Here is a 55,154-nt window from a genome sequence, read left to right on the forward strand (position 1 = left end):
AGAGATGGTCGAGCGCATTTTTGGCGCGCAGGCACCCCGCGCCGCCGGACCACAGCAACCACACGCCCCGCAGGCGCATTCTCAACAAGCACATTCCCAGCAAGCGCAAGCCAAGCCGCATGCAGCCGAGGCGGCCAGGCAACCGGAACAGGAAACAGCGGAATCAGAAGCCACCAAGGCGGAGGACGAGCAGACGGAGGCCACTACCGGCACTGGCGCCAACATGTCGCTGCCGCTCAGCCTGCTGACCTCGCTCGTGCGCCGCTTCACCGGCGCAGGCCAGCCTGGCCTTGAGAAGGCCCCGGATGAAGTGGCGACCGCGACCGTGACAATCGAAGACATCATGAAGGGAAGCTGGACGACGGTTTCCCTCCCGGAAGGCCGCGAAGTCGGCTTCGCGCTTCCGGCCGGCACGACTGAAGGCCATCAGATCCGGCTCAAGGGTCAGGGATTCAAGCTGCCGGGCATGCAGCGCGGCGACGCCGTCATCAACATCCACATCGCACCCGATCCGCGCTTCACCGTCGATGGTTTCGACGTGCATGCTGTGCTGCCGCTCAACATCGAAAATGCGGTGCTCGGCACCGAGGCCCGTGTTGACGGTCCGCAGGGGCCACTCAATGTGACGGTTCCGGCCTGGTCAGGCTCCGACAAAACGATCCGCATTCCCGACCAGGGCCTGCCCAACGACAGCGGCGGAAAAGGCGATCTCGTCGTTGAGTTGCGTATTATGTTGTGGGAAAAACCCGACGCCAAAGTCACTGATCTCATGCGCAGCATGCGTGAAGGGCTGTTTTTATGAAATTTTGGTGACAATCGCACCCTTTGTTACGATCCCTAACAGTTGATGATCTTGGGCCTGCTTGAACCGATTAACAGCCTATGCCATAGGCAGGATCATCAGAATTCCTAGGGAAGCGAAATATGGCTCAAGCATCCGGCCTCATGGCAGGCAAACGCGGCGTCATCATGGGTGTCGCCAACAATCGTTCGATTGCGTGGGGTATTGCCAAGGCCATTCATGCGCAGGGCGGAGAAGTTGCATTCACCTACCAGGGCGACGCCCTGAAGAAGCGCGTGGAGCCACTGGCCGCCGAAATCGGCGCCGTCATGGTCGGCCATTGTGATGTGAGCGACGAATCCACGATCGACGCCGTTTTCGAGAATGTCGAGAAGCTATGGGGCAAGATCGATTTCATCGTGCACGCCATCGGCTTTTCCGACAAGGACGAGCTGACCGGTCGTTATGTCGATACGACGCCTGACAATTTCGCCAAGACGATGCAGATCTCCGTCTACTCCTTCACCTCGGTCGCTCGCCGCGCCGAGAAGCTAATGACGGAAGGCGGCTCGATGCTCACCCTCACCTATTACGGTGCAGAAAAAGTAATGCCGAATTACAACGTCATGGGCGTTGCCAAGGCTGCGCTCGAAGCCAGCGTCAAGTATCTCGCCGTCGACCTCGGACCGAAGAACATTCGCGTCAACGCCGTTTCGGCAGGCCCGATCAAGACGCTTGCCGCCTCCGGCATCGGCGACTTCCGCTACATCCTCAAGTGGAACGAGTACAATGCGCCGCTGCGCCGCACCGTCACCATCGAGGAAGTGGGCGATGTCGGCCTCTACCTTCTTTCGGACCTGTCTCGTTCGGTGACCGGCGAAGTGCATCACGCCGACAGCGGCTATCATGTCATCGGCATGAAGGCTGTGGACGCGCCTGATATTTCCGTCATCAAGGACTGATCCGTCCTCCCCCAAGCGGAGCCGATCCCCGTGCTCATCTATGTGATCAGACACGGCCAGACCGACTGGAATGCAGAGCGCCGCCTGCAGGGGCAGAAGGATATTCCGATCAACGCGATCGGGCGCGAACAGGCAAGACAGAACGGGATCGCCCTTGCGGCGATCCTGGAATCCCAAGACATGGAATTCGATTTCGTCGCAAGCCCGCTCGGGCGCACGCGGGAGACCATGGAGATCATGCGGTCGGCCATGGGGCTTGCGCCCAAGGATTACCGAACCGACGACCGTCTGGTCGAAGTCTCCTTCGGCGACTGGGAAGGCCATACGCTGAAACAGCTCAGGGCATCGCAGGCCGACCGGGTAACGGAACGCAATATCAACAAGTGGGATTTCATTCCGCCCGGGGAGGATGCGGAAAGCTACGAGATCATGTCGTGGCGGACCGGCGCATGGCTGAATTCGGTCGACCGGCCGACCGTCTGCGTCACCCACGGCGGCGTCATCAGAAGCTTGTTCAAGATCATCTCCAACCTGCCGAAGGACGTCGCCTCCGAAGGCGAAATCCCGCAGGATCGGATTTTGAAGATCGAGACGTCGCAGAGTCTGATCGGCTGGATCTAGGCAAATCGGCTTGGTTGACGATCCCTACTTAACGATATCCAGATCGTTGATGACGCGCTTGCCGTCGACTTCCGTGTAGAAGATCACAACCTTGACCCCGGCTTTGAGGCCCTCGAAATCGAATTCCTCGGGCGCCTGATAGGTCTTGCCGTCATCGAGCGTCAGTACGAGATTGGTCGTGTCGACCTTCTTGATCGTCGCCTCGACATCGGCGCTCTCGGCAAAACTGCTCATCGGCGAAAGAAAATTTGCCGTGGCCAGAAGCGTAGCAATAACGAAACGCATGTCGGCAATTCCTTTGAAACGCTGCCGTTGATATCGAGTGGCCACAGATAAACTCCTGAATATGGCGAAAATTGCCCGGAAGAATGGCTTTCGGCGCCCAATTGATGAATAGGATCTTACGGATAATCAAGAGGCTCGATTAACCGTATTTTTCTCTCCGTTTACGCGATTTAGCAGGCGCGAATGCGCGCAATCGTAAATTAACTCCTGCACCCTAAAGTCAGCGCGAATGTAGGGGTGTGTGATTTGCAATTCCGGCTGAGCAACAGCAAGCAGCTGCGGCGAGTTCTGAAGAATACGCGTGTCTCGCTGCTGGTTTCCGCCCTCGTGGCCATCGTCGTTATTGCCGTCGGCTTTGCACTCGACAGTGCGAATACTGCCGCCTATCTGCGTGAGCTGAAAATCCGTACCGAAAGCCAGACTTACCTGATCCGTGCCCGCATGTCGGCGCAGATCAATATGGACATCACCGCCGTCCGCGACCTTTCCAACCTGATCTCGCTCGGCACGCAGGAGAACGAGGTGGAGTTGGAGCGGCAAATCAACTGGTTGCTGATCCAGAATCCGCATTTCATCCATATTGCGGTCGCGCCTGATTTCATCGTCAAGTCGGTTTATCCGGCGCAATCCGGCAGAGACAGAATCGGCAAGGATGTGCGCGAGCGGCTGTTGGAGCGCATGTCTATCAGCCGCAATACCAACGATCAGTCGGCCCGCTTCTATGGTCCCTTCAAGATGACGGAGGCGGAAAACGCCTTCGCGATCTTCTTCCCTGTTTTCGTCAAGCAGAACGGCCAGCGCCGCATCTGGGGCGCGGTCGAGGTGGTCATCGACCAGAACATGTTCTACGAGGCGACCGGTCTGAAGCCGGCGCGCAACAGCGAAAACCAGGAGCGCTATCCGCATCTCGACCACCTCTCTATCGCTGTGCGCGACATCGGCACTCCGGACGAAACTGCGGCGCCCTTTTTCGGCCCATCCAATATCTACGAGAAGGATCCACTCCGGCGCAAAATCAGTTTCGCGGGCGGACGGTGGGAACTGGCAGCCGTGCCGAAGGGCGGCTGGCACGCCATTCCTGATAATCAGCCTGAACTGCGGCTGATCATCGTCGCTGCGGGCTGCGTCATCATCATCCCGATCTTCTTCGCCATATGGCTGCTCGGTGAACGCAACCGCAACATCGCGCAGCTCGAGACCCGCGAGGGCAAGCTTCTGGAACTGTCGCAGCGCCTGAACTTGGCGCTTGAATCCTCCCGGATCGGCATATGGGAGCTGCAGGAAAACGCCACCAGCCTTGCCTGGGATTCACGCGCATCCGCCCTTCACGGGCTCAAAGCGATCGAGGGCAACCAACCACTGGATGTGTTGCTTTCGACGATCGTGCCCGAAGACCGCGAAATCGCCGAGGTTCACTTCTTCGGTTGCAGCATCGCCGGAGAAGCCTGCACCACGCAATACAGGGTGATGCGGGAAGAGGGTCGGATCCGCCATCTGCGCTCCATCGGCGCCTTCTATACGGATGCCGGCGGCACAGGAAAGACGATCGGCATCGTCTGGGATGTCACGGCCGACGTGGAAGTCACCAATACGCTTCGTCTCGCCAAGGAAACGAGCGAGCTCAAGAATGCCGAGCTGGAACTCGCGCTGGCAGAACTTTCGAGCCGCGAGGCGGAGCTTGCCGAACTCTCCGGCAAGCTCGATCTGGCGCTCGATTCCTATCAATGCGGCATCTGGGAGGCAGTTCTCGGCAAGCGCGGTTCGATCTGGGACGAGCGCATGCAAGAGCTCTACGGGTTGAAGCAGAGCAATGCCTTCGTGACCGAAGAGGCCTGGCTCTCCCGCATCCATCCCGATGATCGCGGGCTGGCGCTCGAAAGCGCCCGGCATTTCAAGCGACTCGGAGACACGCATACGCTTGTCGTCCGCGTGCCGGACGAGAATGGCGGCCTGCGCTACGTGCGTTCCGTGGGCAAGGTGCACCGCACGCCGACCGGCGAGATGAAAATCATCGGCATCGCCTTCGATTCGACCGAAGACGCTTTGATGACGCTGCGCCTCAAGGCCGCGAAGGACGAGGCGATCGCCAAGAACGTCGAACTGGAGCTTGCCAAGAACAGGATCGAGCACAACTCCTTGCACGACCCGCTCACCTCGCTCGCCAACCGCCGCAAGCTCGATATCGCGCTGGAAAACCTTACCGATGCCGGCCGCGGCGAGCCGCAGACATTCGCGATCCTGCATATCGATCTCGACCGGTTCAAGGAAATCAACGATACGCTGGGACATGCCGCCGGCGATGCGATGCTGGTACATGCTTCACGCGTGCTTTCCAGAAACCTGCGCGACAGCGATGTCGTTGCGCGTATCGGCGGCGATGAGTTCGTCATCCTCTCCTTCGACGTAGGCGACAAGGAAATGGCGGAGCTCGCCGGCCGCGTCGTCGAGGAAATGCGCCAGCCGATCGATTTCCAGGGCTTCTCCTGCCGCTGCGGCGTATCGATCGGCATTGCGCTGGCGAGCGGCATTCATGTCGATGCGCGCAAAGTGCTGATCAATGCCGACATCGCGCTCTATCGCGCCAAGAGCCTTGGCCGCAACCGCTTCGAATTCTTCAACCATAATCTGCAAGCCGACATCATCAACAACAAGCGCACGGCCGATGAGATCCTCGCGGGCATCGACAATGGCGAGTTCACGGCCTGGTATCAGCCGCAGTTTTGCGCACGCTCGATGAAGCTGACGGGGGTCGAGGCTCTGGTGCGCTGGCGCCATCCCTCCAGGGGCTTGCTCACGCCGGACAAATTCCTGCGTATTGCCGATGAGATCAATGTCGTACAGACGCTCGACCGCATCGTTCTGGAGACGGCGCTGCGCGACAAGATGCGGTGGGCGGCACAGGGCGTTTCCGTCCCAAAAGTCTCCGTCAACGTTTCGGCGCGGCGCCTGCATGATGGCAGCCTCCTGGAATCGTTGACCGACCTGCAAATCCGCCCCGGCGAAATTTCCTTCGAACTGGTGGAATCCATTTTTCTCGACGAAAGCGAGGACGTGGTCTCGCAGAACCTCGAACGGATCAAGGCGCTTGGTATCGACATCGAAATCGACGATTTCGGCACCGGCCACACCTCGATCGTATCGCTGCTGAAGCTCAAGCCGAAACGGCTCAAGATCGACCGGCAGCTCGTCCAGCCGATCGTCGCCTCCTCGCAGGAGCGCGCGCTCGTCAGCTCGATCATCGAGATCGCCCGTTCGCTCGGCGTGGAGACGGTGGCCGAGGGCGTCGAGACGCTTGATCATGCCGAACTGCTGCGCGATCTCGGCTGCGATGTCCTGCAAGGCTATGCCTTTGCACGTCCCCTCTCCTTCGACGATTTCGCCATCGAGGCGCGCGGAACCGCCTGGCTGCTGGCATCGTAGCTGAAGGCGAGCCTGTCGTCGTTCGTCAATACGGAAATACCATTTTCCCGATCGCACCATCCGGCGCAAAGAAAGGCTTTTGCCTGAACTGTTTTTTGGCCTATGAGTGTCGCGCCTTTTGAGTAATGGCGCGGCCGACGACACCGGTTCCGCGCATCCGGCGGGAACACATGTCGCACAATACATTCGGTCATCTCTTCCGTGTAACTACCTGGGGCGAAAGCCACGGGCCAGCACTCGGCGCCGTCGTCGACGGATGCCCTCCGGGGCTGCGCTTCAAGCTTGAGGACCTGCAGGTCTGGCTCGATAAGCGCAAACCAGGCCAGAGCCGTTTCGTCACCCAGCGGCGCGAAGACGACCTGGTAAAGGTTCTCTCGGGCGTGATGATGGACGCCGACGGCGAGACGATGGTCACGACGGGAACGCCGATCTCCATGCTGATCGAAAATACCGACCAGCGCTCCAAGGATTATGGCGAGATCGCCCGGCAATATCGCCCCGGCCATGCCGACTATAGCTATGACGTGAAATACGGCATACGCGATTATCGCGGCGGCGGCCGTTCCTCGGCGCGCGAGACGGCGGCGCGGGTTGCGGCCGGGGGCATCGCCCGGCTCGTCGTGCCTGGCGTGACGATCCGCGGCGCGCTGGTGCAGATCGGAAAGTACAAGATCAATCGCGCCAACTGGGATTGGGATCAGGTCGGGCAAAACCCGTTCTTCTCACCCGATGCCGAGATCGTGCCGGTCTGGGAAGAATATCTCGACGGCATCCGCAAGGCCGGCTCGTCCATCGGCGCCGTCATCGAGGTGATTGCCGATGGTGTCCCGGCGGGCTTGGGTGCGCCGATCTACAGCAAGCTCGACCAGGATATCGCTTCGCTGCTGATGTCGATCAACGCAGTCAAGGGCGTCGAGATCGGCAACGGCTTTGCCGCCGCCGAGACGAGCGGCGAAGACAACGCCGACGAGATGCGCATGGGCAATGACGGCGAGCCCATCTTCCTGTCCAACAATGCCGGCGGCATCCTTGGCGGCATTTCGACCGGCCAGCCGGTCGTCGCCCGCTTCGCTGTCAAGCCGACCTCTTCCATTCTCACCGAGCGGCAGTCGATCGATGCCGACGGCAAGAATGTCGATATCCGCACCAAAGGCCGTCATGACCCTTGCGTCGGCATCCGCGCCGTGCCGATCGGCGAGGCGATGATCGCCTGCGCCATTGCCGACCACTATCTTCGCGACCGCGGCCAGACCGGCCGGCTGAAATAGGAATTGTCTCATGTCGTATGATCAGAAGCGCGTTGTCGATGCTATCAGGGCTTTCGAAGCCGGCGAGATCGTTGTCGTCATGGATGACAATGATCGTGAAAACGAGGGCGACCTGATCGTCGCCGCCGTGCATGCGACCCCCGAAAAGATGGCCTTCATCGTGCGCCACACGTCAGGCATCGTCTGCGCGCCGATGCCGAGGGAAGAGGCGAAGCGCCTTAACCTCAACGCCATGGTGGCGGAAAACGATTCCGCCCATACGACCGCCTTCACCGTTTCCGTCGACTTCAAGCACGGCACGACCACGGGCATTTCTGCCGACGACCGCACGCTGACGGTGCGCAACCTTGCGAACCCGAACGTCGGCGCGTCGGATTTCGTCCGCCCCGGTCACATTTTCCCGCTGGTCTCCCGCGAAGGCGGCGTGTTAATGCGTTCCGGCCATACGGAAGCAGCGGTCGATCTTTGCAGGCTTGCCGGCCTGCCGCCGATCGGAGTCATCTCTGAACTCGTCAATGACGACGGAACAGTAACACGCGGTCCGCAGGTCGTGGATTTCGCCGAGCAGCACGGGCTGAAGCTTCTGTCGGTTGCCGACCTCATCGCCTATCGCCAGCGCAAGGAAACGCTGATCGAGCTCGGATCGAGCTTCGATATCGAGACGCCATTCGGCAAGGCCAAGGCTCATACTTACTCCCTGCCCTGGGATCCGATGCAGCATCTTGCCGTCGTCTTTGGCGACATCAGGGACGGTGTCGATATTCCGGTGCGCCTGCATCCGGAAAACGTCGCCGACGACCTGTTCGGCAAGCGCAAGCCCGTCGATTTTTATATGAAGAAGATCGCCGAGGAGGGCCGCGGCATCATCGTCTATCTGCGCGAAGGCTCTGTCGGAGTCGGCCATTACGACAATGGCCGCAAGGCGCGCGGGCAGGGCCGCGAGGCTCATGCAGAAGCACAAACGCGCGACAGCGAATGGCTGGAGATCGGCCTCGGTGCGCAGATCCTTAGAGATCTCGGTGTCGGCTCGATCAAGCTCCTGACCAGTCGCGAGCGGCATTATGTCGGCCTGGAAGGCTTCGGGATCAAGATTTCCAGAACCGAAATTTGCTGACCAGCTTTCCTTCTCCCGCCGGAGCGGGATTATCCTTTCCAACCGTCCAAATAGACGACCTTTTCCACCCCGACGAAACGCGCCAGGCGTTCGAGCTCGGCTTCGAGCTTTTCGAACCGCCCTGCAGATGCCTTGACGCGCGGCTCCAGCCATAGCCTTTTGACATCCAGCGTACCCTTCTTGCGGTCGGCCTTCATGTCGATGCGGCCTATGAGCCTGTCGCCTTCCAGGAGCGGGAAGACATAATAACCATATTCGCGCTTCGGCTCCGGCACGAAGACTTCGATACGATAGAAGAAACCGAAAAGACGTTCTGTCCTGTTTCTGTCGCGAATCATCGGATCAAACGGGCTGAGCACCCGGATTCGCGACGGCGCTTCGGGAAAAGTATCCATCGCGCCGAAAAAATTCGCGAAAGCCCATGAGGTACGCGGCTTGCCGCCAAGCGCAGGTTCGATCATCACTTCGATCAGTTCATCTCTGTTTTCGGCAACCCAGCTCTTGGCTTCGTCCGGCGACAGCAGATCCCAGAAGGCGGCAATTTCGCCATGTGTGGCAAAGCCCAGACGAGTGAGCGCACTGCGGCAGGCCCAGTCGACGAATTCCTCGCGGCTCACCTCCGGCTCGCGGAATTCGGCGGGAATGACGCGCTCGACGAGATCGTAGATCTTCTGAAAGTTAGAGCGGCCGGCTATCGCGAATTTGCCGGTGCGCCAAAAATATTCGAGCGCCGTCTTGTTCGGATGCCAATTCCACCAGCCGCCGGAAACGTGGCCATCCGCCTTCATATCGCGCGCCAGGATCGCCCCGCCCTTAACCACACGATCATAGGTCTCCTCGAAGGAGGCTTCGAAACCCTCGCCGCGCCATTTGCGCCAGCGCTCGACAATTGCCTTTTCCTCGTCGAGGAACTTGTGCTTCCAGTATTTGAAGAAGGCGCTCGGCACGATGGAGGCATCATGCGTCCAGTGTTCGAAGAGCGTACCGTCCTTTTCCAGAAGCGCGGTCAGGTGTTCGCGCCGGTATGTTTGGTTGCGGGAAAAAAGGATCTGATGATGGGCGCGCTCCACCGTCTGGATGCTGTCTACCTGCACGAATCCGAGATCGTGGATGAGGTCCAGCAGGCCGGCTTTGGTCAGCGCGCGGTTTGGCGGGGCGCTCAGCCCCTGCTTGGCGAGAAAGATACGGCGGGCATCGGAATTGGAGAGCAGATTCGTCATGTCGCCATCATAGCGCGGAAAATCTTCCTAGCCACCCGATACCATATTCCCACCGATCTGATTTTGATCCTTTATCGCACGGCCGCAGCCTTATAGAAGCAGGAACTCAAACAAGGGGACCCATACTTGGATATTCGTTTCGAGAGCGCGGGCGCCAGTTTCGGAGCAAGGGTCGCAGTGGAGCCGCTCACATTGTCTCTCACCGAAAACCGCCTCGGCGTCATCGGCCTCAACGGTTCGGGCAAGACGACCTTCGCGCGGATGATCAACGGGCTGACCAAACCCACCACCGGCAAGGTCACCGTCAACGGGCGAGACACGCGCGACGAGAAGACGGCGCTGGCCGATGTCGGCTTCATCTTCCAGTCGCCGCAGAACCAGATCATCCTGCCGATCGTCAGGGACGACATCGCTTTCGGGCTGAAGGGCCGTGGCTTCACCAAGGCGGAGATCGATCGAAAGGTCGAGATGGTGCTAACCCGCTTCAATGCCGGGGAACTCGCCACTCGCCGTGCGCATGAGCTTTCGGGTGGCGAGCTCCAGATCGCGGCGCTCTGCTCCGTGCTGGCGACCGGTCCCAATATCCTTATCCTCGACGAACCGACAAATCAGCTCGACCTGCGCAACCGCGCGCTGGTGCAGAAGATCATCGACGGGCTCGAAGAAAATGTCGTCGTCATCACCCATGATCTCGAATTGATTTCAGGTTTCGAGCGAGTGCTGCTGTTCCACGAAGGCAAGCTGGCGGCCGATGCGCCGGCAGCAGAAGCGATCGCCCACTACAGGGAGCTTGCGGCCTGATGCAATCGCTTTATGTCGAAGGCAACAGCGCCCTGCACCGGCTTTCGCCTCGGGTAAAGGTCCTTTCGCTCTTCCTGCTCGGCCTAGTGCTGTTCATCAGCAGCAATATCCCGCTGCTCGCAGTCGTCATGCTGCTGACCGTGCTCGCCTATCGCAGCGTCGGCATGCCGATGAAGGAATCAGCCGCTCGGCTGAAACCGATCTTCCTGACAATCGCGTTCGTGGCGCTTATCACCTTTATTGTTAATCCGTGGCATCAAGCTTTGGCAACGTTGCTACGGCTGACCGCGCTGATGCTGTTTGCCGCCGCCGTGACGGCCACAACGACGATCGCCCAGTTCATGGACGAGATAACGACGCTTGTGCGGCCAGTGGAACGCATCGGCTGGGTGAACGCCACTGATGTTGGTTTGGCGGTCGGTCTCGTGCTGCGTTTCGTGCCCGAGATCATTGCCCGCTACCATGCGATCAGCGAGGCACATGCTGCCCGCGGTCTGAAAGTGCGACCGACGACGATCCTTACCCCGCTCATCATTTTAACACTAAGGGATGCGGATAATGTTGCTGCGGCAATTGACGCGCGCGGCATTCGACGGCATGTCAGTTAACGTTTTGTGAATTGGAGATCACGATGAGCACGCGAGACCTCGTTCTTACCGCTCTTTTCGCCGCGATCATTGTGGCCCTCGGCCTGCTGCCGCCTATTTATGTCGGTATTGTCGCAGTTCCAATTACGGCACAATCGCTCGGCGTGATGATGGCAGGCGTCGTCCTTGGCGCGAAACGTGGCTCTATTGCAGTGCTTATTGTAATTGCGCTTGTCGCAATGAACCTACCAGTGCTTTCGGGTGGCCGCGGCGGAATGACGGCCCTTGTCGCTCCTACCTCAGGTTTCCTATATGGCTGGGTGGTCGCTGCTTTTGTTACAGGCTTCCTCAGCGAGCGGCTGGTCAACGCCGGACAGTCAAGCCTCGTGCAGACGGTGAGCTTTTTCCTTGCTGCCGTCATCGGCGGCATCTTCGTGCTCTATCCATTTGGCATTGTCTTTGCGGCTATCGTGGCCGATGTCACCTTGCAGAAGGCCTTCCTCGGCAGCCTTTTCTACATCCCTGGGGATGTCATCAAGGCCTTCGTAGCGGCTCTTGTTGGCCGGGCTGTTATGGTCGGCTACCCGTTGCTGCCGGTTCGCGCCTAATCCAGAAAGCCGTATAGCCAGTCGCGCGTCTCTTCGGGAAGCGCGGCCGGCGAGCCGTCCTCACGGCTGCGTGCCTGCCAGGTGATCTCAACCTCGGCGGCACGCTCGTCTTCGATCTCGGCAGCGATAAGGAAGCCGATGGAACGGACACCGATCTTATCGACACCGGCCGTGAAGGTTACCGTCTCGTGATAGTGCAGTGGCCGGTGAAGGATGCAAGACACCTTGGCGGGAGTATAAACAGGCTCGTCCTCCACGCGTGGTCTCAATGACCAGAAACCTGCAAGTACGGATTCCGCATAGGAAATATAGGAGGCCAGAAACATCTGGCCGTTCATATCCACATCGCGAAACGGTATGCGCAATTCCACCACGTCCGGGCGGTTTGTCTTACTCATTTACAGGTCTGCCTTGCAGGTTATCACTGCGACCCTAGCACGGGGTCCGGCGAAGTAAACGAAACAATTAAATTAGCGTAAACGCGGGCACACGGCTCTTAACTGCGGCGATGCGGCTTGTTGAAATCGGCAGGCAGCGCCCCATCTGCTGTGGATCATGACATATACGACCGATAGAGTGCCGGCATGAGCACCCGTCTTTACGAACATCCCATCTTTCTTGAGCACGTGACGCCGTCAGGCCATCCCGAGCGCTCCGACCGCATCCGTGCGCTCAATGTGGCGCTGGAGCATCCGAATTTCGAACGTCTCGACCGAAAGGAAGCCCCGCAGGCGAATGAAGATGCGGTGCTGCTTGCTCATCCGGAAGAGCATCTGATCGCCGTCATGCGGCAGATTCCGGAAGAGGAAGACAAGATCAACCAACTCGAGGCCGATACTTACGCAAGCCAGAAGAGCTTTCAGGCCGCGCTGACAGGCATCGGCGGAGCGATGGCTGCCGTCGACGATGTATTCCGAGGCAAGGCGGACAATGCGTTTGTCGCAGCCCGCCCGCCAGGACATCACGCCGAGAAAATGACGGCCATGGGCTTCTGTTTCTTCAACAATGCAGCGATCGCTGCCCGCCACGCACAGAAGGCTCATGGTGCCGAGCGTGTGGCCATCGTCGACTGGGACGTGCACCACGGCAACGGCACTCAAGATATTTTCTGGGACGATCCCTCCGTTCTCTTCTGTTCCACCCACCAAATGCCGCTTTATCCCGGTACGGGCGCCAAGGACGAGAACGGCGTGCATGGCACGATCGTCAATGCACCGCTTTCGCCCAATGTGGGCAGCGACCATTTTCGCGAGGCCTTTAAGTCGCGCGTGCTGCCGGCGCTTACCGATTTCCGGCCCGACCTCATCATCATTTCGGCCGGTTTCGACGCGCATCACCGCGATCCGCTGGCGCAGATCAACCTGACGGGCGAGGATTTCGACTGGGCAACGGGGCGGCTTCTGGAGGTTGCCGACCGCAGCGCCGATAACCGGGTCGTCAGCCTGCTCGAAGGCGGTTATGATCTGGAAGGACTCGCCGAGTCGGCGGGCATGCATATTCTGAGAATGATGAAGGGTTGAGAATGACTGACAGCGCCAAGCCGGAGGTTTCCGGCCTTTCCTTCGAAAAGGCAGTGGCCGAACTCGAAAGCATCGTTGCGCGCCTGGAGCGTGGCGACGTGGCGCTGGATGAATCCATCGAGATCTACGAGCGCGGCGAAGCCCTGAAGAAGCATTGCGAAACGCTGCTTTCTGCTGCCGAAAACCGCATCGAGAAGATCCGCCTCGACCGCGCCGGCAAACCGCAGGGCGTGGAGCCGCTCGACGGCGCTTGAAGCGCGTACCGAAACTCCCTTTCAAGCCACTTGGCGACCGGCTTCCGGCCGATCTATGATCCCTCGATAAACATCAAGGGAACAGCAAGATGACGGACAGATTGAAGAGCAAGGTTGCTATTGTCTCGGGTGGTGCGACCGGCATGGGGGGTGCTGCCTCGAAACTCTTTGCGGCTGAGGGCGCGCGCGTCGCCATCATCGATCGCAATGGCGAGGCGGCAGCGAAAACCGTCGATGACATCCGCGCTGCAGGCGGCGAAGCCGATTACTGGACGGCCGACGTCTCCGAAGAAGCAGCCGTCAATGCCGCGGTCGCCGGCGTCGAGGAACGCTACGGGCCGGTGACTGTGCTTTTCAATCATGCCGGCACGATCGTCATCAAGCCGTTCCTGGAAACCACGCTGCAGGAATGGGATTGGCTGCACGCCGTCAACGTCCGCTCGATGTTCCTGATGACCAAGGCGGTGCTGCCGAAGATGATCGAAGCCGGCGGCGGATCGATCGTCTGCACCTCGTCGATCTCGGCGGTTGCCGCCACGCCGATGGAAGTGCTCTACGACACGACGAAGGGCGCGGTGCATATGTTTGCGCGTGCCATCGCCGTGGAGTTCCGGGACCGCAACATCCGCTGCAATGCCGTCTGCCCGGGCTTCATCCGCACACCGCATGGCTTGCGCGAAGTGAAGGAACTGCAGGCGCATGGCGTGGATGTCTCGGATGCGGCAATTGCCGCCCAGCAGGGCCGGATCGGCGAACCTGAGGATGTCGCCCGTGCGGCGCTCTATCTTGCCAGCGATGAATCGATCTTCGTCAATGGGGCGCATCTTTTCGTGGATAATGGCTTCACGGCGATCTGAGCGCTTCGCCGCTATCTGACAAACTGACCCTTTCGCCACAGGCCAGCAGACGTTATCTGTGGCTCCAGGCCTTTGTGATCGGAGTGCGTCATGTCCTTCTTCCCTGGTAAAGATCCCCTCCCCGGCGATGCCTTCGCCTGTGACGCGATCGAGAACCTCATTATTCCGCGCACCAGCGATATCGGCGGCTTCCAGGTCCGCCGCGCCCTGCCGACGCGGCAGCGCCGGCTCGTGGGGCCGTTCATCTTCTTCGACCGCATGGGGCCGGCGATCCTGAAGCCGGACGAGGCGCTGGATGTGAAGCCGCATCCGCATATCGGGCTTTCGACAGTCACCTATCTCTTCGACGGGGAAATCCGCCATCGCGACAGTCTCGGCACGGAAAAGGTCATCCGTCCCGGTGACATCAACCTGATGACTGCCGGTCGCGGCATCGTGCATTCCGAGCGCACGCCGGACAATCTGCGCGGCCATCCGCTCTCCATGTCGGGCCTGCAGACATGGCTGGCACTGCCCGATGACAAGGAAGAGATCGCTCCGTCCTTCGCCCATACCGAAAAGACCGACATGCCGCTCATCGACGATGGCGGAGTGACTGGTCGCGTCGTTATCGGCTCGTTCGAAGGGCTGACCTCGCCGGTCAAAGCCTTCACCGATACGCTCTACGCCGATATTTCCCTCCAGCCGGGTTCGAAATTTCCCTTCGGCGCAGCCCATGAGGAGCGTGCCGTCTACGTGCTTGCGGGCGAAGTCGTCATTGCCGGCGACCGGTTCGCTGCAGACCAGCTTCTCGTCTTCCGGCCAGGCGATGCGATCACACTGGAAGCGGGTGTCGAGGGCTGTCATCTGATGCTGTTCGGGGGTGCTGCACTCAATTCGAAACGCTACATATGGTGGAATTTCGTGTCTTCCTCGAAAGAGCGGATCGAGAAAGCCAAGGAGGAGTGGCGCACCGGCCGCTTCGATATCGTTCCCGGTGACGAAGAGGAATTCGTGCCTTTGCCGGAGGGCTGAAGTGCTCTAAGGTGAAAATCTTGCGGTTATGCAAATGCAGTTGTTTTGCCGCAATTCAATCGAATAAAGCAAAGCCGATCAGTCAAAGAAGAGCGCCAGCCCGTGACACAATCCCCGAAGACCCCGCTGCTCGATCAGGTCACCTTTCCGGCCGACCTGCGCAAGCTCGAGGATCGCGATCTGCCACAGCTTGCACGCGAAGTGCGGGATGAGATGATCGATGCCGTTTCCCGCACCGGCGGGCATCTTGGCGCCGGTCTCGGCGTAGTGGAGCTGACGATCGCCATTCACAGCGTCTTCAATACGCCCGACGACCGGCTGATCTTCGATGTCGGTCACCAATGTTATCCGCACAAGATCCTGACCGGGCGCCGCGACCGGATTCGGACGCTGCGCCAGGAAAACGGCCTCTCGGGCTTCACGCGCCGGGCCGAAAGCGAATACGACCCGTTCGGGGCTGCGCACTCCTCCACCTCGATTTCGGCCGGTCTCGGCATGGCGGTCGCTGCCGATATCGACAAGACGGACCGCCGTGTGATTGCCGTTATCGGTGACGGGGCGCTCTCGGCCGGCATGGCCTACGAGGCCCTGAACAATGCCGGCGCGCTCGACGCGCGGCTGATCGTCATCCTCAACGACAACGACATGTCGATCGCGCCGCCGACGGGTGCTATGAGCGCCTATCTCGCCCGCCTTGCTTCCGGGCGCACTTATATGGGCTTCCGCGATTTCGGCAAGAAACTGACGGCCTATCTCGGCAAGAATGTCGACCGCGCGATCACTCGCGCCGTCGAGCATGCCCGCGGTTACGTGACCGGCGGGACGATGTTCGAGGAGATGGGCTTCTATCATATCGGGCCGATCGACGGTCATTCCTTCGATCACCTTCTGCCGGTGCTGCGCAATGTGCGCGACAACGCCAACGGGCCGGTGTTGATCCATGTGGTCACGCAGAAGGGCAAGGGCTATCCCCCGGCGGAAGCCGCAGCCGACAAATACCACGGCGTCAACAAGTTCGACGTCATCACCGGCGCGCAGGCGAAGGTGAAGCCGAATGCGCCGAGCTATACCAATGTTTTTGCCGAGACGCTGATCCAGGAAGCCACGCTCGACGACCGCGTCGTCGGCATCACGGCCGCCATGCCGACTGGCACCGGCCTCGACAAGTTCGCCGAGATCTTCCCGTCACGCTGTTTCGATGTCGGTATCGCCGAACAGCATGCCGTGACCTTCGCGGCCGGTCTTGCCACCGAAGGTTTCAAGCCGTTTGCAGCGCTCTATTCCACCTTCCTGCAGCGCGCCTACGACCAGGTCGTGCATGACGTGGCGATCCAGGGCCTGCCGGTGCGCTTCCCGATCGACCGCGCCGGGTTCGTCGGCGCCGACGGGCCGACACATGCGGGTTCATTCGACACGGCCTTCCTTGCCACCCTGCCCGGCTTCGTCGTCATGGCAGCGGCAGACGAGGCGGAGTTGAAGCATATGGTGCGCACGGCGGTCGCCTATGATGCCGGCCCGATCTCGTTCCGTTATCCGCGCGGCGAAGGTATCGGCGTCGACATGCCGGAGCGTGGCCATATTCTCGAGATCGGCAAGGGCCGCATTGTCAAGGAAGGCACGAAGGTTGCGCTTCTTTCCTTCGGGACGCGGCTTGCCGACTGTCTGCTGGCGGCCGAAGATCTCGATGCCGCAGGCTTGTCCACCACCGTTGCCGATGCGCGTTTCGCAAAGCCGCTCGACCATGCCCTGATCCGCCAGCTTGCGCGCCACCACGAAATCCTGATCACTGTAGAAGAAGGTTCCGTCGGCGGTTTCGGCAGCCAGGTCATGCAGTTCATGGCGATGGACGGTCTTCTTGACCGCGGGCTGAAGGTGCGCACGCTCGTCATGCCCGATATATGGATGGAGCAGGCAAAGCCGGAAGCGATGATCGCCCATGCCGGACTCGACCGCGCCGGCATTGTTTCGACCGTCTTCAACGCGCTCGGACGGAGTGTTGCGGTCGGCGTGGCCGGTTAAGGCAGCACGCCGGAACCGCATCTGTTTATTCCGGCTTGTTACCGTCACGGTAGAAGATCATGCCGCCGTGATGCAGCACGCCGTCGACGAAATCGCCATCGGCAGTGAAGCCGGTATCGTCCCAATATTCGATATGGTCGCCGGTCACTTCATAGCGCCCCTGATAGGCGCTTTTTCGTGTACCTCGCGCCTCGTCATAACGGCCGTTCGGCAGCAGTTCCTGGCGGATATGGCCGTCGCCGGTGATCCACATGCCGAGGTAGGGGTGGTTCTGCATGTTAGTTTCCTCTGAAAGAGCGGATGAGGCGGCAAGCGAAATGACCGTCCCGACAAGTAGCGAGCGGAGCGCCATGGTCACATTCCCACGCTCAGGGTCGGGCGGACGGTGATGTCGTTGACGTCGACATCATCAGGCTGCTCGATGGCGAAGCGGATCGCCCGGGCGATGGCGTCGGGCTTCAGGGCGATCTCCCGGAACGAGGCCATGGCCTCGGCCGAGAAAGGTTCGGTGATCGTATCGGCCAGCTCGGATTCGACGACACCCGGATAGATGCAGGTCACGCGCAGCTTCTTGTTTTCTTGGCGAAGACCATCGGAGATCGCCCGCACCGCGTATTTCGTTGCGCAATAGACGGCGGCGGTCGGCACCACCGACAGACCTCCAATGGAGGAGATGTTGATGATCTGCCCGCGCTCCTGCGCATTCATGATCGGCAGCACGGCGGCAATGCCGTAAAGCACGCCCTTGATATTGACGTCAATCATCCGGTCCCATTCCTCGACCTTGAGCGAGGACATCAGCGACAGCGGCATGACGCCGGCATTGTTGATCAGCACGTCGATGCTGCCGAAAGCGTCGACCGCCGCCCTGGCGAAAGCCTCGACATCGGCACGGTCGGTGACGTCGAGAGCCCGGAATTCCACGGTGCCGCCGCCATCGCGGATCTCCTTTGCCAATTGTTCCAACCGCTCGGTGCGGCGCGCGCCGATCATCAGCTTCGCGCCGGCCGCGCCCAGTTCGCGTGCGGTACCGGCTCCGATGCCGCTGCTGGCACCCGTGATCAATACCGTCTTTCCTTTGATACCAGTCATGCTCTTTTCCTCATGCTTCGATGGGACCTCAGCCGAACGCTGCCGATCCATGTGCATGAGATTGGGCTTGAGGAGCACAAACCGATAGCAATCTTCTCCGGATTTCTTGCACGATCCTCCGAAAACGGCTGCAGGTGCTTGGCATTTATAGCAGCATCGGCCATGCTCTCTGCATGGAAAAGATTACCGGTCTTGCAGAATTGATCGATCGCCATACTGGCACGGATGGCAGCTTCGACACAGCGCTGCCGCGCGTCGGCATCATACGATCCTCCGCGCGCACGGAGCCGATCCATACGCTCTACGAGCCCTCGCTCTGTATCGTGGCGCAGGGGCGCAAACGTGCTGTCATCGGCGACAGCGTGCATGTCTATGACGCCGCGCATTATCTCGTCGTCGGGGTCGACTTGCCCGTTATCGGTGCGGTCGTCGAGGCGAGCGCCAACCGACCCTATCTTTGTCTGAGGCTGCAGCTCGACCGCAGCCTGCTGGCCGAGATGCTTCCTGCCGTCCACGGAAGGCTGCCGGAAAGCCCGGCGGCGGGGGTGAGCGCGACGACGCCTGAACTTATCGATGCAGCCACGCGCATGCTGCGGCTGCTCGATACGCCTGACGATGCCGAGGTTTTGGCACCACTGATCGAGCGGGAAATCCTCTATCGTCTCATCCGGGGGCCGCAGGGCGCGCTCTTGCGGCAGATCGCCAATGGCGAGAGCCGGCTCAACCAGATCGGTCGGGCGATCGATTTCGTGCGGAAGAATTTCAGCGAGCCTTTCGCCATCGACCATCTGGCTTCGGTGGCGGGCATGAGCGCCTCATCCTTCTACGAGCATTTCAAGACGGTGATGGCGATGAGCCCGCTGCAATTCCGCACCCAGCTTCGCCTGCAGGAGGCGCGGCGGCTGATGGTGACCGAGGGTTTGAGCGCTGCCGAGGCGGGTTTCCGCGTTGGGTATGACAGTCCTTCGCAGTTCAGCCGCGATTATGTGCGCGTGCACAACGTCCCGCCACGGCGGGATATCGAGCGGATGCGCGCCTCCGCCGGGTAAGCGCAAAGAGAAAGGGCGGCCTTGAATGCCGCCCTGCCCTTTTTCGTTTCCGGAGAGATCGTTCTCAGAACTCGGTCCAGTCCTCCTGGACAGCGACGGCTGCGGCCGCCGGCTTGCCACCGAAGGCCTTGCTAATCTTGCCGGCGAGCGCACGGGCCGGAGAAGCAACCGGGCGGGACGCGGCGGTTGCTGCAACCGTTCTCTGGACCGGAGCGGCAGCCTGGGCGCCGAGCTTGAACTGGCGCAGCAGGTCGTCGAGGGCGGCCGCTTCCTGGGCGAGCGCGTGGCTTGCGGCCGTCTGCTCCTCGACCATCGCGGCGTTCTGCTGGGTACCCTGGTCCATGTTGTTGACGGCGGTATTGATCTCCTGCAGGCCGATCGACTGTTCGCGGGTGGCCGTGACGATCGCGCCCACATGGCGGTTGATTTCCTGAACCTCGGCGACGATCGCTTCCAGCGCCTTGCCGGTTTCACCGACGAGGCCGACGCCCGAATTGACCTGTTCGCTCGACGTGTTGATCAGTGCCTTGATTTCCTTGGCGGCATTTGCCGAGCGCTGGGCGAGCTCGCGCACTTCCTGGGCGACGACGGCGAAGCCCTTGCCGGCTTCACCGGCGCGCGCGGCTTCGACGCCGGCGTTCAGAGCGAGAAGGTTGGTCTGAAAGGCGATATCGTCGATGACGCCGATGATGTTGGAGATCTCGCCCGAGGACTTTTCGATCTGCTGCATGGCCGAAACCGCTTTGCGGACGACTTCGCCGGATTTTTCAGCGCCGAGGCGGGTGCGCTCGACGAGGTTGCCGACATCTTCGGCGCGCTTGGCGGAGTCGCGTACCGTCGTGGTGACTTCTTCGAGAGCGGCGGCGGTCTCCTCGACGGCAGCTGCCTGCTGTTCCGTGCGGTGGGCGAGATCGTCGGCGGCAGAGCGGATTTCGCTGGCGCCAGCGTTGATCGCCGAAGCGTTGCGGCCAACGGATTGCAGGGCAGCCTGCAGCTTTTCGAGGGCATTGTTGAAGTCGTTGCGCAGGCTGTCGTATTGCGGCGCGAAGGGGGTGTGGATGCGGGCTGCGACATCGCCATTGGCAAGACCTGCAAGACCACCGGCCAGAGCTTCGACAGCAAAGCGGAGTTCGCCTTCTTCACGAGCCTTCTGCTCATCGCTGATCTGACGCTGGCGCTCGGCTTCGCCGCGCATGCGATCGGTTTCGCCGGCAAGCTGCTGCTTTTCAATCGCCGCTTCTTTGAACACCAGCACGGACTGGGCCATGCGGCCGACTTCGTCCTGCCGGTCGGTGGCCGGGACTTCGATATTGTTGTCGCCGCTGGCCAGTCGCCCCATGGCGGCAGTCATGCCGACGATCGGGCGAACGATCGTGCGCGACAAGGCCCAAGCGAGAGCGGCGGCAGCAAGCGCGGCAGCAATACCGCCGGCCAGAAGGGTGGTCTTGAGATCGCTATTGGCGTCAAGCCGAGCGGCAGCGAGAGCCGTGGAGTTCTCGCGAGCAAGCGACTTGATCTTGGCGGAAGCGGCGCGGAAGCCGTCGAGTTGGCCCTTGGTGGCGTTGACGCCGATCTTGACGATGTCTGCGATCGGGGTTTCGGTTTCCTTGCGCGCCTTGGCCTGCGGCTCGGCGAGCTCATGGAAATAGAGGTCTGCAGCCTTCTGCATGTCGTCGATCATCGACACCAGTTCAGGTTGGGAAGCAGCGGTCTGCTTGGCGGCGGCAATCGCCTTCAGCATGCGTTCGCGGTTGGCGAAAATATCGGCATAGGTGCTGTCGCTGCGGAAGAGGATGAAGCCACGCAGGTTGACGGCCTGCTCGAGCATCGCCTGCAGCGCGTCATCGATCTGGTTGACCAGAAGCTCGGATTTTTCCTGCTCGGCGGAAGCGCTCGCCGAGGCGGTTGCCTTGGAATAGACGAAAGCGGAAACGGATACGAAAATAAGGATGAGCGCTGCGAACGTGGCCGCAAGCTTCCCGTTCAAGGATATGTTTCGGGCGAACATCGGTCAATTTCTCCTGGCGTCAAAAGGCGCGACAAGGGGCGGCCGCTGCGAAACGCAGCCACAAGACTTCTCGGTAAGGAACATGATCGGCGGGGAGGACGCGGCGCCTTCATGGCACGAAGCGATTCAAAAGCGAACCGCTGCAATCACCCGGGAACCTATGGGAGGAGGGATTTAAATTTGTTTAAATTGTGCGCTGCAACAGGGATCTGTTTAGAGAAATATATCATCGCTATCCGTTCCCGTTTTCAACGTGGCGGGGCTCAAAGCGGGTCCTATCGACAAAAATGCTTGCAACCGGCAGCTTTGCCGGTCATTCACAGCCGATGTCGGATCAGAACAGCCAGCGCCTCGACCAGCTTCTCGTCACCCTCGGCCTTTTTGCGAGCCGTTCGCGGGCGCGCGATGCCGTCTCACGGGGCACTGTGAAGGTTGCCGGCAAGGTGGTGACGAAGGCCGGCGCCGTCTTCGACCCGGACGCAGCAATCGAGATCGACGACCCGGCGCAGGACTATGTTTCGCGCGCGGCCTTGAAGCTCGTGGCAGTACTCGACCATTTCGGGCTCGACCCGGCCGGGCGGCACTGTCTCGATGTCGGCGCTTCGACTGGCGGCTTCACTGAAGTGCTGTTGGAGCGGGGGGCTGCGCATGTGACGGCTGTCGATGTCGGCCATGGCCAGATGCATCCGAGGATCGCTGCCGATCCGCGGGTAACCAATATCGAAGGACTCAATGCCCGCAATCTGACGGTTGAGGATATCGGCGAGCCCGTCGATTTCATTGTGTCGGACGTCTCCTTCATTTCGCTGAAGCTGGCGCTTGCTCCGGCGCTCGATATTGCCGAGCCAGGTTCGCTCGCCGCTGTTCTCGTCAAGCCGCAGTTCGAGGCAGGGCGCGAGGCGATCGGCAAGGGCGGACTACTCAAGGATCCGTCTTCCGGGCCTGGTGTGGCGGCAGAGCTGGAGCGCTGGTTTACTGAGGATATGGGCTGGAAGAGTTTCGGGCTCATCCCCTCCCCCATTTCGGGCGGAGACGGCAATCAGGAATTTCTACTGGCAGGGACGAAAGCGTGAGCACGGAAACCATCACCATCGACAGGCTCGGCGCAAAGGGCGACGGCATCGCCAACGGCAATAACGGGCCAGTCTATGTGCCCTTCACGCTGCCGGGCGAGACGGTCGCGATCGCCCGCGTCAAGGACCAAGGCACGGTCATGTCGATCGCCTCTGCCTCCGCCGACAGGCAGGAGCCGCCTTGCCGGCATTTCGGGCCTCACGGCGTCAACGGTACATGCGGCGGCTGCACGCTGCAGCATATGGCTGATGCGCCCTACCGCGCCTTCAAACGGCAGCTCGTCATTGATGCGCTGAGGTCCAAGGGACTGGCGCCCGAGGTCGGCGAGATCGTCGCTGCCCATCCCGGCGAGCGGCGGCGGGTGGTATTCGCCGCGCGCAGGACCGAGAAGGAGATGCTTGTCGGATTCAACCAGGCCGAAAGCCATCACATCGTCGCCATAGAGGAATGTCCCATCTCGTCGGCAGGGATCATCTCCCGGCTGCCGGCGATCAAGGCGGTCGGGGCGGCAGTCGCGACCAATGCCGATGCCTTCCGGATTGCGGTTCTGGAAACGCTCTCCGGCCTCGATCTGGCTGTCGAAGGCGTGAAGAAGCTTTCCGACCAGCAGCGCCGCAAGGCGGTCGAGATCGTCCTCGGCCTTCGCGGCATCGCCCGCGTTTCGCTCGATGGCGAAATTCTCATCGAGCCTGCGAAACCGATCGTCGAATTCGGCGGCGTGCAGGTTTCCCCGCCCGCCGGCGGCTTCACGCAGGCGACGAAATCGGCTGAAGAGGCGATGGCGAAGCTCGTGCTTGCCCATGTCGGCAAAGCCAAGCGGATCGCCGATCTCTTCGCGGGCGCGGGCACATTTTCGCTGCAGCTTGCCCGTCTCGGCCGCGTGCACGCCGTCGAGGGCGACGGCAAGGCGATTGCGGCGCTCGACCATGCAGCTCGCAACACTCAGGGGCTGAAGCCCGTGACAGTCGAAAAGCGCGATCTCTTCCGCCGCCCGCTGATGACCTCTGAGCTCAAGGCCTATGACGCCGTCGTCTTCGACCCACCGCGGGCAGGCGCGGAATTCCAGTGCAAGGAATTGGCACGTTCGGCGGTGAAGAAGGTTGTTGCGGTAAGCTGCAATCCAGTCACGCTTGCCCGCGACCTCGCGCTCCTCGTCGAAGGCGGATACCGGATCACCTCGGTCACGCCCATCGACCAGTTCCTCTGGACCGCGCATGTCGAGGTCGTGGCGACGCTGGAGAAATAGTCACCTGCGGACTCGCGACCGTGAAACGGCATCGCAGCGCGGGGGTTAAGCGCGCTGCGAACGGCGAGGCCGTGAGTAAATTCGGACAAGGGTGTCGTACGAAATACGCCACGCGCCCGGACGGTTGGGGGATCCGTCTTCCCTTCAATAATTAGATCGTGCTTAAGGGAAGCTTTAAATTGACATTTGATAATAACCACTGATTTTTAGGGGCTCAGCGGCGCAGGAAAGCCTCGAAGGCAGCGCGAGCCTCAGCGCTTTTAAGGCGTGCGGCGAAATGGCGAGCCTCTTCATCAATGCGCGCGATGATCTCCTCCCGCGGCCCGCGAAGGAGGTCGCGGGCGATCTTCAGCGCTTCCGGCGGTTTGGCGGCAAGCTTTGCGGCCGCAGCCATCGTGTGGCTTTCCACCTCTTCCGGTACCGTCACCTTCCAGATCAGGCCGGCTTGTCTCGCGTCCTCGGCCGTGAAGCCTTCGCCGGCGGCAAGCATGGCGAAAGCCCGCTGATGGCCCATAATGCGCGGGACGATCAGGCTGGAGGCCGCTTCCGGCACCAGTGCCAGATCGACGAAGGGCGTGCGGAATTGACTGCGGTCGGAGGCAATTGTCAGGTCGCAATGCAGGTTGAGCGTCGTGCCGATGCCGATCGCCAGGCCATCGACACCTGAAACAAGAGGCTTTTCGGCATTGGCGAGCGCATAGAGGAAATCGACGAGCTCCCGCCCCATGCCGCCGCCCTGGGCTGCGGCGAGGAAATCGCCGATATCGTTGCCGGCCGAAAAGCTGCCCTCAGTGCCGAGAAAGACCGTCACCCGGATGCCAGCATCGCCGTTTGCGGCATTCAGGGCGTCCGTCATCGCGCGATACATATCGCGGGTGAAGGCGTTCTTCTTTTCCGGCCGGTTGAAGCGGATGATCTGGACAGCCGGATTTTCTGCGGATCGCTCGATGATGACGGGATCACTCATTTTCAGCTCCTCAGGCAAGAACGGCGCGAGCGGCAGCAAAGCTTTCGGCGCCATGGACGACACGGTCCTTCAGCGCCGCCGTTTCGGACAGCAGGTTTTCGGCCGTAAAGCGGCAGAGCGCGATACGCCCTTCGCCTAGTCCGTCTGCCGTGTTGGCAAGGCCGCCCTTGGCAAGATAGCATCCGGTGAGAACGAGGCCGAAAAGGCGCAGATAGGGCGTGGCACCCGATAGCGCCTCCGCCGACCTGCCTTCGGCGAGGCGCTCAAGAAGCCAGCTTGTGGCGTCCTCAAGATCGGCAAGGGAAGATCCCAGCCTGTCGGCCGTCGCGCCGAAACCGTCGAGGTTTGAACTACGGACAGCCTCTGCGATCGCCTTCAACTCGGTAATGAAGCCCCTGACCTGCTTGCTATCGGACAAAGGCAGCTTGCGAGTGACGAGATCGATCGCCTGAATGCCGTTCGTGCCTTCATAGATCGGGGCGATGCGGGCATCGCGAAGGTAGCGGGCAGCACCCGTCTCCTCAATGAAGCCCATGCCGCCATGCACCTGGATGCCGAGGGAAGCGACATCGACGCCGGCATCCGTCGCAAAGGACTTGGCGATCGGCGTCAGCAGCGCTGCCCGTTCCCGCCAATGCTCCTGGCGTTCCGTGGCGCGATGGGCCATGTCGATCGCGTGCGCGCAGGCATAGGTGATGGCGCGCGACCCCTGCGTCAGCGCCTTCATCGTCAGCAGCATCCTGATAACATCGGGATGTTCGATGATCGGGCTCATGCCGGAGCCGCGCCAGCCGGGCGCCTTGCCCTGCGTGCGCTCCTTCGCATAGGCGATCGCCTTCTGCGTCGCCGCTTCGCAGATCGCCACGCCCTGCATGCCGACGGCGAGGCGGGCGTTATTCATCATCGTGAACATGCAGGCGAGGCCCTTGTTCTCCTCGCCGATCAACCAGCCGACAGCGCCCTTCCCGCCGAATTTGCCGTCGCCATAGATCATGGTGCAGGTGGGCGAGCCATGGATGCCGAGCTTGTGCTCAAGCGAATGGCAGTGGAGATCGTTGCGGGCGCCGAGCGAGCCGTCTTCGTTAACGAGGAATTTCGGCACGAGGAAGAGCGAGATGCCGCGCGTACCATCAGGCGCATCCGGCAGGCGGGCGAGGACGAGATGGATGATGTTCTCGGCCGCATCGTGCTCACCCCAGGTGATGAAGATCTTCTGGCCGAAAATGCGATAGGTGCCGTCCTCGCGGCGTTCGGCGCGCGCCTTCAGCACCCCGAGATCGGAGCCTGCATGCGGTTCGGTCAAGTTCATGGTGCCGGTCCATTCGCCAGAGACCATGCGCGCAAGATATTTTTCCTTGAGAGCGGCACTGCCATGAACGTTCAGCGCTTCGATGGCGCCCATGGTCAGCGTCGGGCAGAGGGCGAAGGCCATGGAACCGGAATTCCACATTTCCAGCGCTGCGACATTCAGCATATGCGGCAGAGCCTGGCCACCGAATTCCTCCGCCGCCGTCAGGCCGTTCCAGCCGCCGGCTGCCCAGTTGCGGTAGAGATCGCGCCATCCATCGGGCGTTTTCACCTCACCGTTGGAAAGACGGGCGCCCTGGCGATCGCCGACGTCGGCGAGAGGGGCGATTTCCTCCGTGGCAAATCGTCCCGCCTCTGCAAGGATGGCTTCTACGAGATCCTCGCCGAGATCGCTTAGAGGACCGCCGTCGATCGCCTCCGCCATGCCGGCAACATGCTTCAGCGTGAACGCGATTTCCTGGACGGGCGCTTTATACATCTTATTTCCTCCGCATTCAGCTCACGCCCGGCAAAGCCGGTGCATAAGCGCCTCCATCCGAAGAGCTAATTGATTTTTACGTAAACGTCAATTTAGTTTCCGTCGATAATCTCGATCGAGAGCGCCTTTCCGCTTGTGCACTCGCCCAAACAAACGTCATGGAGAATCTCTAAGCGTGTCGCGGTCTTTCAGGTCGGCAGCCGCGCAGTAGGTCTTTGTTTTGCGCGTGCCGTCATCGCAAAACCACTGTGCAGTTTTGAGTGACATGCTTTAGTAGAACTGATCGTTTTCGCGAGAGGATCGGCAATAATGGATACCTTGCCTGTCAACATACCCGGCCTCGTATGGGCCTACCGTTTCTCGCCGGAAAGCAAGAAGGCCGCGCGGCTGCAAAACAGCGCGACGGCCGCGGAGCTGACTGCGGAGGAGGGTTTCTATTGGCTGCATCTCAATCTTGCCGATGCCCGTGTCCCCGCTCTGCTCGACACGCTCGGCGTGATGGATGACGCCAAGTCGGCGCTGACCACGCGCGACACGCACGCGGTCCTGACTGTCGATGAACAGATGCTCTACGGCACGCTTGTGGACTGCCAGCGCGAATTCGATCAGGACACTGCCGATCTCGGCTGGCTGCATTTCGCCATCTCCGACCGCTTCATCATCACCACGCGCCTGCAGCCGCTGAGAAGCGTGGAGCGGACACGCGTGATGATCGACAAGAATCCCGGCAAGTTCACCCGGCCCGTCGACCTCTTCGAGCTGCTTGTGACCGAGTTCCAGCGCACGCTGATCTCCGTCGTCATCGAGCTCACCGAAGAGCTCAACCTGATCGAGGACTTCGTCTACGACAACGCTCCGCGTGACGAACGTCGCAGGCTTGCTCCCGTCCGCCGCACGATCGTGCGCCTGCATCGCCACCTGCGCACGGTTCTCGCGCTGATGCGGCGAGCGGCAGCCTCCGACGAAGACGAAATGCCTTTCGGCTTCGACGATATTGCCGGACGACTGACAAGCCGGCTGGAGACAGTCGATCACGATGTCTATGCGCTGCAGGACCGGGCAAGGCTGCTGCACGAAGAAATCGACTCCAAGCTGTCCTCGGAGACGAACCGCCACCTCTACATCCTGTCGATCATGACGGCCTTCCTGCTGCCGCCGACGCTGGTGACCGGCTTCTTCGGCATGAACACCGCCAACCTGCCCTTCGCCGTCGGAGACTACGGCACGGAATATGCCGTGGGGCTCATCCTCGCCTCTATTGCGTTGGCGTGGTGGCTCTTGAAGCGAGTGGATATTCTTTAGAGCTTTTCCTGGTCAGCTTGCAGCATTCTCACCAGGAAAGGCTCCCAACGAAAACGCCCGGCTCGATGGCCGGGCGGGTTAATCAATCTCGGGTTTCCCTCAATAGTAGGGCGAATAGCACTGCTGACGCGGACCGTTATAGGGCTGGAACGTATTGTCGTAGACCCTGTAGGAGCGGTAGCGATTTTCGCACCACGCGACGTGGCGCGGCGTCATGCCCGAAGGAGCCGGTGCAGGCGCATAGTAGCGCGGCTGAGCGACGACGGCGCCGCCGACGATGGCACCGGCACCGAAGGCGGCCAGCGGATACCAGTAGCCGTTATAGCGGCGATAGCCCGGACGATAATAGGAATAACCGCGATAGCCGCCGTACCAGCCGGGACGGTAGGCACGAGGGTAGTAGCCGGGGCGATAATAACGGCGGTACTGGACGGTTTCGACAGGCGACGATTTCTCCACCTGCGGGGCGGCCGGCATCTGAATTGCCTGCGACGGCACGAAGCTCGTCGCAACGACGGCGGCGGCCATAACCGCAGTCGCGACCCTTTTACTCAGCCCAAACATTGCGTATCTCCGATCAAGAGCGAAAAAAACCTGCCCGGTAACGGATAGAATGGGAAATTGTTCCCAAAAGATCCGAAAACGGCATCCACGCTCCGTTTTTTACCGAAGGCCAAATGAACCGGGCATTAACCGCTGGCGACCGTCCTCAGGCAACGACCGAAAGCTTTGCCTGATCACCCTGCAACCGATTGACCATGAAGCTCGAATACCACTCGAGGAACTGCATGACGCCGCCTTCATGAGCGGCAGAATAGGGACCGGGCTCATAGGCCGGCGAGTGGATGCCGAAGGCGTTCTCTTCGACGATGCGGCGATCCTGATCGTTGGTTTCGGTCCAGACGTGGGTCAGTTCCTCGAGATTGTAGTCTACTCCTTCGACCGCATCCTTATGGACGATCCATTTGGTCGTCACCGCCGTCTCGTTGGCACTCAGCGGCAGCACCCGGAAGGAGATGGCGTGGTCGCCGAGCAGATGGTTCCATGTGGTCGGATAGTGGAACAGCAGCATAGTGCCGATGTGGCTGATCTTGACATCGTCGGAGAGCGGGCGCTTGACGGCGGGCTTGCCGGACATGGTGTAGCTTTCGGCGTCCTCGATCAGCGGCATGCGGGCGGTGCGGAACTGTCCGTCCGGCGAGATCTGGAACTTGCTCGGCAGGCCGGCCGCTTCGCAGCGCGCCCAGTGGCCGGCAATCTCCGGATCGTCGGCACCACCATCCGTGCCGGTTACGCTCGGCGCTTCCGGATAGGTGCGGCAGAGCTCAGGATGATTTGCAGCGCAGTGATAGCACTCTCGGTTATTCTCCCAAACCAGCTTCCAGTTGCCCTTCTCGATGATGGTGCTCTGGAAGGCGATCTTGGCCTCGCTGATGTGATGAGGCGCCATATAGGGCTCGATCTTGTCGCGCACGGACTGGAAGTCCGGTGCGTTATTGGCCAGGCAGATGAAGACGTAGCCGGCGACGATTTCGCAATGGACCGGCTTCAGTCCGTAGCCGCTCTTATCGAAATCATCGCCCATGTGGCGCGCGAAGGCGAGCTTGCCGTCGAGATCGTAGGTCCACTGATGATAGGGGCAGACGAGCCGTACCGACGAACCGTGCTCCTTGGTGCAGACGCGCGAGCCGCGGTGGCGACAGCTATTGTGGAAGGCTCGAATGACATTGTCGCGTCCGCGCACGATGACGACGGGATAGTCGCCGATCTGGACGGTAAAATAGGCGCCCGGCTTCGGCAGTTCGCAGTCATGGCCGATGAACAGCCAGTCGCGATAGTAGATCATCTCCATGTCCAGACGGAAATAATCCTCATCGATGTAGAAGGGTTGCTCGAGGCTGAAACCCTCGCGGCGGCCCTTGAGCTGGCGCAAAACGTTGCTGCGAATATCCATCTGCCTATCCTCGTGCATGTGGCTGCCACTCCTTTAGAGCACGGCAGCGGAAGCGCGCCCGTTTCCTTCTCGCTCCGGAGAGCTGGTAATGGCGTCATTTAAGCACCGAGCATGCCGGTCGCTTGGTTGTAAAGCGACATCCGCTTCGAAATTGACGACAGTGAGCCGGGCATCCTCAGAAACAATCACTGACCGTTGATCGTTGTCAATTACGACATTTCGCGGCGCTTCAGAAATAAGCGAATCCAATGCTGCGGACCAATCTTGTCGCATTTGCGACATCCCGCTCTCAAACCGGCACCCGCGCCTTCTTCCCGTTATTTTAACAGGACGTTAAGCACGAAATCCTATCCTTCGCAGTGACCGACACAGCGAAGACTGCGAAAGCCATGGCCAAACTTCGATATTTCGACGCGCGGGAACAGATCAAGCCCGCCGAATCGCGGCTTCCTACCAAGCACTCGGAATTCCTGCGCACCGGCCGCATCAGCCGCCGTCGCGAAGACTGGCTTCCGGAGGAGCGCCGCTATCTCACCCATGAGGAAGTGGCTGAAAGGACTGCACGCAAGCTGCAGGCCGCCGGCGAAAAAACCCACCAGAATATCAACGGCTTCCACCGTTCCATCCAGTTCCCGAAGATGATCTTCCACCGGACGCTGGCTGACAGCCCGCATCTCGGCTACTGCCACGTCACGGCCTCACGTACCAAATTCGCCCGCTACGACGAGGTGGCATGGGCTTTCTATATCGCCAACTTCTATTCCGACATCGGCGACAACGACAATTTCTTCGACAATATCGCAGTGCAGAATTCCCGCATGTATTTCGCCGTGGCGATCAAGCCGGGCGACAGCACGCCGGAGAGGATGGTGGTCGACCGCTCGGTGCGGGGCAACGGCCTCCTCTTCCGCACCGACGATCCGCAGATCGCCATCCGCAACATCCTCCTGCTTGGCGCCCGTAACGAACAGCTGCGCCAAATCATTCGCCAACTGTAGATTCGCCGACGGTTGATCCGCCAGCTCCGGGCGGGATTGATCGCGCCGCAAGGAAGGCCTAATGACTGCCGCAGTAAAACGGGCAGGACATGGCAAGAATAATCGACATCACGGCGGACAGACAGACGGCGCTCGAAGCCGGCTGCGCGGCACTTGCCGAAGGCTTCGCGATCGCCGTTCCGACCGAGACGGTCTATGGCCTTGCCGCCGACGCCACCAATCCGGCCGCCATCACCCGCATCTATGAGACCAAGGGGCGGCCGCGCTTCAATCCGCTAATCTGCCACATGGCGGATCTTGCGATGGCAGAGGCCTATGCAGAATTCGATCCGATCTCACGCGCGCTCGCAGAAGCCTTCTGGCCCGGCCCGCTGACGCTGGTACTGCCGCTGCAGACCGGCACCGCGATCCATGCGCTGGCGACCGCGGGCCTCGACAGCGTCGGCATCCGCATACCGAAAGGCTTTACCGGCGATCTGATCCGCGCCTTCGGGCGGCCGGTTGCGGCTCCGAGCGCCAATACGTCAGGCAAAGTGAGCGCCACGAGCGCTGCCCATGTCGAAGCTGATCTCGGGGCAAAGATACCCCTCATCCTCGATGCTGGCGCGAGTACCGTCGGCGTGGAATCGACGATCGTAAAGGTCGAGAACGGCGAGCTGCGACTACTGCGGCCGGGCGGATTGCCGGCCAAGGAGATAGAGCGGGTGGCCGGCAAGCGTTTGCTGCGTTCCAAGAAAGCAAGCGCGGCGATCGAAGCGCCGGGCATGCTCGCCTCGCATTATGCACCGGGCGCAGCCGTTCGGCTCGAAGCCACAGCACTGGAACCCGGTGAAGCGTTGATTGCCTTCGGTCCAGACAGAGTGGCGGGCGCCGAGCAAGCGGCTATCACGCTGAACCTCAGCCCACGCGGCGATCTCTCGGAAGCGGCCGCCAATCTTTTCGACTACATGAAGAAGGCGGATGCCAGCGGCGCGGCCGTGATCGCCTTTTCGCCTATCCCCGACGAAGGGCTTGGAGAGGCGATCAACGACCGGCTGCGGCGCGCGGCAGCACCGCGCGAATGAGGAAAGAGGGACCCGGCTCCATGGGCAGTACAAGCATTTCTCCAGACGTTATCGAACGTTTCACCGCCATCGTCGGCGAAAAATATGCGCTGCGCAGTGAAGCTGATCTCGCGCCGCACCTCATCGAAAACCGCGGCCTCTATCACGGCTCCTCTCCTCTCCTGCTGAAACCCGGTACGGTCGAGGAAGTCTCCGCAATCATGAAGCTTGCGACAGAGACCGGCACGGCGATCGTGCCGCAAACCGGCAATACCGGCCTCGTAGGCGGACAGACGCCGCGCGAGGGCAAGGCAGACGTCATCCTTTCGCTCGAACGCATGAACAGGATCCGCGATGTCGATCCTGTCGCGAACGTGCTGGTCGCCGATGGCGGCGCGATCCTCGCCGACGTACAGAAGGCGGCCGAGGCGCATGGCCGACTGTTTCCGCTGTCGCTCGGATCGGAAGGCTCCTGCCGTATCGGCGGGAACCTCTCCACCAATGCCGGGGGAACCGCGGTTCTAGCCTATGGCAACATGCGCCAACTCTGCCTCGGCCTCGAAGTCGTGCTGCCGACGGGCGAGATCTGGGACGGGCTCCGCCGCCTCAAAAAGGACAATACGGGCTATGATCTGCGCGATCTCTTCATCGGCGCTGAGGGCACGCTCGGCATCATAACCGGCGCGGTGCTGAAGCTTTTCCCGCAGCCGCTCGGCCATCAGGTGGCCTTTGCCGGGCTTTCTTCGGTCGAGGACGCGCTCGCCTTCTTCAATCTCGCTTCCAGCCTCTGCGGCACGTCACTGACGGGCTTTGAACTGATGCCGCGCTTCGGCGTCGAGATCACCGTGCGCAATATCGACGGCGTACGCGATCCGCTGGAGACGCCGCATGACTGGTATGTGCTCATTGATATCTCCACCTCCGATTCCGCCGAGACGGCCGAGCGGATGATGAATGCCGTTCTCGAACAGGGTTTCGAAGCGGGGCTTGTGCAGGATGCGGCAATCGCCTCCTCCGTCGCACAGCAGAAGGCACTTTGGCACATGCGCGAGAGCATGTCAGACGCCCAGAAGCCGGAGGGCGGCTCGATCAAGCACGATGTTTCCGTTCCGGTTTCCAAGATACCGCAGTTCATGAACGAGGCCGGAGAGGCGGTAATGGCGGCCATGCCCGGCGCGCGCATCTGCGCCTTCGGCCATATGGGCGACGGCAACATCCATTACAACATCTCGCAGCCTGTTGGTGCCGACAAGGATGCCTTCATCGCCCGCTGGCACGAAATGAACCATATCGTGCATGGACTGGTGCTTGCCCATGGCGGTTCGATTTCCGCCGAGCATGGCATCGGTCAGCTGAAGCGTGACGAACTGGCGTCGATCCGACCGGCAATCGAAATGGAGCTTATGCGCCGCATCAAGCGTGCCTTCGATCCGGCCGGCATCATGAACCCGGACAAAGTTGTGAGCCTCAAGGATTGAGGTTCATGGTGTCGTCCAGAGCAGTGATGCAGCCTAGCCGGTGCCTCCGGTCAGCAGCTGGAGCGCAGGCGACTGCTGCGTATTGTTCTTGATGTCGTACATGGCCGTGAAGCGCTTAACCAGCTTATCCACCTTCTTAGGGTCCCGCAGATCTTCGAGCTTCACGAAGCGGCCAAGGAGATCGGCCTGCTTGGCGACGTCCATCGACGAAATCTGCGCCGGCAGGCTATAGGCCGTCTGGATGACCTGATAGAGAGCCTTGTCGCCAAGAATGTTGTAGAGCGACGTGACGTCGCCGGCCTTGCGCTTGAAATAGAGCGCCAGGCGAACGCCGTCATTCTTTTCGCCCTCCTGGGTTTCCAGGGTCATCTGCACATACTGCTGCTGCGTATTCGCCTCGGCCTGCTTGTCCTGGATTGTACCCATCTTGGCGCGGGTCAGGCTCCCGTCCTTGTCGAAATTGAAGGAAGCGACGATCTCCTTAAAGCGCTCGTCGGCCTTGGTGTTAACATAGCTCTTCTTATCATCCGGATCGGACGTGAATATCTTCTTTAGCGTATCCTTGCTGTAGTCCTTCGGATCGAGGCCGTTGGCTTTCAGCACGAGATCCGTCAGGCGCTTGTCGGCCAGGAAATCGTCGAGCGATGTTACGGTTGGAATGGTCTTGCCGAAATAATCCACCTCTTTGGTGGCGTCCTTGGAAGCACGGTCCTTTGCTGGCCCGTCCTTCATCAACATCGTTGCCTGCGACTTGTAGTCGGTCGCATATTTCGCCATGGTGGCGGCAGAGAGAGCCGACATGGGCTCAGCAGCCTTGCCATCGGAATCGAAGTTGAAAGCGCGCACCATCTTGGTAATGCGGTCGTCCTTGAAGGATGCGACATATCCCTTCGGATCGTACGGGTCGCTGACCAGCAGCTTGCGCATGGTGGAGCGTGAAACGTCGTCCGTCGTCAGGCCGTAAGCCTGCAGCGCCATCTGATAAAGATCCGGATAGGAGTCGTTGCCGAGAAGCGTATCGGCGGTTTTATTGGTCTTCATGAAATCATTGACATTCTTCACACCATGGGTGTCATCCATTCGCGATTTGTAGTTCGCGATGATGCGGTCAATGAGATCGTCGCTCTGATCATTGACGCGAGCGCCATAGTTGTCTGAGGTGTTCGTCGTCTGCTCACCGGTCTGGGCGGCAGTCGAGGTCGGGAGCGATCCGTCTGCGGCGAAATTGAAAGCAGCGTTGAGATCGCCCTGTCCGACGGACGCAGCATGGGCCGGGTCGGTGAGAATATTCTTCAGCTCGGCGTTGCTTGTGTCGTAGGCCAGGCCATAGGCCATTTTCAGGTAGTCCGTCAGGGACGAGTCGGCAAGCAGCTGATCGACATCGTTAACGTCGCCCATCCGATCCAGAATGTCCTGTTCGCGTATGGAGGCGGCCGAATTCAGGGAAGCCATCTGTGCGGATGTCTGCGCCGAACCGGGGGCGGCGGTGCCGTCCGCCTGGAAATTAAACGCCGCCTTCACATTGGCATAAGGTCCGGTGCCGCTCTGATCGGTGAGAACGCTACGCAGATCAGCGTCTGAAACGCTCGTCGGAATACTGAAGGCATACCGAATATAGCTGTTGAGCTTCGGGTCGCCCAGCAACTGATCGACGCTGGTGATCGAGAGCATTGCGTTGGCGTAATAAGTGGCAGCGCCGTCTGCCTTCTTGTTCATCGCGGCAACCTGATCTGCACTCTGCGAGAGAGTATTTTGAGCGACCGTGCCGTCCTGACGGAAATTGAAGAGCCGATAGACGTCGCTATAGCCCTGGGCCGCAGCGACCGTCGGATCGGTCAGAATGCTGCGAAGCGTGGTGTCGCTGATGTCGTTGCCGATCTGCATGCTGGAGCGCAGAAAGCTCACGGCTTTGTCGTCGGCGAGGAATACATCGACCGCCGCGGTCGTGCCGTTGTTGGAAAGGTCGCTGAGCTTGGCCTGATAATACGAAGAGTTGTTTGCGACGAGCTGATTAATGCCCTGAAGCTGGAGAGTATTTTGGGCGCCGACAACACTGCCATCCGGCTGCGTCTGAAAGGTGACGGAACCATCCGCATTGAAATTGAAGGCATCGTGGATGTTCTGATGGCCTGCGGTAGCGGCATAAGCAGAATCCGTGAGGATGTTCTTCAGTTCGGCATTGCTGAAATCCTGACCAAGGCCGTAGGCATCCTTGATGTAAGAGGTCAGCATATTGTCGGAAAGCAATTCGTCGACGTTGTCGATCGGGCTGACGCCGCCCGGCGGCATCATCATGTTCGAGAAGTGGCTGGCGACGTTTGCCGCGCCATTCACTATGCCCGTCAACTGGGCATAGGACTGCGCGCGCTCCGTCAGGGAGACCGTACCGTCGGACTTGAAATTGAAAGCTGCATAAGCGTCACCCAGATCGACCGAACGCGCGTAGGCGGGATCGGTCAGAACGTTGCGCAGCTGCGTGAAGCCAGGATCCATGTTGAAGGCGGCACGAACATAGTCTGCAAGCCGCTTGTCGTTGACCAGTTGATCCACGTTGGTGATCGTGCCGATCTTGGACAGATAGTAGCTCTTGTTGAGATCCGACATTGCTTGGCTGGTGTAGTACACATCGCTGGCCGTGCCGTCGCGGTCGACGATTTGCGGTGCAGTCTTGATGTTATACTGTTCGATGACGTTGTTCTTCTGCGCCGCGGTCTGAGCAACGCCGCCAACTGCCGGAGCGCGGAACGCGTAGAGCGAAGCGACGGCCTGGGTCTGATCGGAATTTTGCGCAGACCCGTTGACCGAGCCATCGGCGTTGAAGCTGAAATAAGAACGCAGTTCCTTGTATTTGTCGCCGACGTAGTTCAGCGACGGATCGGGATTGGTGAGGGGCGCGTCGCCGCCAAGCGTCGAAGGATCGCTCGTCAGCACCATCTTGATGAAAGCGTCGTCGGCAGTTGCCGGATCGATGCCGACGGACTGCAGCGCCACCGTGCGCAGGCGGGGATCGGCGAGCAGATCGTCGACCGACTGCACCAAACTGATATTGTCGCGGAAATACTGGGCGTCGCCATTATCGGGCTTAAAGTTGAATTGCTGCGCCAGCGCATAGAGTTTGGCGCCGACATAGGTTTTGGCCGGATCGTAAGCCGGATCGCTCGGGTCAGGCGCATTGCCGCCAAGCTTGCTGATGTCAGTGGTCAGGACTTGGGCGATGTAGTCCTTCGATATGTATGTCGGGTCGATACCGACGCTCTTCAACGCGTAGTTCAGAAGACGGGGATTGCTGACGAAGTCCTGGACGGTCTTCACATCGTCCATTCGCGCGCTGTAATATTTCGTTTCGGTGGCAGCCTGCTGTGCCGCATCGGCAAAAGACTGCTTGTAGAGGCCGATTAGATCGTCTTCCTGCGCATCCGTCTGTATATCCTTGGGCGGCGCATTGAAATTGAAGGCGGCGGCGAACTCTCTGTAACGCGTGTCGGAGAGCTTATTGGCAAAGCTGTTCGCGTCCGTGAGATCGCTCTGCAAGACCTTCTTCATGAAGGCCTTGGCATAGATCATATCGTCGAGGCCATAAGCTTTCATGGCGTAGCTATAGAGCTTGTAATCGCCAAGGAACTCGTCGACGTCCTTCACCTTATTGATGTTGTCGGCGTAATATTGGGCGTCTTTCTTGACCTGCGTCTGATTGGCGACGCGATCCAGGCTCTTTGGCATATCGCGAGAGAGAATAACGTACGCCAGGGATGCCGTGATCATAAGTGCGCCCTTTTCGGCAAAGTCTTTAAAGAATGACGAACCATTAGCGCGAGCATTTTGCCACGCAAAGCTTACCCGAGACTTACTTGAAGCTGTCCTGCTTTGGCACGGGCCGCGTTCACCATCCGGAAACCCTGCCATATTCGTTTTTGATAACCATCCCCGGAGGCAGGATTTTCTTAACCGCGATTTTTAAGCTGTACGGAACGGGGGCCGCCTATTGTCGGGCCATAGAGGACGAAAAGTCCCGACGAGAAGACCGGAAATCGGCTCTCAGGTAAGACAAGGGTAGAAATGAAATGAAGAATACCGTTCTGAAGCCCGTCTGGGCTGGCACGACATTGCGTGTTGATCCGTCTCGCTTTCCGCAGCAGGTAAGCTATGCCATCCACGACCATGCCAGTGACGTCAGCATAACGATCGACGAACGCGGCGCGGTCCTGCGCAAGATTCTCCCCTCCAGCGGCCTGCCGCTCTCCATCGCCCTGCCGCGGCGCGTCTTCAAGGGCGTTGCAGCCCGCGCCATCGATCACGGCAACGGCGAGGTCACCGTGACGCTCGAGCTGCATCACGAAGATCCGGAACTCTGCGTTCCGCTTCTCGTCGCCCACGATCTCGGCGATATCGCCGCCGACTGGCGCAGCTGGTCGGAAGCTTTCGGCATTCCCATGCTGATGGTGGAGGCCGATGGCATCGCCCGCCCGCTTGAAGAACATCTGGGCGGACTGCGCACCGGCGAAATGAAGCCGCGCCGCCGTCACTCCTATTTCGCAAATCGCCGCCCACGCTTCCTCGTGCGCCGCACGACCGGCAAGCTCGGCGTCATCATGAAGATCGAAGGCAAGGAAATCATCGCCCGCAGCTGAGCGATACGTTCCGAAACGCTTTCAAAACCCGGCATCACGCCGGGTTTTTCATTTCGGGGTCATTTGCCGTTTCAGATTTGAGCAATTCCAGCAAAAGTGCGCAGCGGCTTTGCGTCCGGAATTGCGTGAAACCAAGAGATAGAGCACTTCCGTGACTCGGAGAAAAACGGAAATGCTAGGGAATGGCGAAAAGCAGCGACACAAACAGGCCGAGAAAGACGATCAATCCGACGCGGGTGTTCGATTTGAAGAGCGCGAGGCACTGGGCGCCGTCGTTGATATCGAGCGTCCTGATCTGCCAGGCGAACATTCCGGCGGCAATCAACAGACCAACGAAAGCTAAAAGGCCGACACCGGCAATCGCAAAGGACAGGAACATCAGCACCAGCGTCAGCCCGTAGAGGCCGATAAGCGCCAGACGCGTGCGCTCGCCGAACAGGCGGGCGGTGGAGCGAACGCCGATCAGCTCGTCATCCTCCTTGTCCTGATGGGCATAGATCGTATCGTAGCCGATCGTCCAGACGACCGAGGCGAGGTAAAGCAGGAAGGCGGAAAAGGACAGGCTGCCGAAAATTCCTGCCCAGCCCACCAAAGCGCCCCAGGAAAAGGCAAGACCGAGGAAGAATTGCGGCCAGTCCGTAAAGCGCTTGGCGAAAGGATAGAGCGCAACGATGCCGAGCGACAGCGTCCCGAGCAATACTGCGAACCAGTTGAACTGCAACAGCACGAACAGGCCGACCAGCGCCTGCAGTCCGATGAATATCTTTGCCTGCCGGCGCGTTACGCGACCCGACGGCAGCGGCCGCGAGCGGGTGCGCGCCACCTGCATGTCGATCTCCTGATCGACGAGATCATTATAGGTGCAGCCGGCGCCGCGCATGGCGACGGAACCGATAAAATAGAGGAAGAGATGGTAAAGCAGCAGAGCGCCGGAAAACACGCGGGGTTCGATTGCCGCATTGGCGGCAAGCGTGGCCGACCAGAAGCAAGGCCACATGAGGAGCTGCCAGCCGATCGGCCTGTCCCAGCGCGCGAGTTGCGCATAGGGCCACAGCCAGGGCGGCAGGATGCGGTAAACCCAATTATCCGAGGGCGCATCGGAAACGCGCCCGTTGAGACCGTCAATCTGTTGCATGCGGTCATCTAGCGACGGGCGCCTCACATGGTCAAGACTTCATTACCGATGAGTCTCGGCATGCGGTTCAATCGAGGCGTCAAAGCCCTGCCGGGCCTGTGCCTTTAGGCCCCATGGCGCTGTTTCTCGCTGCTGACGACAGCGCCATGTGCACCAGCCAGCAGTTCATCGTCGATGGCAGCTGGGTCGAAGCGCCCTGCCTATCAGTTCAGCGTGAAATTGAACTTGTAGCTTGCCGACACACCGATCAGGAACTGGTTCTTCGATCCCTTCTCCCGCACGAGGCTGCTGTCGGCAGCCGGACCGGCGAGGCGCTTGTATTCCGCGAAGGCGCTCGTCGACAGGTTCTCCGTTGCGTTCCAGGTGAGCGCGGTACCGGCGCCGTAAGACTGGATGCCGCCTGAGGGGTCATATGGCTTCAGTCCGCTTGCGGCCGACTGCGCGTCGTTGACCCCATAATAGGAATGGAAATAGCCGCTGGTCGCAAAGGTGGCACGCGGGCCTCCTGACAACTGCAGATCGGGCGCGATATCGGTGAAGGCGTCAAGCGCTACGTCGGCCACAAGACCGTCATGAGAGCGGATGCCCTGACGCACTTCGGCGCGGGCGCGCAGCCAGTCGGTCGGGTAGACTTCGGCGAAGCCGCCGACTTCGGCGCCCCACTTGACCTTCTTCAGGCCGCGCAGATCGCTGTCGTCGTCTTGGTCACGCTGCGGCACGTAGCGGCCGACGACACCGGCGCGGAAGCCGCCATTATCGACAAGCGCGAAGGAAGGGTTGTCGTTGCGCGAAGAGAAGCGCGGGCCGGTGCCCTGGCGGCCGACCGAAATCAGCGGACTGAACTTGAATTCGTTGCTGGAGGCTCCTTCGAACTTCGGTGCGGAAAAGCCTGATACGCCGACCTTCAGATACCAGTCACCCGACCACCAATGGCCGCCTTCCTGAGCATAGGCTGTGCTGAACGAAGCAAGGGCAATAGCTAAAGAGATCGATACGACAGATCGATTAAACACATCCGCACTCCAGAAAACGCAATACAAGAACGGCCGCGGACGGCGGCGATCGGTACATTTATAGCGATGGTATTACCCTAATCTTAACCAAGAGGGCGAGATCGAGGGGGATATGAATTACTTCTGGTTCCAGCGGCGAATGACCGGCTCGGTCAAATCGTGCTCATAGCCGAGGACACTGATGCTCGTCGTATCCAGAACGAAACGCGAGCCATCCTCCGGCGGCAGGCCGAGCCAGCGAGCGCCCAGCACGCGCAGGAAATGCGAACTCGAAAAGATCAGGACCGGCGCGTTGACCTGGCGATGCTCCGCGATGATGCGGTCGGCGCGGGCGCCGACATCCGCTGCTGCTTCGCCATCCGGGCAACCATCGCGGAAAAGCCGCCAGCCGGGACGCTTGGAGAGAATTTCCTTGGTCGTGATGCCTTCGTATGCGCCATAGTCCCATTCCGCGAGATCAGGCTTGATGATCACACCTTTCCCGAAGCCCGAGAGCGCGCAGGTATTGCGGGCTCGCTGCGAAGGGCTGGACCAGACGGCGGAGACGGAGAGACCTGCAAGCCGCGGAGCAAGCGCGCGGGCCGCAGCTTCGCCATTGGCGGTGAGCGGAATATCGGTCCGACCGGTATGCTGGCCCGATAGCGACCATGCCGTCTCGCCATGGCGCACGAGGGTGATTTCAGGAAATGCGCTCATATCCGTCTCTCCAAAAAGAAAAAGCGCGGCCTGGCCGCGCTTTCGGTATCAGAAGGTGAACTTCTCCAGGGGCGGACGCGTCGCCTCGAACTCCCGAAGCTTCGCCTCGTTCGCCGGGATATAGTTCCTGTTGTCGGGCGTCGCGAACTGGTTCTTGGTGATCTGGATCTGCTCGATGAAGAGTTCGTCCCAGCGGAAGCCCATTTCGGAGCCGGCCAGATAGAACTCCCACATGCGGAAGAACTTCTCGTCGTAAAGCGCCACGGCTTCGGCCTTGCGGGCGACGAAGCGCTCACGCCAGTGGCGCAGCGTATAGGCGTAATGCAGCGGGAGCACTTCGACGTCGCGCGTCAGCAGGCCGGCCTTTTCAAGCGGAACCAGCGTTTCGGCGATCGAGGGAATGTAGCCCTGCGGGAAGATATATTTTTCGATGAAGGCGTTGGTAGCGAAGCTCGGCTTCGGACGCGCGATCGAATGCAGCAGCATGACGCCATCGTCATCCAGCAGTTCGTGCACCTTCTTGAAGAAGTTGCCGTAATTGCCGATGCCGACATGCTCGAACATGCCAACCGAGACGATGCGGTCGAACTTCTTGCCGGTCAGGTGACGATAATCCTGCAGCTCGAAGCGGACACGATCGGCAAGACCGCGCTTCTCCGCTCGTTCGCGTGAGATCTTCAGCTGCTCTTCGCTGAGCGTAATGCCGGTTACATCGAGGCCGGGTGTCGATTCCGCCAGATACATGGCCATGCCGCCCCAGCCCGAACCGATCTCCAGCACACGCTGGTTCGGCTGCGGCATGAGCTTTGCCGCGATGTGGCGCTTCTTGGCGACCTGCGCCTCTTCCAGACTGATGCCGGGCGGATCGAAATAGGCGCAGGAATATTGCCAGTCCTCGTCGAGGAAGAGTTCGAAGAGCTTTTCGGAGAGGTCGTAATGGTGGGCGACATTACGCTTGTTGTGGTTCACAGGCATGCGGCTCTTGAGCTGCTGCATGGCAATGCGGCCAATCAGCAGGGCTGCCATCTTGAAATCGAAGATTTCATTGGTGGTATTCTGCTTCACCAGAGCGAGGAAGTCGTAGATGTTGCCCTGCTCGAGAATGAACCGGCCTTCCATATACATTTCGCCGAGCTTCAGCGTCGGATCGCGACGGATCGCATCCTCGGCTTCCTGATCGGCAAGACGAACGGCAACCGGTTCGCCGGTGCCGTCGCCAATCGTGTGGGTCTCGCCATTGGCAAGAGTAAGGGTCAAAGAACCCTTGCGGACAATTTTCTGAACAATCGATAAGAATGCCGACGCCATGGACGCCTCGCAAATGTGACAGGATGGTCACATCAACTTAATCGCTCTCGTCTGCCTTACAAGCGCCGGAATTAGCACTCCGCAAATTCAATTGCCAAAGTGTGACATTTTTGCCAATCTCAGGACTAAGCCCTTATTTTCGCTTCATCGCTTCGGCGAGCGCCGCGCCGAAAGCGCCTTGGCTCTGCGGCTTGGATTGTATTGGCTTGCGATCGTGTTGCGGGCGCGAGCCTGAATTTCCACGCGACTCACCACGTGGCGAACCGGCTGGAGCACCGTCATCCTTGCGCATGGAGAGGCCGATCCGCTTGCGCTTCACGTCGACTTCGACCACGCGAACCTTGACCACATCGCCGGCCTTCACGATTTCGTGAGGATCCTTGATGAAGCGGTCGGCGAGCTGCGAAACATGGACGAGCCCATCCTGATGCACGCCGATATCGACGAAGGCACCGAAGGCAGCGACGTTGGTCACCGTGCCTTCCAACGTCATGCCCGGCTTCAGATCGCCGATTTCGTTGATGCCTTCGGCAAAGGTCGCGGTCTTGAAGCTCGGGCGCGGATCCCGGCCCGGCTTATCCAGTTCAGCGATAATATCCTTGACCGTCGGAAGGCCGAACTTCTCGTCGATGAACTTGCGCGGATCGAGCGCTTTCAGGGTGACGCTGTCGCCCATCAGCGAGCGCAGATCACGGCCACAGGCGGCGACGATCTTCTTTGCCACGCCATAGGCTTCCGGATGCACGGAGGAGGCATCGAGCGGCTCCTTGCCGTTTGGGATGCGCAGGAAGCCTGCCGCCTGCTCGAAGGTGCGCTGGCCGAGGCGGGCGACCTTCAGCAAGTCCTTGCGGCTTTCAAAGGCGCCATTCTGGTCTCGGTGCAGCACGATCGCATCGGCAATCGAACGACCAAGACCGGATACGCGCGACAGCAGCGGCGCCGATGCCGTGTTCAGATCGACGCCGACGGCATTCACGGCATCTTCGACCACCGCGTCGAGCGAACGGGAAAGCTTCGTCTGATCGACATCGTGCTGATATTGGCCGACGCCGATCGATTTCGGCTCGATCTTGACGAGTTCGGCGAGCGGGTCCTGCAGACGGCGCGCGATGGAAACGGCGCCGCGCAGCGACACATCCAACTGCGGGAATTCGGCGGCAGCGGTTTCCGAAGCCGAGTAGACAGAAGCGCCGGCTTCCGAGACGATGACCTTGGTGGGTTTGGGAGCCGGAAGGGCCGCGAGCAAATCGGCCACCAGCTTTTCCGTCTCACGGCTGCCGGTGCCGTTGCCGATGGCGATCAGTTCGACATTGTACTTGCGGATGAGGGCGGCGAGCTCGGCCTGGGTGCCGCGCACGTCATTCTTCGGCGGGAACGGATAGACCGTGGTCGTATCGAGCAGCTTCCCGGTGCCATCGATGATCGCGACCTTGACGCCGGTGCGGATGCCTGGATCGAGGCCCATCGTGGCGCGCGAGCCGGCGGGAGCCGCCAACAGCAGATCCTTGAGATTGCGCGCAAAGACGTGGATCGCCTCTTCCTCCGCCCTTTCGCGTAACTCGCGCATCAGGTCGAGAGATAGCGACATGGAGAGCTTGACGCGCCAGGTCCAGCTTGCGACATCCATCAGCCAGCGGTCTCCGGGACGGGTTGCACCGATTTCGTAGGCGGTGGCGATCATGCGCTCGACCGGCTTGTTCGGTGAGGCGATCTCGGCATCGGTCTCGATCGTGAGGGTCAGCACTTCCTCGTTCCAGCCGCGCAGCATGGCAAGCGCGCGGTGGCCGGGAGCCGTCGCCCAACGTTCGGAATGATCGAAATAATCGGAGAACTTTTCGCCGGTGGCTTCCTTGCCTTCGACCACCTTCGCCTTCAAGAGCGCGGCATTGCGCATATGGGCACGCAGCTTGCCGAGCAGATCGGCATTTTCGGCAAAACCTTCGGCAACGATGTCGCGGGCACCTTCGAGGGCCGTTTTCACATCCGGAACGTCAGCCGTGATGTAGGCCTCTGCCTGCGCGGCCGGATCCTTGCCACGATCAGCGAGGATCGCTTCTGCAAGCGGGCCAAGGCCACGCTCGCGGGCAATCTCGGCGCGGGTGCGGCGCTTCGGCTTGTAGGGCAGGTAGAGGTCTTCCAATTCGGCCTTGGTGGCGGCGCCCGAAAGCTTCGCCATCAGCTCATCCGTCATCCTGCCCTGGCCAGTGATGGATTCGATGATCGTATCGCGGCGGGATTCGAGCTCGCGCAGATAGACAAGCCGCTCGGCCAGCGTGCGCAGCTGCGTATCGTCAAGGCCGCCCGTCACTTCCTTGCGGTAGCGGGCGATGAACGGCACCGTCGCGCCCTCGTCCAGCAGCTCGATCGCCGCCTTGGCCTGATCGGGCCTGGCATTGATTTCAGCGGAGATACTTGCTGCGAGCGAACGAAGGTCAGCGGCCATGAGATTTCCTGCGGTTGGTTAGGGTGGGCGGACCATAGCGACGAAAAGCGGCAAGGCAATGCCTCCCGCCGCTTTCCACAGCTGAAGGCAGCGCTCCCAGCGATTTAAGAGGCATGACTGAGGCGCAATTGAGCCTTCTTCTTCCTGTTTTTGCGGTTGTGCAGATGCGGCATTCTTTGGTAGCAGAGGCGACCATTTTTGATTGCCCCTGCCCTGCAGGCGCCAGGAAAAGAGTACCATGCCGAACCTGCTTCTCGAACTTCGCTCCGAAGAGATCCCCGCCCGCATGCAGCGCAAGGCCGCCGGCGATCTCAAGAAGCTCCTGACCGATGCCCTGGTGGAAGCAGGCCTGACCTATGAGGGTGCGCGCGAATACTGGACGCCGCGCCGCCTCGCGCTCGATATTCACGGCCTGACCGCCCGCTCCGCCGATATTCGCGAAGAGCGCAAGGGGCCGCGCACCGACGCCAATGAAAAGGCGATCGAAGGCTTCCTGCGCGGCGCCGGCCTTTCCTCGATTGCCGAGGCGCAGGTCGTCAGCGACCCGAAGAAGGGCGATTTCTACGTCGCCGTCATTTCCAAGCCCGGCCGCGGCGCGGAAGAGATCATCGCCGAAGTGATGCCCGGCATCATCAGGGATTTTCCCTGGCCGAAGTCGATGCGCTGGGGCAAGGCCTCTTCGCAGCCCGGTTCGCTGCGCTGGGTTCGACCGCTGCAGTCGATCGTCTGCACTTTCGGCAGCGAGCATGAAGAAACCGTCGTCATTCCTTTCGAGATCGACGGCATCGTCGCCTCCAACGTGACCTACGGCCACCGTTTCCATGCGCCTGATGCCATCACCGTCAAGCGCTTCGACGACTATGTCTCGAGCCTCGAAAAGGCGAAGGTCATCCTCGATGCGGAGCGGCGCAAGGACATCATCCTGCATGACGCCCGCGATATCGCTTTTGCGAGCGGGCTGGAACTGGTCGAGGACGAGGGCCTGCTGGAAGAGGTTTCCGGCCTCGTCGAATGGCCGCAGGTGCTGATGGGCTCCTTCGAGGAGGATTACCTTTCGATCCCCTCCGAGATCATCCGTCTGACCATCAAGACGAACCAGAAGTGCTTCGTCACCCGCAAACAGGGCGAAGAGACGCTTTCGAACAAGTTCATCCTCGTCTCCAATATCCAGGCAACGGACGGCGGCAAGGAGATCATTCACGGCAACGGCAAGGTCGTGCGTGCCCGCCTGTCCGACGCGCTGCATTTCTGGAAGCGCGACCAGGGAAGCCTGCCGGACCTCGAAACGCTGGAAGCCTCCGCCAAGAAATTCAGCCTTGACCTCGCCAAGCCGCTCGACCAGCGCATGGCCAAGCTCGATGCACTTCACGTCACCTTCCATGCCAAGCTCGGCACGCAGGGCGATCGCGTCGAACGCATCCGCGCGATGGCCACCAAGATCGCCATGCCTGTCGGCGCCGATTACAAGGTCGTGGACCGCGCCGCGGTTCTCTGTAAGGCGGACCTGCGCACCGAAGCCGTCGGCGAATTCCCGGAACTGCAGGGCGTCATGGGCCGCAAATATGCGGCGCTGCAGGGAGAAGACGTCTCCGTTTCCACCGCGATCGAAGACCATTACAAGCCGCAGGGTCCGTCTGACCGCGTGCCCGACGACAAGGTGGCGATCACTGTAGCGCTCGCCGACAAGCTCGATACCCTCATCGGTTTCTGGGCAATCGACGAGAAGCCGACCGGCTCGAAGGACCCGTTTGCGCTTCGCCGTGCGGCGCTCGGCATCATCCGCATCCTGCTTGAAAAGCGTGCCCGCGTGACGCTCTTGCCGCGTATCGTCTCGCATATGCAGCGCATCGATATGGATATTGGCGCGAATGTCGATACCGACGACCTGACGCGGCAGTTAGATCTGCTCTCCTTCTTCCACGACCGCCTGAAGGTCTATCTGCGCGAACAGGGTGCTCGCTACGACCTCATCGACGCCGTGCTGACACCTGAATCCGACGACCTCTTGATGGTGGCCCGTCGCGTGGAGGCGCTGACGGCCTTCATCACCTCGGAAGACGGCATCAACCTGCTGGCCGGTACCAAGCGCGCCACGCAGCTTCTGGCGGCCGAGGAGAAGAAGGGCACGGTTGTCGCCGACGGCGTTTCCGAGGCGTTGCTGAAGCTTGACACCGAGAAGGAACTGTTCGCCGCCATCACCAAGGCTTCGTCGGAAGCTGCCGGCGCGGTCGCGCATGAAGACTTCCGCTCGGCCATGGAAGCGCTGTCGAAGCTGCGTGCTCCCGTCGACCGTTTCTTCACCGATGTGCTGGTCAACGATGAGGATGCCGCGATCCGCGCCAACCGCCTCGCCCTCTTGCGGATGATCCGTGCGGCGACGGGGACAGTCGCGGACTTTTCGAAGATCGCGGGCTAACGGCCGACAAACAAAAAATGGGGCCGAACGGCCCCATTTTTTGCTTTTTGCCCTCATCGCCCCTTTTGCATTTTGGCGATGGTGAGCGTTTCGCCTGCGCGACCATAACCGCCGTCGACGACCTCGTCGACGAGGACCATGGTATAGGGGCGGACGCCCTCTCCGAAAAAGTCGACGAACATGGCCGTCGTGCGGAGAATGATATCCTCCTTCTGCTCTGCAGTCAGAGTACCCTCGGGAAACTTGTAGTTTGCGAATGGCATGATGAGCTCCTGCCTGGTTTGCGTTATGACCCGGCAAGCTTAGCGGCATCGGCAGCATGCTTGAAATTGATATGAAGTATGTGCATTCATCCATGCTATGGATTTGCACGGAATCGATCTCAACCTGCTCGTCGCTTTCGACGCGCTCATGAAGGAACGGAGCGTGACGAAGGCTGGCATTCGCATCGGCCGCACGCAACCCGCTATGAGCGCTGCGCTCGCGCGGTTGCGCGGCCTTCTCGGGGACGAGCTTCTGGTGCGGGGGCCGCAGGGCCTGCAACCAACACCAAGAGCGCTGGATCTCGCCGAACCGTTGTCGCGTGCTCTTGCCGACATCCAGCGCACACTCGATTTCACCCAGGCGTTCGATCCCGTGACCTCGTCTGCCACCTTCACGATCGGTCTCTCCGATCATCCGACTTTCGCGCTTTTGCCGCAACTCGCTGCGCATCTTGCCAAGGCGGCTCCGGATGCGACATTGCAGGTCCGGAATTTCAGCGCGCGTGACGATGCCATCGATCTCCTGGATGCCGGAGAGGTCGATGTAACGGTGGGCGTGCCGGCAACGAAAACCGGACGTATTCTGACCCAGCCTCTGTTCGAGGAGAGTTTCGTCTGTATCGTCAGGAAGGATCATCCGGCTGCACAAAGAGCGCTCGATCTCGGCGCCTTTCTGGCTCTCCCACACCTGCTCGTCTCACCTGAGAACGAGCGTTTCGGCCATGTCGATGCAGCGCTGACCAAGAGTGGACTTCAGCGGCGGCTTGCACTGACCCTTCCCAATATGTATGCCGCGCCGCTCTTGATTGCCCGCTCCGATATGATCGCCACCCTGATGGCCGGTGTCGTGGCAGCCTCCGGCCATGCGGACGAACTTGCCTCCTTTGAGCCGCCCCTCATGCTCGAGCCCATCCCCTTTGTCATGTCGTGGCATCGGCGCAACGATTCACATCCGGCGCAGCGGTGGTTCCGGACTTGCGTTGCCGAGGCTGCGCCCGACGTCAGGCGGTGACCTCAGCATGAATATCCAGTAAAGCTCATCCCATGGTGTCCAAGATCCTCGTCAGTGCCTGTCTCATGGGCCACGCCGTCCGATATGACGGCGGCGCCAAGCCGCTCGCCCATCCGGCAATCGAACGCTGGATGCAGGAAGGGCTGGTCGTGACGATCTGTCCGGAAATGTCAGCCGGTATGCCGGTGCCGCGGCCGCCGGCCGAAATCGGCGATGCGACTGATGGCGAGGATGTGCTGGCAGGAACCGGCCGCGTCGTGGAATTGACCGGTGGCGACGTGACCGAGGAATTCCTGCGGGCGGCGGAAAATGCCGTACGGCTTGCGACCGATAACGGCTGCCGCTATGCGCTGCTGATCGACGGCAGCCCGTCCTGCGGTTCCGGCTTCATCTATGACGGCTCCTTCTCGGGCAGCCTGCGGGCCGGCAACGGCGTTACCGCGGCGGCGCTGAAGCAGGCAGGCCTCGAAGTCTTCTCTGACCGCGAGATCGATCAGCTCATCGAACGCATCGGCCCCAACAGCACGGCCGCCGAGGATTCCGGCGGCCGCTAATTACTTTCGTAATAAAATAGCTTTTGATCGCCCCGTCTTTAAGCGGCGCGGCGACCCTGATGCATGGCGGGCGCTACTGCGGCGTTGCCGACGCGGAAGCCTCTGATGAGGCCGAGCAGTTCGTCGGTATCGGCAGCCAGCGTTTCGGCCGATGCCGTGGTCTCTTCGGCCATGGCGGCATTCTGCTGGGTGGCGGCGTCGAGCTGGTTCATCGACGACGAGATCGAGCGCAGCGTCGTATCCTGTTCGGAGGCGCTGTGGGCGATCTTGGCGACGATTTCGTTGGCAGCCTTGATCTGATCGGAGATGCGCTTCAGCGCTTCGCCTGCCTCGCCGACGAGGCGGACACCATGGTCGACCTGGCTGGACGAGCGGGCGATCTGATCCTTGATCTCCTTGGCGGCAGCTGCCGAGCGCTGGGCCAGTTCACGCACTTCCTGAGCGACGACGGCAAAGCCCTTGCCGCTTTCGCCGGCGCGGGCTGCCTCGACACCGGCGTTCAGCGCCAGGAGGTTCGTCTGGAAGGCGATCTCGTCGATGACGCCGATGATCTTGGTGATCTCCGACGAGGACTTTTCGATGCCGCTCATGGCTTCGATCGCCTGAGTGACGATCGCATCGCTGTGGGTGGCTTCGGTCGAGACCGAGTGAACCCGCTTGCTGGCTTCATGGGCGCCATCGGCGGTCTGGCGAACGGCGACGGTCAGCTCGTCGAGAGCAGCCGAGGTTTCTTCCAGGCTGGCGGCCTGGCGCTCAGTGCGCTGCGACAGTTCGTTTGAGGCGCGGCGGATCTCTTCCTTGGCGACACCGATATCACCGCCCTTGGCGCTGACCTGGGCCATGGCGGCTTCCAGATGCGAGAGCGCATCGTTGAAGTTGTCGCGCAATGCCGCGTATTTCTGGCCGATGTCGGCGCAGCGCACCGTCAGGTCGCCGCGGGCGATCTGTTCCAGTGCCTGGCCGATGGTGCTGACGACGCGGGCCTGCAGCGAGGCTTCGTCCTGCTGATGGCGCAGGTTGGTCTCACGCTCGCTTTCGAGCGCCAGCTGCTGGGCAGCCTCGCGCTCTGACATCGCGTGACGTTCCCTGATCTTCTCCTGCAGCGACTGCGTCGCCTTCGCCATCATGCCGACCTCGTTGTTCATCCCCGTATGCGGGATGGCAATCGAGACATCTTCTTCGGCGACAGCCTGCAGAGCGTTGTGAACGTCTTTCAGAGGGTTCGATATGCCGCGAATGACCAGATAGGCGGCGACAAGGGCGAAGAAGAACAGGACGATGGTGCCAGACAGCGCGGACAGAATCTTGTTGTTCACCTGGGCATCGAGGTCGTCCATGTAGACGCCGGTGCAGACGACCACCTTCCAGGGGTCGAAGGCCAGTGCGTAGGCCGTCTTACGATAATCGCCAACGGGCTGGCCCGGTTTGGCTGTGGAATAATATTCGACGAGACCGCCGCCCTGCTGCCCAACCTTGACCAGCTCTTCGCGATAGAGCTTGCCCTTGCTGTCCGGCTGACCCTTGTTGATCTGCCCGATCTTGGAGGTGTCATAGTGGAATATCATCTTGACGTCGTAGCCATAGCCGAAGAAATAGCCATCCGGGTCGTATTTCATCCCGTTGACGGTGGCATAGGCCTGCTTCTGGGCGTCTTCCAGCGTCATTTCGCCCGAAGTCACCTTTGCCTGATAGAGCTTGAGAACGGAGACCGCAGACTGGGCTTCCGAACGCAGCATGTCATAGCGTTCCTTGTAGATCGCATTGACCGAGGAGCGGACCTGGAGGGTGGTCGCGATCGCAAACGCGATCATCAGGCCGATGACCAGCAATATAAGCTGCTTCGATATTTTCAAATTTTTCATAATGCCTCGCAACGGGAATGAGTAGCTGCATTCCGGTGCGGTTTTCTACCGCCTGTGCGAGCGCGCCGGACAAAGGCGACGCATCTACCGCTGCTAAAGGAACATGCTGCGACCGGTTAGCTACGATTGGCATCCATCCTATAATAAAACTTTAATTTTATTAGATTTTTGACGAAATTTCCCTAAAAATCGAGGGGTGCGCCAAAAAAAGCCGCCAGATCTTCATCCGGCGGCCGCTAATTACTTTCGTAATAAAATAGCTTTTGGTCGCCCCGTCTTTAAGCGGCGCGGCGACCCTGATGCATGGCGGGCGCTACTGCGGCGTTGCCGACGCGGAAGCCTCTGATGAGGCCGAGCAGTTCGTCGGTATCGGCAGCCAGCGTTTCGGCCGATGCCGTGGTCTCTTCGGCCATGGCGGCATTCTGCTGGGTGGCGGCGTCGAGCTGGTTCATCGACGACGAGATCGAGCGCAGCGTCGTATCCTGTTCGGAGGCGCTGTGGGCGATCTTGGCGACGATCTCGTTGGCAGCTTTGATCTGATCGGAGATGCGCTTCAGCGCTTCGCCTGCCTCGCCGACGAGGCGGACACCATGGTCGACCTGGCTGGACGAGCGGGCGATCTGATCCTTGATCTCCTTGGCGGCAGCTGCCGAGCGCTGGGCCAGTTCACGCACTTCCTGAGCGACGACGGCAAAGCCCTTGCCGCTTTCGCCGGCGCGGGCTGCCTCGACACCGGCGTTCAGCGCCAGGAGGTTCGTCTGGAAGGCGATCTCGTCGATGACGCCGATGATCTTGGTGATTTCCGACGAGGACTTTTCGATGCCGCTCATGGCTTCGATCGCCTGAGTGACGATCGCATCGCTGTGGGTGGCTTCGGTCGAGACCGAGTGAACCCGCTTGCTGGCTTCATGGGCGCCATCGGCGGTCTGGCGAACGGCGACGGTCAGCTCGTCGAGAGCAGCCGAGGTTTCTTCCAGGCTGGCGGCCTGGCGCTCAGTGCGCTGCGACAGTTCGTTTGAGGCGCGGCGGATCTCTTCCTTGGCGACACCGATATCACCGCCCTTGGCGCTGACCTGGGCCATGGCGGCTTCCAGATGCGAGAGCGCATCGTTGAAGTTGTCGCGCAATGCCGCGTATTTCTGGCCGATATCGGCGCAACGAACCGTCAGGTCGCCGCGGGCGATCTGTTCCAGCGCCTGGCCGATGGTGCTGACGACGCGAGCCTGCAGCGAGGCTTCGTCCTGCTGATGGCGCAGGTTGGTCTCACGCTCGCTTTCGAGCGCCAGCTGCTGGGCAGCCTCGCGCTCCGACATCGCGTGACGTTCCCTGATCTTCTCCTGCAGCGACTGCGTCGCCTTCGCCATCATGCCGACTTCGTTGTTCATCCCCGTATGCGGGATGGCAATCGAGACATCTTCTTCGGCGACAGCCTGCAGAGCGTTGTGAACGTCTTTCAGAGGGTTCGATATACCGCGGATAAAATAGGCCGCAACGGCCATGCCGCCGACAAAGACGATCAGCGAGGCGGTCAGTGCCTTCCAGATCGTCGCATTGATCTTCTGCTGCAGGTCGTCGAGATAGACGCCGGTACCGACAACGATCTTCCAGGGTTCAAAGGCTTTGGAATAGGCGCCCTTGAGGAACACCTGATCTTCCGGCTGGCCGGGCTTGCCCCAGTAGTAGAAAGTACGGCCGCCGCCAGCCTTGCCGTGGTCGACGAGGGCCTGACTGAATTTCGCGCCCGTCTTGTCGACTTGGCCGCTCATATTCTTGCCGATATTGGTCGGATTTGGATGGAAGACCTGGACGACGTTGTAGTCCATGCCGAAGAGATAACCCGATGGCTGGAAGGTCACGCGCTTCAGGATGTCGAAGGCTTCGGCCTGAGCAGCCTCATGCGTCATCTGACCGGCCTTCTCGCGTTCGTAGAAAGTGTTGAGGACGGAGATGCCCGATTCGACCTGCGTGCGAAGCATGTCGAAGCGCTCGTCGTAAATCGCCTGTTCGGATGTACGGATTTCAAAGTAGGTCGCGACTGCAAATGCAGCCATCAAAACACCGACCAGCGCAAAGAGCTGATGCGCGATCTTGAGCTTCTTCATGATTGACCTCACGGAAAAGGTGAAAAGCAATATTCCCGGATCGGTCAACTCCCGACCTGCGCGCGAAGTATCGCGCGCTCAGCTAGCGCAATCATGCGTCCTCCGGCCCTAGGTAAGTAAATTAATATGGAGGATTAAATTATCTTTTAACAAAGGCAGGGCTTCTACTCGGTCGGCCCAGTAAAATTCATGGGTATCTTCTCGCAGAATTGTATAAGTTGCAGTTCTTCGTAATTGCAATCAAATAAATTAGAATATTCTTATTAAAAACAGACAAAAACGCACCCGCTTCTCTTCAGGTGTGTTCGCAACGATCGAAACTTTGATCGGAGTGGCAAAGGGATCCGAATTAGAAACGGAGCTCAAACGCGGAAACGTCGAGAGGTGTGGTTCCACCCATATCGGCCGCTATCGGCTTCGCATCGCCGCCGACCACGGCTGCCGTCGCCTGATTGTCGATACCTTCGGTTGGCGGCGACGGGGCCAGCGCAAGCATCTGCTCGGGCGTTGCCTTGCTCACGAAGAGGACCGGGGAACCACCCATCCAGTTTTCGGTGCGATAGATCTTTTTTTCTCCATCGACATCACGGACCTCTACCTGCTGGAAAGAGCCGGGACGCAGTTCCGGCACTAAATAATCCTTCTTCGAGGCTTCCGTCTGGAGCGGCGGGCAATGTTCGCAGGTCTCGGTAATGATGCTGCCGGCTTCCTTCGGCTTGTTCGGCCCGACCACTTCGATCGAACCGGCTGTGGCGGAACCAGCCGCCAGCAGGAATACTGCATTGAGGAAAATCTGACGCATCAATACTACTCCGTCTCACTTAAGAGCAGCGGCCCCGGAAAACGGTCCTCTGCTCTCAGTTTTTTGTTCGTGCATCGGATTGTCCGAAAACCGTTTCACACTTTTCGGTCCGATGCATCAGGAGCCAGATTAGCGCAGCTTTGTTTCCATCCCGTCAGAGGAAAGGGTAAAAATTTAGCGAAACGGGCCGTTGTCCTTCCGCCGCCTATGCCTTTTCGCGTTCGACCGCGCGCCAGCCGATATCGCGGCGGCAGAAGCCGTTTTCCCATTTCACCCCGTCCAGCAGGGCATAGGCACGATCCTTCGCCTCGCCGACCGTGCGGCCCGTCGCCGTCACGTTCAGGACGCGGCCGCCGGTGGCGACAAGCGCGCCATCCTTCAGCGATGTGCCGGCGTGAAACACTTTCTCTCCCTCCCCGGCTTCCGGCAGTGAGAGGATCGGGGTGTTCTTCTCATAGGCGCCCGGATAGCCTTTCGAGGCCATGACGACGGTCAGCGCCGGATCGTCGGTCCATTCCGCCTTGAACTCGTCCAGCGTGCCGTTGGCACAGGCGAGCAACAGCGGCAGGAGATCGCTCTTCAGCCGCATCATCAGCACCTGGCATTCCGGATCGCCGAAGCGGACATTGTATTCGATGAGTTCCGGCCCCTTGGCGGTGATCATCAGGCCCGCAAAGAAAACCCCGCTGAAGGCATGGCCGCTTTCGGCCATGCCGCGAATGGTCGGCTCGATGATCTCCTGCATCGTGCGCTCGGTCATCTCGGCCGTCATGACGGGTGCCGGCGAATAGGCGCCCATACCACCGGTATTCGGGCCGGTATCGCCCTCGCCAACGCGCTTGTGGTCCTGCGCGGTTGCGAGCGGCAGGGCATTCTTCCCGTCGCAGAGGCAGAAGAAGCTGGCTTCCTCACCATCGAGGTAGGCTTCGACGACGACCTCGGCCCCAGCCTCGCCGAAGGCACCCTCGAAGCAATCGTCCACAGCCGCCAGCGCCTCGTCCAGCGTCATCGCGACCGTCACCCCCTTGCCGGCTGCAAGGCCATCTGCCTTGACGACGATAGGCGCGCCCTGCTCACGAATATAGGCCTTGGCCTTTGGGGCGTTGTTAAAACGTTGATAGGCGCCAGTCGGGATATTATAGCGGGCGCAGATGTCCTTGGTGAAGCCCTTGGAACCCTCGAGCTGGGCAGCCGCGGCAGACGGGCCGAAGACCGCAAATCCTGCGGCACGCAGTCGGTCGGCAATGCCGGCAACCAATGGGGCTTCCGGCCCGACGACGATGAAGTCGATCATCTTGTCCCGGCAGAAGGTGATGACCGCGTCGTGGTCGTCGATATCGACGGCGACAAGTGTCGCATGTTCGGCGATGCCCGGATTGCCGGGGGCGGCATAGAGTTCCGTCATGAGCGGCGATTGCGCCAGCTTCCAGGCGAGTGCATGCTCGCGTCCGCCCGATCCGATCAACAGAACCTTCATGCCTGATCCCTTTGCTGCTGGTCCGACCTATTGGCCTGGCCTGTTGCGTCTGGCGGTTAAGCGGGAAGGGCCGAAAGGTCAAGCAAGAAAGCTTACCAGCCGCCGCCGCCACCAC

General features: G+C 60.4%; 46 protein-coding genes (1 of these 46 cut by a window edge). 25 read left to right on the forward strand and 21 right to left on the reverse strand.

What is annotated here, in order from left to right:
* The 3 genes from JNB85_RS29045 to JNB85_RS29055 form a co-directional block, all read left to right on the forward strand.
* On the forward strand, positions 1–802 hold the 3' portion of the coding sequence (locus JNB85_RS29045) for a DnaJ C-terminal domain-containing protein (protein ID WP_220337865.1). The gene continues 407 nt to the left of window position 1, outside the view; the window shows 802 of its 1,209 coding nt (coding positions 408–1,209); its start codon lies off the left edge, out of view; it ends in the stop codon at positions 800–802.
* A 122-nt stretch (positions 803–924) separates the two neighbouring features.
* Positions 925–1,743 carry an enoyl-ACP reductase FabI gene (fabI, locus tag JNB85_RS29050; RefSeq protein WP_112573377.1) on the forward strand — a complete coding sequence of 273 codons (819 nt, stop codon included), beginning with the start codon at positions 925–927 and terminating at the stop codon, positions 1,741–1,743.
* Between the two features lie 30 nt (positions 1,744–1,773).
* Entirely contained in the window at positions 1,774–2,364 is a 591-nt protein-coding gene (locus JNB85_RS29055) for a histidine phosphatase family protein (protein ID WP_220337866.1), read from the forward strand.
* A 24-nt stretch (positions 2,365–2,388) separates the two neighbouring features.
* On the opposite strand, the gene JNB85_RS29060 is transcribed toward JNB85_RS29055, so the two are convergent.
* Complete coding sequence (locus JNB85_RS29060) at positions 2,389–2,649, reverse strand: DUF1344 domain-containing protein (RefSeq protein ID WP_112542941.1); 261 nt, start codon at positions 2,647–2,649, stop codon at positions 2,389–2,391.
* Positions 2,650–2,895: 246 nt separating this feature from the next.
* On the opposite strand from JNB85_RS29060, the gene JNB85_RS29065 reads away from it, so the two are divergent.
* The 3 genes from JNB85_RS29065 to ribB all read left to right on the forward strand — a co-directional run bounded on the left by JNB85_RS29065 (position 2,896) and on the right by ribB (position 8,451).
* Positions 2,896–6,069, forward strand: a complete 3,174-nt coding sequence (locus JNB85_RS29065) for a bifunctional diguanylate cyclase/phosphodiesterase (RefSeq protein WP_220337867.1) — start codon at positions 2,896–2,898, stop codon at positions 6,067–6,069.
* 170 nt (positions 6,070–6,239) lie between these two features.
* Positions 6,240–7,337 carry a chorismate synthase gene (gene aroC, locus JNB85_RS29070; RefSeq protein WP_220337868.1) on the forward strand — a complete coding sequence of 366 codons (1,098 nt, stop codon included), beginning with the start codon at positions 6,240–6,242 and terminating at the stop codon, positions 7,335–7,337.
* Positions 7,338–7,347: 10 nt separating this feature from the next.
* Positions 7,348–8,451, forward strand: a complete 1,104-nt coding sequence (ribB, locus tag JNB85_RS29075; RefSeq protein ID WP_220337869.1) for a 3,4-dihydroxy-2-butanone-4-phosphate synthase — start codon at positions 7,348–7,350, stop codon at positions 8,449–8,451.
* Between the two features lie 29 nt (positions 8,452–8,480).
* Here ribB and JNB85_RS29080 read toward each other — a convergent pair whose 3' ends face one another.
* Positions 8,481–9,671: a winged helix-turn-helix domain-containing protein gene (locus tag JNB85_RS29080; RefSeq protein WP_220337870.1), complete on the reverse strand. Its 1,191-nt coding sequence runs from the start codon at positions 9,669–9,671 to the stop codon at positions 8,481–8,483.
* A 126-nt stretch (positions 9,672–9,797) separates the two neighbouring features.
* Between JNB85_RS29080 and JNB85_RS29085 the strand changes: the two genes are divergently transcribed.
* Genes JNB85_RS29085 through JNB85_RS29095 form a run of 3 tightly spaced genes read left to right on the forward strand, consistent with a single transcriptional unit; the run spans position 9,798 to position 11,667 of the window.
* The gene (locus tag JNB85_RS29085; RefSeq protein WP_220337871.1) at positions 9,798–10,472 is read left to right on the forward strand and encodes an energy-coupling factor ABC transporter ATP-binding protein; all 675 of its coding nucleotides are present in this window, start codon (positions 9,798–9,800) and stop codon (positions 10,470–10,472) included.
* On the forward strand, positions 10,472–11,080 hold the full coding sequence (locus JNB85_RS29090; RefSeq protein WP_220337872.1) for an energy-coupling factor transporter transmembrane component T family protein: 609 nt from the start codon (positions 10,472–10,474) through the stop codon (positions 11,078–11,080). The genes JNB85_RS29085 and JNB85_RS29090 overlap by 1 nt, the downstream gene beginning before the upstream one ends.
* 23 nt (positions 11,081–11,103) lie before the next feature.
* Entirely contained in the window at positions 11,104–11,667 is a 564-nt protein-coding gene (locus JNB85_RS29095) for a biotin transporter BioY (protein ID WP_220337873.1), read from the forward strand.
* On the opposite strand, the gene JNB85_RS29100 is transcribed toward JNB85_RS29095, so the two are convergent.
* Positions 11,664–12,065: an acyl-CoA thioesterase gene (locus tag JNB85_RS29100; RefSeq protein ID WP_220337874.1), complete on the reverse strand. Its 402-nt coding sequence runs from the start codon at positions 12,063–12,065 to the stop codon at positions 11,664–11,666. The two genes, JNB85_RS29095 and JNB85_RS29100, sit on opposite strands and share 4 nt — an antisense overlap.
* A 186-nt stretch (positions 12,066–12,251) precedes the next feature.
* On the opposite strand from JNB85_RS29100, the gene JNB85_RS29105 reads away from it, so the two are divergent.
* From JNB85_RS29105 to dxs, 5 genes are all read left to right on the forward strand, one after another.
* A complete protein-coding gene (locus JNB85_RS29105) occupies positions 12,252–13,187 on the forward strand; it encodes a histone deacetylase family protein (protein ID WP_220337875.1) in 936 nt (311 codons plus the stop codon).
* A gap of 2 nt (positions 13,188–13,189) precedes the next feature.
* Positions 13,190–13,441 carry an exodeoxyribonuclease VII small subunit gene (locus JNB85_RS29110; protein WP_003545921.1) on the forward strand — a complete coding sequence of 84 codons (252 nt, stop codon included), beginning with the start codon at positions 13,190–13,192 and terminating at the stop codon, positions 13,439–13,441.
* A gap of 89 nt (positions 13,442–13,530) precedes the next feature.
* On the forward strand, positions 13,531–14,298 hold the full coding sequence (locus JNB85_RS29115) for an SDR family NAD(P)-dependent oxidoreductase (protein ID WP_220337876.1): 768 nt from the start codon (positions 13,531–13,533) through the stop codon (positions 14,296–14,298).
* 90 nt (positions 14,299–14,388) lie between these two features.
* Positions 14,389–15,312 (forward strand): pirin family protein, encoded by a 924-nt coding sequence (locus tag JNB85_RS29120; RefSeq protein ID WP_220337877.1) that lies wholly within the window; start codon positions 14,389–14,391, stop codon positions 15,310–15,312.
* A 102-nt stretch (positions 15,313–15,414) separates the two neighbouring features.
* Positions 15,415–17,331 (forward strand): 1-deoxy-D-xylulose-5-phosphate synthase, encoded by a 1,917-nt coding sequence (dxs, locus tag JNB85_RS29125; protein WP_220337878.1) that lies wholly within the window; start codon positions 15,415–15,417, stop codon positions 17,329–17,331.
* Positions 17,332–17,356: 25 nt separating this feature from the next.
* Here the strand turns inward: dxs and JNB85_RS29130 are convergent, their stop codons facing one another.
* Both JNB85_RS29130 and JNB85_RS29135 read right to left on the reverse strand, forming a co-directional pair.
* Complete coding sequence (locus tag JNB85_RS29130; protein WP_220337879.1) at positions 17,357–17,683, reverse strand: Atu4866 domain-containing protein; 327 nt, start codon at positions 17,681–17,683, stop codon at positions 17,357–17,359.
* 2 nt (positions 17,684–17,685) lie between these two features.
* Complete coding sequence (locus tag JNB85_RS29135; RefSeq protein ID WP_220337880.1) at positions 17,686–18,423, reverse strand: SDR family oxidoreductase; 738 nt, start codon at positions 18,421–18,423, stop codon at positions 17,686–17,688.
* Positions 18,424–18,596: 173 nt separating this feature from the next.
* Here JNB85_RS29135 and JNB85_RS29140 point away from each other — a divergent pair, with 173 nt between their 5' ends.
* Positions 18,597–19,472 (forward strand): AraC family transcriptional regulator, encoded by an 876-nt coding sequence (locus JNB85_RS29140; RefSeq protein ID WP_220337881.1) that lies wholly within the window; start codon positions 18,597–18,599, stop codon positions 19,470–19,472.
* A gap of 64 nt (positions 19,473–19,536) precedes the next feature.
* Here the strand turns inward: JNB85_RS29140 and JNB85_RS29145 are convergent, their stop codons facing one another.
* On the reverse strand, positions 19,537–21,480 hold the full coding sequence (locus tag JNB85_RS29145) for a methyl-accepting chemotaxis protein (RefSeq protein ID WP_220337882.1): 1,944 nt from the start codon (positions 21,478–21,480) through the stop codon (positions 19,537–19,539).
* A 326-nt stretch (positions 21,481–21,806) separates the two neighbouring features.
* Between JNB85_RS29145 and JNB85_RS29150 the strand changes: the two genes are divergently transcribed.
* Together JNB85_RS29150 and JNB85_RS29155 are read left to right on the forward strand one after the other, a co-directional pair.
* On the forward strand, positions 21,807–22,553 hold the full coding sequence (locus JNB85_RS29150) for a TlyA family RNA methyltransferase (protein ID WP_220337883.1): 747 nt from the start codon (positions 21,807–21,809) through the stop codon (positions 22,551–22,553).
* Positions 22,550–23,800: a class I SAM-dependent RNA methyltransferase gene (locus tag JNB85_RS29155; RefSeq protein WP_220337884.1), complete on the forward strand. Its 1,251-nt coding sequence runs from the start codon at positions 22,550–22,552 to the stop codon at positions 23,798–23,800. The genes JNB85_RS29150 and JNB85_RS29155 overlap by 4 nt, the downstream gene beginning before the upstream one ends.
* Positions 23,801–24,014: 214 nt before the next feature.
* Here the strand turns inward: JNB85_RS29155 and JNB85_RS29160 are convergent, their stop codons facing one another.
* Together JNB85_RS29160 and JNB85_RS29165 are read right to left on the reverse strand one after the other, a co-directional pair.
* Positions 24,015–24,767: a crotonase/enoyl-CoA hydratase family protein gene (locus tag JNB85_RS29160; RefSeq protein ID WP_220337885.1), complete on the reverse strand. Its 753-nt coding sequence runs from the start codon at positions 24,765–24,767 to the stop codon at positions 24,015–24,017.
* Positions 24,768–24,777: 10 nt separating this feature from the next.
* Positions 24,778–26,553, reverse strand: coding sequence for an acyl-CoA dehydrogenase family protein (locus JNB85_RS29165; protein ID WP_220337886.1), 1,776 nt, complete (start codon positions 26,551–26,553; stop codon positions 24,778–24,780).
* Positions 26,554–26,862: 309 nt separating this feature from the next.
* On the opposite strand from JNB85_RS29165, the gene JNB85_RS29170 reads away from it, so the two are divergent.
* Positions 26,863–27,855: a transporter gene (locus tag JNB85_RS29170; protein ID WP_220337887.1), complete on the forward strand. Its 993-nt coding sequence runs from the start codon at positions 26,863–26,865 to the stop codon at positions 27,853–27,855.
* A gap of 99 nt (positions 27,856–27,954) precedes the next feature.
* On the opposite strand, the gene JNB85_RS29175 is transcribed toward JNB85_RS29170, so the two are convergent.
* Together JNB85_RS29175 and JNB85_RS29180 are read right to left on the reverse strand one after the other, a co-directional pair.
* Positions 27,955–28,419: a BA14K family protein gene (locus tag JNB85_RS29175; RefSeq protein ID WP_220337888.1), complete on the reverse strand. Its 465-nt coding sequence runs from the start codon at positions 28,417–28,419 to the stop codon at positions 27,955–27,957.
* Positions 28,420–28,564: 145 nt separating this feature from the next.
* Positions 28,565–29,809 carry an aromatic ring-hydroxylating oxygenase subunit alpha gene (locus JNB85_RS29180; RefSeq protein WP_220337889.1) on the reverse strand — a complete coding sequence of 415 codons (1,245 nt, stop codon included), beginning with the start codon at positions 29,807–29,809 and terminating at the stop codon, positions 28,565–28,567.
* A gap of 389 nt (positions 29,810–30,198) precedes the next feature.
* Between JNB85_RS29180 and JNB85_RS29185 the strand changes: the two genes are divergently transcribed.
* The 3 genes from JNB85_RS29185 (at position 30,199) to JNB85_RS29195 (ending at position 33,328) form a co-directional block, all read left to right on the forward strand.
* The gene (locus JNB85_RS29185; RefSeq protein ID WP_220337890.1) at positions 30,199–30,807 is read left to right on the forward strand and encodes a DUF6656 family protein; all 609 of its coding nucleotides are present in this window, start codon (positions 30,199–30,201) and stop codon (positions 30,805–30,807) included.
* A gap of 89 nt (positions 30,808–30,896) precedes the next feature.
* The gene (locus JNB85_RS29190; protein WP_220337891.1) at positions 30,897–31,871 is read left to right on the forward strand and encodes an L-threonylcarbamoyladenylate synthase; all 975 of its coding nucleotides are present in this window, start codon (positions 30,897–30,899) and stop codon (positions 31,869–31,871) included.
* Positions 31,872–31,891: 20 nt separating this feature from the next.
* Entirely contained in the window at positions 31,892–33,328 is a 1,437-nt protein-coding gene (locus tag JNB85_RS29195) for an FAD-binding oxidoreductase (protein ID WP_220337892.1), read from the forward strand.
* Positions 33,329–33,361: 33 nt separating this feature from the next.
* Here JNB85_RS29195 and JNB85_RS29200 read toward each other — a convergent pair whose 3' ends face one another.
* Entirely contained in the window at positions 33,362–37,090 is a 3,729-nt protein-coding gene (locus JNB85_RS29200; RefSeq protein ID WP_220337893.1) for a DUF1217 domain-containing protein, read from the reverse strand.
* 299 nt (positions 37,091–37,389) lie between these two features.
* Between JNB85_RS29200 and JNB85_RS29205 the strand changes: the two genes are divergently transcribed.
* Positions 37,390–37,956, forward strand: a complete 567-nt coding sequence (locus JNB85_RS29205; RefSeq protein WP_183745287.1) for a DUF6101 family protein — start codon at positions 37,390–37,392, stop codon at positions 37,954–37,956.
* A gap of 175 nt (positions 37,957–38,131) precedes the next feature.
* Here JNB85_RS29205 and ubiA read toward each other — a convergent pair whose 3' ends face one another.
* The 5 genes from ubiA to JNB85_RS29230 all read right to left on the reverse strand — a co-directional run bounded on the left by ubiA (position 38,132) and on the right by JNB85_RS29230 (position 44,551).
* Positions 38,132–39,091, reverse strand: coding sequence for a 4-hydroxybenzoate octaprenyltransferase (gene ubiA, locus JNB85_RS29210; protein WP_220337894.1), 960 nt, complete (start codon positions 39,089–39,091; stop codon positions 38,132–38,134).
* Between the two features lie 203 nt (positions 39,092–39,294).
* Positions 39,295–40,104, reverse strand: a complete 810-nt coding sequence (locus JNB85_RS29215; protein ID WP_220337895.1) for a MipA/OmpV family protein — start codon at positions 40,102–40,104, stop codon at positions 39,295–39,297.
* A 117-nt stretch (positions 40,105–40,221) separates the two neighbouring features.
* Complete coding sequence (locus JNB85_RS29220) at positions 40,222–40,800, reverse strand: histidine phosphatase family protein (RefSeq protein ID WP_220337896.1); 579 nt, start codon at positions 40,798–40,800, stop codon at positions 40,222–40,224.
* A gap of 48 nt (positions 40,801–40,848) precedes the next feature.
* Positions 40,849–42,108 (reverse strand): SAM-dependent methyltransferase, encoded by a 1,260-nt coding sequence (locus tag JNB85_RS29225; protein ID WP_220337897.1) that lies wholly within the window; start codon positions 42,106–42,108, stop codon positions 40,849–40,851.
* 133 nt (positions 42,109–42,241) lie between these two features.
* Positions 42,242–44,551 carry a Tex family protein gene (locus JNB85_RS29230; protein ID WP_220337898.1) on the reverse strand — a complete coding sequence of 770 codons (2,310 nt, stop codon included), beginning with the start codon at positions 44,549–44,551 and terminating at the stop codon, positions 42,242–42,244.
* A 238-nt stretch (positions 44,552–44,789) separates the two neighbouring features.
* On the opposite strand from JNB85_RS29230, the gene glyS reads away from it, so the two are divergent.
* On the forward strand, positions 44,790–46,967 hold the full coding sequence (gene glyS / locus JNB85_RS29235) for a glycine--tRNA ligase subunit beta (RefSeq protein WP_220337899.1): 2,178 nt from the start codon (positions 44,790–44,792) through the stop codon (positions 46,965–46,967).
* Between the two features lie 53 nt (positions 46,968–47,020).
* Here the strand turns inward: glyS and JNB85_RS29240 are convergent, their stop codons facing one another.
* Complete coding sequence (locus JNB85_RS29240; RefSeq protein ID WP_007817881.1) at positions 47,021–47,230, reverse strand: tautomerase family protein; 210 nt, start codon at positions 47,228–47,230, stop codon at positions 47,021–47,023.
* Positions 47,231–47,327: 97 nt separating this feature from the next.
* Here JNB85_RS29240 and JNB85_RS29245 point away from each other — a divergent pair, with 97 nt between their 5' ends.
* Positions 47,328–48,242, forward strand: a complete 915-nt coding sequence (locus JNB85_RS29245) for a LysR family transcriptional regulator (RefSeq protein WP_220337900.1) — start codon at positions 47,328–47,330, stop codon at positions 48,240–48,242.
* A 32-nt stretch (positions 48,243–48,274) separates the two neighbouring features.
* Positions 48,275–48,796: a 2-thiouracil desulfurase family protein gene (locus JNB85_RS29250; RefSeq protein WP_220337901.1), complete on the forward strand. Its 522-nt coding sequence runs from the start codon at positions 48,275–48,277 to the stop codon at positions 48,794–48,796.
* Between the two features lie 38 nt (positions 48,797–48,834).
* On the opposite strand, the gene JNB85_RS29255 is transcribed toward JNB85_RS29250, so the two are convergent.
* The 4 genes from JNB85_RS29255 to purD all read right to left on the reverse strand — a co-directional run bounded on the left by JNB85_RS29255 (position 48,835) and on the right by purD (position 55,039).
* On the reverse strand, positions 48,835–50,658 hold the full coding sequence (locus JNB85_RS29255) for a methyl-accepting chemotaxis protein (protein ID WP_220337902.1): 1,824 nt from the start codon (positions 50,656–50,658) through the stop codon (positions 48,835–48,837).
* A 278-nt stretch (positions 50,659–50,936) separates the two neighbouring features.
* Positions 50,937–52,760, reverse strand: coding sequence for a methyl-accepting chemotaxis protein (locus tag JNB85_RS29260; protein ID WP_220337903.1), 1,824 nt, complete (start codon positions 52,758–52,760; stop codon positions 50,937–50,939).
* Between the two features lie 349 nt (positions 52,761–53,109).
* Positions 53,110–53,562 (reverse strand): plant virulence effector HPE1-like domain-containing protein, encoded by a 453-nt coding sequence (locus tag JNB85_RS29265; protein ID WP_220337904.1) that lies wholly within the window; start codon positions 53,560–53,562, stop codon positions 53,110–53,112.
* A gap of 205 nt (positions 53,563–53,767) precedes the next feature.
* Positions 53,768–55,039, reverse strand: coding sequence for a phosphoribosylamine--glycine ligase (purD, locus tag JNB85_RS29270; RefSeq protein WP_220337905.1), 1,272 nt, complete (start codon positions 55,037–55,039; stop codon positions 53,768–53,770).
* Positions 55,040–55,154: the final 115 nt, after the last annotated feature.

The sequence above is a fragment of the Rhizobium mesosinicum genome, assembly GCF_019511345.1.
GTDB lineage: Bacteria > Pseudomonadota > Alphaproteobacteria > Rhizobiales > Rhizobiaceae > Rhizobium > Rhizobium mesosinicum.

Bases quoted from the DNA above. Each gene is read 5' to 3' on its own strand.
- JNB85_RS29135 (WP_220337880.1), bottom strand. From the start codon at position 18,423: ATGACTGGTATCAAAGGAAAGACGGTATTGATCACGGGTGCCAGCAGC.
- JNB85_RS29245 (WP_220337900.1), top strand. From the start codon at position 47,328: ATGGATTTGCACGGAATCGATCTCAACCTGCTCGTCGCTTTCGACGCG.
- purD (WP_220337905.1), bottom strand. From the start codon at position 55,039: ATGAAGGTTCTGTTGATCGGATCGGGCGGACGCGAGCATGCACTCGCC.
- JNB85_RS29105 (WP_220337875.1), top strand. From the start codon at position 12,252: ATGAGCACCCGTCTTTACGAACATCCCATCTTTCTTGAGCACGTGACG.
- JNB85_RS29240 (WP_007817881.1), bottom strand. From the start codon at position 47,230: ATGCCATTCGCAAACTACAAGTTTCCCGAGGGTACTCTGACTGCAGAG.
- JNB85_RS29120 (WP_220337877.1), top strand. From the start codon at position 14,389: ATGTCCTTCTTCCCTGGTAAAGATCCCCTCCCCGGCGATGCCTTCGCC.
- JNB85_RS29150 (WP_220337883.1), top strand. From the start codon at position 21,807: ATGTCGGATCAGAACAGCCAGCGCCTCGACCAGCTTCTCGTCACCCTC.
- JNB85_RS29110 (WP_003545921.1), top strand. From the start codon at position 13,190: ATGACTGACAGCGCCAAGCCGGAGGTTTCCGGCCTTTCCTTCGAAAAG.
- JNB85_RS29205 (WP_183745287.1), top strand. From the start codon at position 37,390: ATGAAGAATACCGTTCTGAAGCCCGTCTGGGCTGGCACGACATTGCGT.
- JNB85_RS29165 (WP_220337886.1), bottom strand. From the start codon at position 26,553: ATGTATAAAGCGCCCGTCCAGGAAATCGCGTTCACGCTGAAGCATGTT.
- JNB85_RS29225 (WP_220337897.1), bottom strand. From the start codon at position 42,108: ATGGCGTCGGCATTCTTATCGATTGTTCAGAAAATTGTCCGCAAGGGT.
- JNB85_RS29265 (WP_220337904.1), bottom strand. From the start codon at position 53,562: ATGCGTCAGATTTTCCTCAATGCAGTATTCCTGCTGGCGGCTGGTTCC.
- JNB85_RS29140 (WP_220337881.1), top strand. From the start codon at position 18,597: ATGGAAAAGATTACCGGTCTTGCAGAATTGATCGATCGCCATACTGGC.
- JNB85_RS29200 (WP_220337893.1), bottom strand. From the start codon at position 37,090: ATGATCACGGCATCCCTGGCGTACGTTATTCTCTCTCGCGATATGCCA.
- JNB85_RS29095 (WP_220337873.1), top strand. From the start codon at position 11,104: ATGAGCACGCGAGACCTCGTTCTTACCGCTCTTTTCGCCGCGATCATT.
- JNB85_RS29170 (WP_220337887.1), top strand. From the start codon at position 26,863: ATGGATACCTTGCCTGTCAACATACCCGGCCTCGTATGGGCCTACCGT.
- JNB85_RS29080 (WP_220337870.1), bottom strand. From the start codon at position 9,671: ATGACGAATCTGCTCTCCAATTCCGATGCCCGCCGTATCTTTCTCGCC.
- JNB85_RS29180 (WP_220337889.1), bottom strand. From the start codon at position 29,809: ATGGATATTCGCAGCAACGTTTTGCGCCAGCTCAAGGGCCGCCGCGAG.
- JNB85_RS29185 (WP_220337890.1), top strand. From the start codon at position 30,199: ATGGCCAAACTTCGATATTTCGACGCGCGGGAACAGATCAAGCCCGCC.
- JNB85_RS29190 (WP_220337891.1), top strand. From the start codon at position 30,897: ATGGCAAGAATAATCGACATCACGGCGGACAGACAGACGGCGCTCGAA.
- aroC (WP_220337868.1), top strand. From the start codon at position 6,240: ATGTCGCACAATACATTCGGTCATCTCTTCCGTGTAACTACCTGGGGC.
- JNB85_RS29060 (WP_112542941.1), bottom strand. From the start codon at position 2,649: ATGCGTTTCGTTATTGCTACGCTTCTGGCCACGGCAAATTTTCTTTCG.
- JNB85_RS29255 (WP_220337902.1), bottom strand. From the start codon at position 50,658: ATGAAAAATTTGAAAATATCGAAGCAGCTTATATTGCTGGTCATCGGC.
- glyS (WP_220337899.1), top strand. From the start codon at position 44,790: ATGCCGAACCTGCTTCTCGAACTTCGCTCCGAAGAGATCCCCGCCCGC.
- ribB (WP_220337869.1), top strand. From the start codon at position 7,348: ATGTCGTATGATCAGAAGCGCGTTGTCGATGCTATCAGGGCTTTCGAA.
- JNB85_RS29090 (WP_220337872.1), top strand. From the start codon at position 10,472: ATGCAATCGCTTTATGTCGAAGGCAACAGCGCCCTGCACCGGCTTTCG.
- JNB85_RS29160 (WP_220337885.1), bottom strand. From the start codon at position 24,767: ATGAGTGATCCCGTCATCATCGAGCGATCCGCAGAAAATCCGGCTGTC.
- JNB85_RS29260 (WP_220337903.1), bottom strand. From the start codon at position 52,760: ATGAAGAAGCTCAAGATCGCGCATCAGCTCTTTGCGCTGGTCGGTGTT.
- JNB85_RS29130 (WP_220337879.1), bottom strand. From the start codon at position 17,683: ATGGCGCTCCGCTCGCTACTTGTCGGGACGGTCATTTCGCTTGCCGCC.
- fabI (WP_112573377.1), top strand. From the start codon at position 925: ATGGCTCAAGCATCCGGCCTCATGGCAGGCAAACGCGGCGTCATCATG.
- JNB85_RS29145 (WP_220337882.1), bottom strand. From the start codon at position 21,480: ATGTTCGCCCGAAACATATCCTTGAACGGGAAGCTTGCGGCCACGTTC.
- JNB85_RS29230 (WP_220337898.1), bottom strand. From the start codon at position 44,551: ATGGCCGCTGACCTTCGTTCGCTCGCAGCAAGTATCTCCGCTGAAATC.
- JNB85_RS29100 (WP_220337874.1), bottom strand. From the start codon at position 12,065: ATGAGTAAGACAAACCGCCCGGACGTGGTGGAATTGCGCATACCGTTT.
- JNB85_RS29195 (WP_220337892.1), top strand. From the start codon at position 31,892: ATGGGCAGTACAAGCATTTCTCCAGACGTTATCGAACGTTTCACCGCC.
- JNB85_RS29175 (WP_220337888.1), bottom strand. From the start codon at position 28,419: ATGTTTGGGCTGAGTAAAAGGGTCGCGACTGCGGTTATGGCCGCCGCC.
- ubiA (WP_220337894.1), bottom strand. From the start codon at position 39,091: ATGCAACAGATTGACGGTCTCAACGGGCGCGTTTCCGATGCGCCCTCG.
- JNB85_RS29115 (WP_220337876.1), top strand. From the start codon at position 13,531: ATGACGGACAGATTGAAGAGCAAGGTTGCTATTGTCTCGGGTGGTGCG.
- JNB85_RS29250 (WP_220337901.1), top strand. From the start codon at position 48,275: ATGGTGTCCAAGATCCTCGTCAGTGCCTGTCTCATGGGCCACGCCGTC.
- JNB85_RS29220 (WP_220337896.1), bottom strand. From the start codon at position 40,800: ATGAGCGCATTTCCTGAAATCACCCTCGTGCGCCATGGCGAGACGGCA.